This is a genomic window from Undibacterium sp. GW821-FHT11B02 (assembly GCF_058808955.1).
Map to the genome: position 1 here is coordinate 1 of NZ_JBXASD010000019.1, position 57,671 is coordinate 57,671.

Annotated in this window: 52 protein-coding genes, 1 tRNA gene and 1 pseudogene (1 of these 54 running past the window's edge); 30 read left to right on the forward strand and 24 right to left on the reverse strand. The window is 50.6% G+C overall.

Annotation, left to right across the window (positions count from 1 at the left end):
* The 3 genes from AC1RVX_RS27585 to aroG form a co-directional block, all read left to right on the forward strand.
* Nucleotides 1-621 (forward strand): cellulose synthase subunit BcsC-related outer membrane protein (locus AC1RVX_RS27585; RefSeq protein WP_493219797.1); only part of this gene is annotated, 621 nt, incomplete at its 5' end.
* Between the two features lie 3 nt (nucleotides 622-624).
* The gene (locus tag AC1RVX_RS27590) at nucleotides 625-1,074 is read left to right on the forward strand and encodes a tetratricopeptide repeat protein (protein ID WP_493219798.1); all 450 of its coding nucleotides are present in this window, start codon (nucleotides 625-627) and stop codon (nucleotides 1,072-1,074) included.
* A gap of 489 nt (nucleotides 1,075-1,563) precedes the next feature.
* Nucleotides 1,564-2,625: a 3-deoxy-7-phosphoheptulonate synthase AroG gene (aroG, locus tag AC1RVX_RS27595; RefSeq protein ID WP_493219799.1), complete on the forward strand. Its 1,062-nt coding sequence runs from the start codon at nucleotides 1,564-1,566 to the stop codon at nucleotides 2,623-2,625.
* 134 nt (nucleotides 2,626-2,759) lie between these two features.
* Here aroG and AC1RVX_RS27600 read toward each other — a convergent pair whose 3' ends face one another.
* On the reverse strand, nucleotides 2,760-3,407 hold the full coding sequence (locus AC1RVX_RS27600; protein WP_493219800.1) for an NADPH-dependent F420 reductase: 648 nt from the start codon (nucleotides 3,405-3,407) through the stop codon (nucleotides 2,760-2,762).
* Between the two features lie 122 nt (nucleotides 3,408-3,529).
* Here AC1RVX_RS27600 and AC1RVX_RS27605 point away from each other — a divergent pair, with 122 nt between their 5' ends.
* Together AC1RVX_RS27605 and AC1RVX_RS27610 are read left to right on the forward strand one after the other, a co-directional pair.
* Nucleotides 3,530-4,453 carry a LysR family transcriptional regulator gene (locus AC1RVX_RS27605; RefSeq protein WP_493219801.1) on the forward strand — a complete coding sequence of 308 codons (924 nt, stop codon included), beginning with the start codon at nucleotides 3,530-3,532 and terminating at the stop codon, nucleotides 4,451-4,453.
* Between the two features lie 254 nt (nucleotides 4,454-4,707).
* On the forward strand, nucleotides 4,708-5,241 hold the full coding sequence (locus tag AC1RVX_RS27610) for a hypothetical protein (RefSeq protein WP_493219802.1): 534 nt from the start codon (nucleotides 4,708-4,710) through the stop codon (nucleotides 5,239-5,241).
* Between the two features lie 440 nt (nucleotides 5,242-5,681).
* Here AC1RVX_RS27610 and AC1RVX_RS27615 read toward each other — a convergent pair whose 3' ends face one another.
* On the reverse strand, nucleotides 5,682-6,287 hold the full coding sequence (locus AC1RVX_RS27615; protein ID WP_493219803.1) for a response regulator transcription factor: 606 nt from the start codon (nucleotides 6,285-6,287) through the stop codon (nucleotides 5,682-5,684).
* A gap of 302 nt (nucleotides 6,288-6,589) precedes the next feature.
* Here AC1RVX_RS27615 and AC1RVX_RS27620 point away from each other — a divergent pair, with 302 nt between their 5' ends.
* Together AC1RVX_RS27620 and AC1RVX_RS27625 are read left to right on the forward strand one after the other, a co-directional pair.
* Nucleotides 6,590-7,888 (forward strand): porin, encoded by a 1,299-nt coding sequence (locus AC1RVX_RS27620; RefSeq protein WP_493219804.1) that lies wholly within the window; start codon nucleotides 6,590-6,592, stop codon nucleotides 7,886-7,888.
* A gap of 165 nt (nucleotides 7,889-8,053) precedes the next feature.
* Complete coding sequence (locus tag AC1RVX_RS27625) at nucleotides 8,054-8,509, forward strand: cache domain-containing protein (protein ID WP_493219805.1); 456 nt, start codon at nucleotides 8,054-8,056, stop codon at nucleotides 8,507-8,509.
* Nucleotides 8,510-8,597: 88 nt separating this feature from the next.
* On the opposite strand, the gene AC1RVX_RS27630 is transcribed toward AC1RVX_RS27625, so the two are convergent.
* A complete protein-coding gene (locus AC1RVX_RS27630) occupies nucleotides 8,598-9,482 on the reverse strand; it encodes an amino acid ABC transporter substrate-binding protein (RefSeq protein ID WP_493219806.1) in 885 nt (294 codons plus the stop codon).
* A gap of 335 nt (nucleotides 9,483-9,817) precedes the next feature.
* On the opposite strand from AC1RVX_RS27630, the gene AC1RVX_RS27635 reads away from it, so the two are divergent.
* Nucleotides 9,818-11,689, forward strand: a complete 1,872-nt coding sequence (locus tag AC1RVX_RS27635; RefSeq protein WP_493219807.1) for an eCIS core domain-containing protein — start codon at nucleotides 9,818-9,820, stop codon at nucleotides 11,687-11,689.
* A 150-nt stretch (nucleotides 11,690-11,839) separates the two neighbouring features.
* On the opposite strand, the gene AC1RVX_RS27640 is transcribed toward AC1RVX_RS27635, so the two are convergent.
* Nucleotides 11,840-12,514 (reverse strand): retropepsin-like aspartic protease family protein, encoded by a 675-nt coding sequence (locus AC1RVX_RS27640; protein WP_493219808.1) that lies wholly within the window; start codon nucleotides 12,512-12,514, stop codon nucleotides 11,840-11,842.
* Nucleotides 12,515-12,520: 6 nt separating this feature from the next.
* Nucleotides 12,521-13,006, reverse strand: coding sequence for a YajQ family cyclic di-GMP-binding protein (locus AC1RVX_RS27645; RefSeq protein WP_186949744.1), 486 nt, complete (start codon nucleotides 13,004-13,006; stop codon nucleotides 12,521-12,523).
* Nucleotides 13,007-13,172: 166 nt separating this feature from the next.
* Here AC1RVX_RS27645 and murB point away from each other — a divergent pair, with 166 nt between their 5' ends.
* From murB to AC1RVX_RS27665, 4 genes are all read left to right on the forward strand, one after another.
* Nucleotides 13,173-14,201 carry a UDP-N-acetylmuramate dehydrogenase gene (gene murB, locus AC1RVX_RS27650; RefSeq protein WP_493219809.1) on the forward strand — a complete coding sequence of 343 codons (1,029 nt, stop codon included), beginning with the start codon at nucleotides 13,173-13,175 and terminating at the stop codon, nucleotides 14,199-14,201.
* Between the two features lie 52 nt (nucleotides 14,202-14,253).
* Nucleotides 14,254-15,810 carry a C13 family peptidase gene (locus AC1RVX_RS27655; protein WP_493219810.1) on the forward strand — a complete coding sequence of 519 codons (1,557 nt, stop codon included), beginning with the start codon at nucleotides 14,254-14,256 and terminating at the stop codon, nucleotides 15,808-15,810.
* Between the two features lie 7 nt (nucleotides 15,811-15,817).
* Nucleotides 15,818-16,432, forward strand: coding sequence for an HAD-IA family hydrolase (locus AC1RVX_RS27660; protein WP_493219811.1), 615 nt, complete (start codon nucleotides 15,818-15,820; stop codon nucleotides 16,430-16,432).
* A 290-nt stretch (nucleotides 16,433-16,722) separates the two neighbouring features.
* Nucleotides 16,723-17,883: an ABC transporter substrate-binding protein gene (locus tag AC1RVX_RS27665; protein WP_493219812.1), complete on the forward strand. Its 1,161-nt coding sequence runs from the start codon at nucleotides 16,723-16,725 to the stop codon at nucleotides 17,881-17,883.
* A gap of 50 nt (nucleotides 17,884-17,933) precedes the next feature.
* Here AC1RVX_RS27665 and AC1RVX_RS27670 read toward each other — a convergent pair whose 3' ends face one another.
* The 5 genes from AC1RVX_RS27670 to AC1RVX_RS27690 form a co-directional block, all read right to left on the reverse strand.
* Nucleotides 17,934-18,845, reverse strand: a complete 912-nt coding sequence (locus AC1RVX_RS27670) for a LysR family transcriptional regulator (RefSeq protein ID WP_493219813.1) — start codon at nucleotides 18,843-18,845, stop codon at nucleotides 17,934-17,936.
* 44 nt (nucleotides 18,846-18,889) lie between these two features.
* The gene (locus tag AC1RVX_RS27675) at nucleotides 18,890-19,342 is read right to left on the reverse strand and encodes a cache domain-containing protein (RefSeq protein ID WP_493219814.1); all 453 of its coding nucleotides are present in this window, start codon (nucleotides 19,340-19,342) and stop codon (nucleotides 18,890-18,892) included.
* Nucleotides 19,343-19,483: 141 nt separating this feature from the next.
* Nucleotides 19,484-20,479 carry a porin gene (locus AC1RVX_RS27680; protein ID WP_493219815.1) on the reverse strand — a complete coding sequence of 332 codons (996 nt, stop codon included), beginning with the start codon at nucleotides 20,477-20,479 and terminating at the stop codon, nucleotides 19,484-19,486.
* Nucleotides 20,480-20,581: 102 nt separating this feature from the next.
* On the reverse strand, nucleotides 20,582-21,601 hold the full coding sequence (locus AC1RVX_RS27685) for a M14 family metallopeptidase (RefSeq protein ID WP_493219816.1): 1,020 nt from the start codon (nucleotides 21,599-21,601) through the stop codon (nucleotides 20,582-20,584).
* Nucleotides 21,602-21,713: 112 nt separating this feature from the next.
* Nucleotides 21,714-23,027, reverse strand: coding sequence for an MFS transporter (locus tag AC1RVX_RS27690; RefSeq protein WP_493219817.1), 1,314 nt, complete (start codon nucleotides 23,025-23,027; stop codon nucleotides 21,714-21,716).
* A 429-nt stretch (nucleotides 23,028-23,456) separates the two neighbouring features.
* On the opposite strand from AC1RVX_RS27690, the pseudogene AC1RVX_RS27695 reads away from it, so the two are divergent.
* Together AC1RVX_RS27695 and AC1RVX_RS27700 are read left to right on the forward strand one after the other, a co-directional pair.
* Nucleotides 23,457-23,609: pseudogene (locus AC1RVX_RS27695) on the forward strand (type II toxin-antitoxin system HigB family toxin); the annotation flags it as partial.
* A gap of 3 nt (nucleotides 23,610-23,612) precedes the next feature.
* Entirely contained in the window at nucleotides 23,613-23,981 is a 369-nt protein-coding gene (locus AC1RVX_RS27700) for a helix-turn-helix domain-containing protein (RefSeq protein ID WP_493219818.1), read from the forward strand.
* Nucleotides 23,982-24,102: 121 nt separating this feature from the next.
* Here the strand turns inward: AC1RVX_RS27700 and AC1RVX_RS27705 are convergent, their stop codons facing one another.
* The 4 genes from AC1RVX_RS27705 to AC1RVX_RS27720 all read right to left on the reverse strand — a co-directional run bounded on the left by AC1RVX_RS27705 (nucleotide 24,103) and on the right by AC1RVX_RS27720 (nucleotide 27,934).
* Entirely contained in the window at nucleotides 24,103-25,134 is a 1,032-nt protein-coding gene (locus AC1RVX_RS27705; RefSeq protein WP_493219819.1) for a M48 family metallopeptidase, read from the reverse strand.
* Nucleotides 25,131-26,225, reverse strand: a complete 1,095-nt coding sequence (locus AC1RVX_RS27710) for a YjgN family protein (protein ID WP_493219820.1) — start codon at nucleotides 26,223-26,225, stop codon at nucleotides 25,131-25,133. Before AC1RVX_RS27710 ends, AC1RVX_RS27705 begins: the two co-directional genes overlap by 4 nt.
* Nucleotides 26,226-26,399: 174 nt before the next feature.
* Complete coding sequence (locus tag AC1RVX_RS27715; protein WP_493219821.1) at nucleotides 26,400-26,954, reverse strand: lipocalin-like domain-containing protein; 555 nt, start codon at nucleotides 26,952-26,954, stop codon at nucleotides 26,400-26,402.
* A gap of 2 nt (nucleotides 26,955-26,956) precedes the next feature.
* Nucleotides 26,957-27,934 (reverse strand): quinone oxidoreductase family protein, encoded by a 978-nt coding sequence (locus AC1RVX_RS27720; protein ID WP_493219822.1) that lies wholly within the window; start codon nucleotides 27,932-27,934, stop codon nucleotides 26,957-26,959.
* Nucleotides 27,935-28,046: 112 nt separating this feature from the next.
* Here AC1RVX_RS27720 and AC1RVX_RS27725 point away from each other — a divergent pair, with 112 nt between their 5' ends.
* The 7 genes from AC1RVX_RS27725 (at nucleotide 28,047) to AC1RVX_RS27755 (ending at nucleotide 35,917) form a co-directional block, all read left to right on the forward strand.
* Complete coding sequence (locus AC1RVX_RS27725; RefSeq protein ID WP_493219823.1) at nucleotides 28,047-28,925, forward strand: LysR family transcriptional regulator; 879 nt, start codon at nucleotides 28,047-28,049, stop codon at nucleotides 28,923-28,925.
* A gap of 99 nt (nucleotides 28,926-29,024) precedes the next feature.
* Nucleotides 29,025-29,558, forward strand: a complete 534-nt coding sequence (locus tag AC1RVX_RS27730; protein ID WP_493219824.1) for an isochorismatase family protein — start codon at nucleotides 29,025-29,027, stop codon at nucleotides 29,556-29,558.
* A 491-nt stretch (nucleotides 29,559-30,049) separates the two neighbouring features.
* Complete coding sequence (locus AC1RVX_RS27735) at nucleotides 30,050-30,427, forward strand: flagellar protein FlaG (protein WP_493219825.1); 378 nt, start codon at nucleotides 30,050-30,052, stop codon at nucleotides 30,425-30,427.
* A gap of 12 nt (nucleotides 30,428-30,439) precedes the next feature.
* On the forward strand, nucleotides 30,440-31,408 hold the full coding sequence (locus AC1RVX_RS27740; protein ID WP_493219826.1) for a hypothetical protein: 969 nt from the start codon (nucleotides 30,440-30,442) through the stop codon (nucleotides 31,406-31,408).
* 184 nt (nucleotides 31,409-31,592) lie between these two features.
* On the forward strand, nucleotides 31,593-33,077 hold the full coding sequence (locus AC1RVX_RS27745; protein WP_493219827.1) for a pyridoxal phosphate-dependent decarboxylase family protein: 1,485 nt from the start codon (nucleotides 31,593-31,595) through the stop codon (nucleotides 33,075-33,077).
* On the forward strand, nucleotides 33,070-34,308 hold the full coding sequence (locus tag AC1RVX_RS27750) for an ATP-grasp domain-containing protein (RefSeq protein WP_493219828.1): 1,239 nt from the start codon (nucleotides 33,070-33,072) through the stop codon (nucleotides 34,306-34,308). The genes AC1RVX_RS27745 and AC1RVX_RS27750 overlap by 8 nt, the downstream gene beginning before the upstream one ends.
* Nucleotides 34,309-34,393: 85 nt before the next feature.
* The gene (locus AC1RVX_RS27755) at nucleotides 34,394-35,917 is read left to right on the forward strand and encodes a hypothetical protein (protein ID WP_493219829.1); all 1,524 of its coding nucleotides are present in this window, start codon (nucleotides 34,394-34,396) and stop codon (nucleotides 35,915-35,917) included.
* Between the two features lies 1 nt (nucleotide 35,918).
* Here AC1RVX_RS27755 and AC1RVX_RS27760 read toward each other — a convergent pair whose 3' ends face one another.
* The gene (locus AC1RVX_RS27760; RefSeq protein ID WP_493219830.1) at nucleotides 35,919-36,758 is read right to left on the reverse strand and encodes a hypothetical protein; all 840 of its coding nucleotides are present in this window, start codon (nucleotides 36,756-36,758) and stop codon (nucleotides 35,919-35,921) included.
* Nucleotides 36,759-37,185: 427 nt separating this feature from the next.
* Here AC1RVX_RS27760 and AC1RVX_RS27765 point away from each other — a divergent pair, with 427 nt between their 5' ends.
* A complete protein-coding gene (locus AC1RVX_RS27765; protein WP_493219831.1) occupies nucleotides 37,186-37,380 on the forward strand; it encodes a hypothetical protein in 195 nt (64 codons plus the stop codon).
* A 54-nt stretch (nucleotides 37,381-37,434) separates the two neighbouring features.
* Here AC1RVX_RS27765 and AC1RVX_RS27770 read toward each other — a convergent pair whose 3' ends face one another.
* Complete coding sequence (locus AC1RVX_RS27770; protein ID WP_493219832.1) at nucleotides 37,435-39,162, reverse strand: SH3 domain-containing protein; 1,728 nt, start codon at nucleotides 39,160-39,162, stop codon at nucleotides 37,435-37,437.
* A gap of 9 nt (nucleotides 39,163-39,171) precedes the next feature.
* Nucleotides 39,172-39,879, reverse strand: coding sequence for a hypothetical protein (locus AC1RVX_RS27775; RefSeq protein WP_493219833.1), 708 nt, complete (start codon nucleotides 39,877-39,879; stop codon nucleotides 39,172-39,174).
* Between the two features lie 260 nt (nucleotides 39,880-40,139).
* Here AC1RVX_RS27775 and AC1RVX_RS27780 point away from each other — a divergent pair, with 260 nt between their 5' ends.
* Nucleotides 40,140-41,159: an alpha/beta fold hydrolase gene (locus AC1RVX_RS27780; RefSeq protein WP_493219834.1), complete on the forward strand. Its 1,020-nt coding sequence runs from the start codon at nucleotides 40,140-40,142 to the stop codon at nucleotides 41,157-41,159.
* A gap of 152 nt (nucleotides 41,160-41,311) precedes the next feature.
* On the opposite strand, the gene AC1RVX_RS27785 is transcribed toward AC1RVX_RS27780, so the two are convergent.
* Both AC1RVX_RS27785 and AC1RVX_RS27790 read right to left on the reverse strand, forming a co-directional pair.
* Entirely contained in the window at nucleotides 41,312-43,597 is a 2,286-nt protein-coding gene (locus tag AC1RVX_RS27785) for a pre-peptidase C-terminal domain-containing protein (RefSeq protein ID WP_493219835.1), read from the reverse strand.
* A 934-nt stretch (nucleotides 43,598-44,531) separates the two neighbouring features.
* Nucleotides 44,532-45,278 (reverse strand): SDR family oxidoreductase, encoded by a 747-nt coding sequence (locus AC1RVX_RS27790; protein WP_493219836.1) that lies wholly within the window; start codon nucleotides 45,276-45,278, stop codon nucleotides 44,532-44,534.
* 548 nt (nucleotides 45,279-45,826) lie between these two features.
* Here AC1RVX_RS27790 and AC1RVX_RS27795 point away from each other — a divergent pair.
* The 5 genes from AC1RVX_RS27795 to AC1RVX_RS27815 all read left to right on the forward strand — a co-directional run bounded on the left by AC1RVX_RS27795 (nucleotide 45,827) and on the right by AC1RVX_RS27815 (nucleotide 51,025).
* The gene (locus AC1RVX_RS27795; RefSeq protein WP_493219892.1) at nucleotides 45,827-47,545 is read left to right on the forward strand and encodes an extracellular catalytic domain type 1 short-chain-length polyhydroxyalkanoate depolymerase; all 1,719 of its coding nucleotides are present in this window, start codon (nucleotides 45,827-45,829) and stop codon (nucleotides 47,543-47,545) included.
* Nucleotides 47,546-47,849: 304 nt separating this feature from the next.
* On the forward strand, nucleotides 47,850-48,179 hold the full coding sequence (locus AC1RVX_RS27800) for a hypothetical protein (protein ID WP_493219837.1): 330 nt from the start codon (nucleotides 47,850-47,852) through the stop codon (nucleotides 48,177-48,179).
* Between the two features lie 94 nt (nucleotides 48,180-48,273).
* Nucleotides 48,274-48,597, forward strand: a complete 324-nt coding sequence (locus AC1RVX_RS27805; RefSeq protein ID WP_493219838.1) for a histone-like protein 2 — start codon at nucleotides 48,274-48,276, stop codon at nucleotides 48,595-48,597.
* Nucleotides 48,598-48,948: 351 nt separating this feature from the next.
* Entirely contained in the window at nucleotides 48,949-49,422 is a 474-nt protein-coding gene (locus AC1RVX_RS27810) for a hypothetical protein (protein WP_493219839.1), read from the forward strand.
* 433 nt (nucleotides 49,423-49,855) lie between these two features.
* Complete coding sequence (locus tag AC1RVX_RS27815) at nucleotides 49,856-51,025, forward strand: hypothetical protein (RefSeq protein ID WP_493219840.1); 1,170 nt, start codon at nucleotides 49,856-49,858, stop codon at nucleotides 51,023-51,025.
* A gap of 93 nt (nucleotides 51,026-51,118) precedes the next feature.
* Here AC1RVX_RS27815 and AC1RVX_RS27820 read toward each other — a convergent pair whose 3' ends face one another.
* On the reverse strand, nucleotides 51,119-53,029 hold the full coding sequence (locus AC1RVX_RS27820; RefSeq protein WP_493219841.1) for an ATP-binding cassette domain-containing protein: 1,911 nt from the start codon (nucleotides 53,027-53,029) through the stop codon (nucleotides 51,119-51,121).
* Between the two features lie 165 nt (nucleotides 53,030-53,194).
* Between AC1RVX_RS27820 and AC1RVX_RS27825 the strand changes: the two genes are divergently transcribed.
* Nucleotides 53,195-53,269 (forward strand) — tRNA-Arg (locus AC1RVX_RS27825).
* Nucleotides 53,270-53,433: 164 nt separating this feature from the next.
* The gene (locus AC1RVX_RS27830) at nucleotides 53,434-54,450 is read left to right on the forward strand and encodes a tyrosine-type recombinase/integrase (RefSeq protein WP_493219842.1); all 1,017 of its coding nucleotides are present in this window, start codon (nucleotides 53,434-53,436) and stop codon (nucleotides 54,448-54,450) included.
* Here the strand turns inward: AC1RVX_RS27830 and AC1RVX_RS27835 are convergent.
* The 4 genes from AC1RVX_RS27835 to AC1RVX_RS27850 form a co-directional block, all read right to left on the reverse strand.
* A complete protein-coding gene (locus AC1RVX_RS27835) occupies nucleotides 54,447-54,719 on the reverse strand; it encodes a hypothetical protein (protein ID WP_423019087.1) in 273 nt (90 codons plus the stop codon). The genes AC1RVX_RS27830 and AC1RVX_RS27835 overlap by 4 nt on opposite strands.
* A gap of 274 nt (nucleotides 54,720-54,993) precedes the next feature.
* The gene (locus AC1RVX_RS27840) at nucleotides 54,994-55,149 is read right to left on the reverse strand and encodes a hypothetical protein (protein WP_422973902.1); all 156 of its coding nucleotides are present in this window, start codon (nucleotides 55,147-55,149) and stop codon (nucleotides 54,994-54,996) included.
* Nucleotides 55,146-55,292: a hypothetical protein gene (locus tag AC1RVX_RS27845; RefSeq protein ID WP_493219843.1), complete on the reverse strand. Its 147-nt coding sequence runs from the start codon at nucleotides 55,290-55,292 to the stop codon at nucleotides 55,146-55,148. Before AC1RVX_RS27845 ends, AC1RVX_RS27840 begins: the two co-directional genes overlap by 4 nt.
* 18 nt (nucleotides 55,293-55,310) lie before the next feature.
* On the reverse strand, nucleotides 55,311-57,671 hold the 3' portion of the coding sequence (locus tag AC1RVX_RS27850; protein WP_493219844.1) for a toprim domain-containing protein. 318 nt of this gene lie beyond the right edge of the window; the window shows 2,361 of its 2,679 coding nt (coding positions 319-2,679); the start codon falls outside the window, past its right edge; the stop codon is at nucleotides 55,311-55,313.

Genomic DNA, 57,671 nt, shown 5'->3' on the forward strand with positions numbered 1-57,671 from the left:
GGCGTCTACGCCAGCCTCGGTTACTACGGTTTAACCGGTAAAAACGTCGCCAAAAACACCATGGCCGAATTTGGCGCCGGAGCCTACTGGCGCGCCTACAAAACCAAAGACTTCAGCTTCACCACCGGGCTAGGACTGACCTCCTTCTTCTACCAAAAGAACCTGCGCTACTTCACCTACGGACATGGTGGCTACTTCAGCCCCAAATCCTATGTTGCCATGGGCATCCCGTTTGAAATAGCCGGACGCAAAGGCAAGTTTGCCTACCAGCTTGGCACCACACTAGGCATGCAACACTTCAGAGAACTCGAAGCGCCGTACTACCCCAATTCACCGGCAGAGCAGGCCGAGCTCGAACAATTTGCGGCAGCCAACCCCACCATCAACATCCCGACGACGTATCCGGGCCAAACCAGATCGGCATTTGCCTTCAAGCTCAACGGCGCGGCAGAATACCAACTGACCCCCCATTTGTTCCTGGGTGGACGGATCACGGCAGACAACTCGGGAGACTTCAACGATGCGGCAGCGGCAGTGTATCTGCGCTATAGCTTCGAAACCAGAAAGACACCAGTCGCCTTCCCGCCGCTGGTTCCTAAACCTTATTATTCCGGAAATTAAATCGTGAAAACCATCACCTCCTTATTTTCCTCGCCATCAAGCCTGGCATCCGTGCTGGGTGCAGGTTTGCTGGCCTTGTCAGCGACTGCATTGGCACAGGATCCGAATGCCGATGGCCGCAAGCTTTTGGCAGAAGGTAATACCAGTGACGCCAGCAAAAAATTTGCCGAAGCCGCCAAGGTCAATCCTTTTGATGCCTCTGCCCTTAACAACCAGGCCGTGGCACTGGCTGCCCAGGGCGATACAGAAAAAGCCCTGAACCTGCTGGAAAGAGCCAATCGCCTCAGCCCCAACCGTGCCGATATCGCCGCCAACCTGAATGAATTACGCAACTGGATGAACCGCAACGCGCCGCAAGTTGCCGCTATCGAAAGAAAAACCCCGGTACCCGGTGCCTACCCCATACAAGGGGGGGATATTCCGCCAGAACCACCCCCTTTGTGGAAAAAATAAGCATATAGAATAAGCAAATAACGGCAACATCCTTGCAAATTGCCTGATTTTGATGCACTATTGATTGGAACTGCTCATACCGATGGGCAAAATAAGGCAAAAACAATTATTTGATCAGCAATCGATATATAAATTGATATGAAACACATTGTTTTCTTTTTCTTCTTTTACTTTAGCTATTCCAAGCCAACGGCGGTGGGAAGACGGTAAGCACACGAAGAAAAAGCGCTAAACCAAAATTCTAAAAAACCGCCCGATCAGGCGGTTTTTTTTTGCCTTAATTTTACGGAATAAACGTAACGCATAAAAAGCAAGACCTCTCAACACAGAGACACAGAGAAAGGCAAGAGAAGAGCGAGTAAGTGAGATGGACAATGAACCCTTTTGGGTTTCTTGAATTGACTCTGTGCTCCCTCTGTGCCTCCGTGGTGAGATTTTAGGTTTTCAAATTTTCTTATTTTAATTTTTTAGTATCTGACAGGAGTTAACATGCAGCGCACCGACGATTTACGTATACGCGAGATGAAAGAACTGGTTCCACCTTCACACCTGATCCGTGAATTTGCCTGCTCCGACAAGGCTTCTGAAACTGCAGCCAATGCCCGCACAGCCTTGCATCGTATTTTGCACGGTCAGGATGACAGACTGATGGTCGTCATCGGCCCATGCTCCATCCATGACACCAAGGCAGCGATGGAATATGCACACAGACTGGCCGCCGAGCGTGGCCGTTTTGCCGGTGAACTGGAAATCATCATGCGCGTGTATTTCGAAAAACCACGCACCACCGTCGGCTGGAAAGGTCTGATCAATGACCCTTACCTCGACAACAGCTTCCGCATCAACGACGGCCTGCGCATCGCCCGTGAACTGCTGCTCAACATCAATGAACTGGGTCTGCCTGCCGGTACTGAATACCTTGACGTGATCAGCCCGCAATACATCGCGGACCTCATCAGCTGGGGCGCAATCGGTGCCCGCACCACCGAATCACAAGTACACAGGGAACTGGCATCCGGCCTGTCGTGCCCGGTTGGCTTCAAAAACGGTACCGATGGCAATGTCAAAATCGCCGTTGACGCCATCAAGGCATCGTCACAGCCGCATCATTTTTTATCTGTCACCAAGGGCGGCCATTCTGCCATCGTCTCCACCAATGGCAATGAAGACTGCCACATCATCCTGCGCGGTGGCAAAACACCTAACTATGATGCAGCCAGCGTCGATGCCGCCTGCAAAGACATCGCCAACAGCGGCCTGGCATCACGCCTGATGATTGATGCATCACACGCCAACAGCTCCAAGAACCCGGCCAACCAGGTCCCCGTCTGTGCTGACATCGCCAAACAAATCGCTGATGGCGATACCCGCATTGTCGGCGTCATGATCGAATCCCACCTCGTCGCCGGTCGCCAGGACCTGGTGCAAGGCAAAGAACTGGTCTATGGCCAATCCGTCACCGACGGCTGCATAGACTGGGATTCCAGCATCAAGGTGCTCGAAGGTCTGGCCGATGCAGTCAAGCAAAGGCGCTTGAAGGAAGCGTATTGAAATTATTTAATTTCGTTATGCGGTAGGTTGTTCCGGTCATTTAAGACGGCTGTGACCAAATGCTTATCTCATAAGCGCCGCTACGCTCACCAGCAGTTACTGACAGTGTCTGCTGGGTGAGCGTACGATTTCAATTAGATACGGATGAAATTGTGCGTCGACAGCGGGCCGAAAGGCAGCGAGGCCAGCGGCCCGCCGACATTGAGCACGCCAAGATCAACGGGGAAGAAGCCGGCGGTTTCCATAATCCCGCGCACCTCGGCTTTTGCGGCAGCGTCATCACCCGAGTAGAACAATACGCGCTTGCCACCTGCCACCTCCGGCTCCTTCAGTACATTGACGTCGTTGTGGTTGAATGCCTTGACGACCCGTGCACCAGGAACCAATTGCTGAATGATTTGACTCGAGTGCTTTTCACCAAGATTGACCGCCTTGATGCCATAAGCGGCGAGCGGATTGCTTGGGTCGTTCGCATCTGGCGATGTTGCGGGATCGAAGAATTCCACCGGGTTCGTGCCATCGATCACAATGCGACCGTCCCACGCCGGCAGGCTGCCCAGCACTTTCTCTGCATCGACCCAGCGGACCGCGACCAACACCATGTCGGCGCTTGCTGCCTCTTCCACTGTTCCAGCCTTGATGGATGGCCCTAACTCTTTAACCAGATCTGTCAGTGAAGCCGGTCCACGGCTGTTGGATATGGTGGCAGAGATCCCTTTTTTTGCAAGAATGCGGGCGAAGTTGGAGCCGAGTGCGCCTGAGCCAATGATGCCGATAGTCATGATATTTCCTTTAGAGTTAAGTCAATAAGTTGTTTGACGAGTTGAATTTTAGTCCCCGGTAGTTTATAGCGTTAGTGGTAATCGGCTATAATCAGTTTCAATCATTACTTGAAAGTAAAACCGTGGAAACGCTCGCCAATCTGGAGTCCTTTGTCCGTAGTGCAGAGAGCGGCAGCTTTTCTGCTGCGGCACGTCGGCTGGGCTTGACGCCAGCAGCAGTGAGCCGGAACGTCGCGCTTCTGGAACGCAACCTTGGCGTGCGACTCTTCCTGCGCAACACGCGTGGCCTGACCCTCACTGAGGCGGGTGAACGTTTTCAGCAATCGGTTCAGAGTGGTCTCGACAGAATCCAGGGAGCAATTGCCGACATCAAGGTCAATGCCGGGCAACCGGCTGGCGTATTGAAGCTGAGTGCTGCCCCGGGATTTGGCATGGATTATCTGTTACCTCTTATGCCCGCGTTTCTCAAGCGATATCCGGGCGTGACACCTGACTGGGTTTTCGATAGCCGCCCACTGGACCTGATCGCAGGCGGCTTTGATGCGGCGATTGGTGCAGGTTTTGAGCTGCCGCCGGGTATGGTGGCGCGCGAACTGGCGCAAATACATTTGATTGCGGTGGCATCGCCAGCGCTATTGCAGGGCAAACGCCATCCGAAAGATCCATCTGAACTGGCCGGGTTCCCCAATGTGGTAATGCGTTCTCCATTGACTGGTCGTATGCGGACGCAGATCATGCGCAATAGCGCTGGCGTCGAAGTCACGGCAAAACAGCAGCCAATCATGCTGGTCAACGATCCGGATGCCCTCAGTCGCGCCGTGCTGCTGGGCCTTGGTGTTGGCTTGATACCAGTTCCACACGCTGCTCCCCATCTGGAAACTGGCACACTGGTGCGATTGCTGCCAAACTGGTATGGCGATGTCGGAGCGATTTCCTTGTATTTCACCAGTCAGAAACTGTTGCCAGTGAAGACGCGCGCCTTTGTTGATTTTGTTGTCGATGCATTTAGGGAGCAGAAGCTGCCGCAACTTCTTTCCGCTAAATAGCGCAACTCTCTAGCGAATCACCGTCACTGGCCTCTAAGCCTGGTCGTGTCGAGAACGGAGGCGTATTGCCGCTTGGTCCGTCAATCGGCTTGATGATTCTTGAATCTCCAGAACTCGTTGTATTATCGCCGTTCGGTGTTTTGTTTGATTGGCAGGTCTTTAAGCAACGCATATAGAATTTATTTTCTTGTTCAACATAGTCCTAAAAATGTACAGTACAAATCTCTATATTTCATGCGGCAGGGGGCTAGGCAATGGGTGTTCAGATCAATTTTTGGATGACGGGGAAAGACGAGACGATGTTCATTGATCGTCTCCATCAAGATGACGTGGTTTGGACGGAACGTGCATTGGAATTAGGTGAACGCCCGGTCGCTAAGGAATTGAACGAGTGGATTCCCGACGCAGAGGCGCAGTGGGTCATTCTGATTCGGCGCACAGACTGGTGCAGTCTGGCCGTTAAAGATATCGAAAATGATCCCATGCCTCAAATGACACATCGCATTTTCAAGCCGTGGACTATGGTGGGTGGGGGCGACTCGCCAGCCTTCCAGTGGAACACTTGCGCTCGCGCCAGCGGAGGTATAAAACGGGGAAGAATTTATTACGAAACTGACTGGTTTGATGGCAAGCACACGCATCGAAAGCCGCCCGATGCTGGAAAATGGTTCAATCGCCTGGTTGGATGGATCCGGCGTAATAGTGAAAAAGATACAAATAGCGGCAACTACATTTTGCCGGACGCATTTTCCAAACTTAATAGCGGCGATGTGCATCTAGGGCCGTGAAGTTTAAATTCTTCTTCGCGCGGTCCTGGATCGCTTGAATGTTCACACGCCTTAATTGATTGCCGCATTGTTAGGATTATTCATTGCGGTTTTCAATGTTTCGCTCATTGGAAATGTTAATTTAGGTGTGACGAACCATTTCGTGTAAATTTTATTCAATTCACCGGTCTTATATAAATTAGCCAGTTCGATATTAACGATTTTTTTCAATTGTTCACTGTCATTTCGCATGGCTATTCCAATGGGATCCCGTGCCAGCCTGCGTGTGTGCGATCAGCTTAACGTAATCGCACACCTGTTGAGCGTCAAAATATCAATCAAAACCATGGCCTGGCACGCTGCACATCTATCAGCCCGCTATTGCTTGGAGCGACGCAGCCAATGATAGCAACATTAATGAAATCAATACAATATCCTTATTTTCAGAAAATAGAATAGCTTCATCTCATCTCTGTGCGGCCTTGGATTAACGCCAGTTCGACGAGTGATTTGACATTCATTTTAAAAAAAATATGGGCTCGGTGTACTTCTACTGTTCTGACACTGATTCCTAGTTCGCTCGCTATTTTACTATTCGACCATCCCTTAAAGAGCAACGCCAATACCTCATTTTCCCTGGGTGACAAAGTCTTAAATAAATCTTGATTTTTAACATTCAACTGAGCAATTTTGGATTTAAGAAGCCCCTCTTTAATGCGTGCAACCAGTTTTTCTTCTTCGCAGGAATTTTGAAAAATATCGAACGCACCTCTCCTTAAGAGATTCACAGCATCTTCAACACGAATGTGATTTGAAATGAAGATGGTAGGGAAAGTCGTGGCTAATTTTTTTTCTAAAAGAATGGTAAATAACGATAAGGCATTGCCAATATTTTTTTGAGCCTCTATCACGAGACAATCCCCGTTGCTATTAAATAAGAAATCATCGTTGAGACTTAATTGAAATATCGAAAGTGATTCGTAAGTGCAGTACGGTATTTCCTGGAAGACTTTTTTAAAAGTGGATAGGGGATAATTTTTTTTGTCAGCACTTACAATGTGCAGCATGGCATGTCTCGTTTTATTCAATTAGATTCATATCACACCAGTACTGATCCAAAGAATTCACCGGATGAGATCTTGCTGTGTTACTCCATATTTTTTCAATGATTCTCCTTCAAAATTTACTTTAATGCATTGGTGGTTTCCCCATTGTGGAACACCACAATGAGGAAATCTCTAATTACCCTATGTATTTTTCTTTGCGATATTGATCATGCTAATTTTTTAACCAATTAGTAAATCTGAGACGCGATTCGTTTTCATCTAAAAGAATCGATAAAAAATATCAAACAGAGCAAAGGGGACTTATGAAATTATTTTTTACTTGTACTGCTTTATCCATTTCCATTTGTGCGGCGTTTCCAGCATACGCAGATGATGTGTCCGATTTGAAAGCACAAATTCGCTTGTTAAGCGAACGGCTTTCCAATATCGAGAATGCACGTGAAAAATCTACCCAAGCCACACCGGATGTGGCAGCCCCTGCACCTGTAACGATTGCTTATCCGCCTTCCATGCAATTGCTCAATGGCGATACGACAGTATCCCTCTATGGCATTCTTGATGCGACGTTTGCGACACAAAATCATGCTGATAAAACGGGTAACCGTGGAACGGCTCCTGTGGTTTCCTGGATGAGCGGCAATCGGTTTGGTATTGATGCGTCCCACGTCATTGATAAGGTAAGCGGACTCAAAGTCATTGGAAGACTTGAAAATGAGTTTGAATTGCCAACCGGGAATCTTGACACGAATAATGTGTTGTTTAATCGTGATGCCTGGGTTGGTGTGCAAAGTGAAAGTTTGGGGAAAATCACATTTGGTCGACAAAATACATTGCCGCGTGATTTCGCCCAGACTTGGGGTGAGGCCTTCGGCTCTCGTGAAGTTGGTCTGGATGAGGGCGGATGGAACAATAATAATCAAATGCAATACATGATTAATTATGCGGGCGGAGCGAATGGTACGCGGTACGATAGTGCTGTCGTTTGGAAGAAAAAAATGGGCCCCTGGGTTGCCGGTATGGCGCATCAGTTTAATGGCGGCGGCGGATACAGCCCTGGGTCATATACAACGGGCACAACCACTGCCTTGGCACTCGCTTATAACGGCGGTACCTGGAACGTAAGTGGCACGTTGAGCAGAGCTGATGTGGGTGGATTCATACATCAAGTTATAGGGTTTGGTGGTAATTTGCAACTCTCGCCCGAGGTCCTGGTTCGCGCAGGCTATTTCAATAACAGTACCGACCAATCCGTTGTGGGGAAAAGAAAGGATGATGTTTTCACTACGTCCATTACATTTACGCCGGTCTCTCTGAGTAATATGCAATTTGACTTTGGTTACTACAATATCAAAGCAAAAAATGCGGGCTATGCCGCTAACGGAAATACTTTAGGTGTGAATGCCGATACCAGTGCTGTAACAAATGCGGCAGATGGCAAGATGAATACATTTTATACCGCAGCATTTTATCGATGGGATAAGCAGATAGATCTCTATGTAGCGATGGATCTTGTTCAGACGAGTGGTGGTTTTAAATACGGTTTCACGCACGGATTTAATAGTGCGTATGAGCTTGGTACAGGCTTTCGATTCAAATTTTAATCTGGCCGGTAAACAGTTTTCGCTCCGATATTGGTGAGCATATGAATGCTCACCAATACAGCAACAACATAGCGCCACAATTTTGTTCAGCGTGCCGTCGGTATTGTTTGCCCAGAGGGCCAAGATTTCAATTGGTAAAACTCAGTTTTGGAGGTCAATAGCAGCATGAGAAATATAATCATATCGGTACTGTTTGCCGCAACCGCGCTGCCCGCCATACCGGCGTTGGCCGCGGACACAGCCGCCGCTGCCGTGGCGATGGTGGACAAGGGTGTCGCGTACATGCAAAAGAATGGGAGAGAAGCGCTCATCAAGGAAGTCAATGAGAAAAACCCTGCGTTCATTAATGAATACACCTATCTGACAGTGCGGGCCTTGGACGGCACCCAGTTGGCACACCCAACCAATCCCAAATTAGTTGGAAAGAACATGGTCGTGCTTCCTGACGCCGATGGAAAACTATTTCGCAAAGAGATCATTGATCAGGCAAAGTCCAAAGGCAAGGGATGGGTGGACTACCGCTACAACAATCCGGCCAATGGCCAGATCGAAAAGAAATCGACCTACTTTTTTAAGCAGGATGATGTGATTCTGGAAGCTGGCATCTACAAAGGCAAATAGGTGACGGTCACCCTCGTGATGTGCGTCCAGGGCCGTGAAGTCTAACTCTCCATCGAGCGGATCTGGATCGCTTGAATGTTCACGCGCCCTAATTGATTGCGGCATTGTTAGGATTATTCATTGCGGCTTTTAATGCATCGCTCATTGGAAATTTTAATTTGGGAGTGACAAACCACTTCGCGTAAATTTTGTTCAATTCCCCGGTCTTGTATAAATTAGCCAGTTCAGTATTTACGATTTTTTCCAATTGCTCACTGTCATTTCGCATGGTTATTCCTATTGGATCCCGCGCCAGTGAAACGTCTAACATGGCGTATCCACTCGCATCTGCGGAATTCGCCGCAAGAATGGCCAGTTGGACATCGTCATGTACAAATGCGTCAACTTTTCCACTTGCCAAAGCTTTGAATGAATCATCATTGTCATGTGACTTTATATATTGGATGCCCAGATGTTTTTGTGCATCTAATTTTGTTAAATGCAAAGCACCTTGAGCACCTTGATTAAGGACGACTCTTTTGCCTTTCAGGTCATCAATACTTTTAATTCCAGAGTTTGATTTGACAAGAATTTTCGTATCAACAAAAAAGATAGAGTTAGAAAATTTTATGATCTTTTGTCTCTCTTTCAAATTCGACGTCGACCCGCATTCCATATCCACTGAGCCATCTGCCACCTTAGAAATACGGTCGCTAGAAGACAACGAAACATAATTCACCTTGATGTCTGGCATGGAAAGTGTTTTTTTGATTGCGTCAACTATATGCGCACACAAATCCAGCGAATACCCGATTGGCTTGTGTTCGGGATTGGTGTAAGAAAAGGGTAAAGAAGACTCTCTGTGCCCAATCACAACCGTCCCAGTACTTTTTATTTTTTTCAGTACGGGATCCATTTCTTGAGCCACTACATGACTAGTAATTAAAAGCGATGCCAGGAATAACGAAACAAATTTTATTTTATGGAGTGACATGATTTTTCCCATTTAAAAGTACGATTAAAAGTGCTTGCCGGCTCAAATTTCGAGAGACTGGATACGATGGCTTAATGCAGATTGAGTCAAGATCTGCCTGTCCGCTGATTGTGAAAAATTCCTTGTTTGCTTCAGACTGATGTTATGTCCGCTTGTCGGTCAATGTATTCTTTATCCGCATAGAAGCATGATTTTTTCGCATAGGCAATATTCCACAGTGACTTGAGTAATGGGCGGGTATAGAGTCGAAACGGGATAAAGTTACTTGTCTCTGCCAGAAAGGTTATAAAATAGGCAGTAAATCCAAGGCGTATTATGATTCTGTGAGGCAAGCGATGCGTAACACCACACCATTACAGCAAGCGAGCCAACAGCACAATCAACATGAGCCAACACTGCAGCACCTGTCGCTACCAACCAGTCAGCGCGTAGCTACGGTTGTTGATACTCGCCAGCAAGCGTTGACGCATAGACAGTTACAAGAGCGTGCGAACAATAGTCCTCAAGCTTTAGCGCAAGGACGGTTGCAAAAAAAGGCTGATAATAGTCCGCAATCCATGCAACTCAAGGCACATAGCGACTTGCTACAAGCCAAATTCACCGCTACACAACAACAAGCACCAGCATCCGTAGCAAATAAAACCGGCATGCCAAGCCAGCTCAAGGCTGGTATCGAATCATTGTCTGGTATGAGTATGGATCATGTGCGGGTGCACTATAACTCTGCACAACCAGCGCAATTGAATGCCCATGCGTATGCGCAAGGCAGCGATATCCACGTTGCGCCAGGCCAGGAAAAACACTTGCCGCATGAGGCCTGGCACGTCGTGCAGCAGGCACAAGGGCGAGTGCGCCCGACCATGCAAATGAAGGGCGCAATACCTGTCAATGATGATGCCGGGCTGGAAGCGGAGGCCGATGTCATGGGGGCGCAGGCACTGCAAATGGTGGCAATGCCTGCTACAGAAAATGCCTCGCCCAAGTTCAAGCAAGGAAATAATTTTGTGCCTGTTGGTCAAGGCAGTGTGCAAAAAAAGTTGATGATTGAGAATCAGCCTTATTCCTATCAGGAAGGGACGGAAAGAATTCACAACATGGGAACGAATAGACCACACACGTTCACTCCTGTAGACAAGCCCAAGGCGAAAGAATTGTCATCAGATTTATGGAAAAGGCAGTACGCTAACGTCGCTGAATTCCAGGATCATATTTCTGGGCAGCCAGTCAATTGTGGGCTGTTTCCATCCCTGGGCTTGTGGTACCGACTTCCATTTAATCCTGGAACGCCTTTTGTGCTGGCGGAAAACCATGCGACTAAAGTGACGCCCATCATGATAGAGAGTAATCGTAAGGGCAGCATTCTGCATGAGAGTAATGGTGTCATTCCTATCAAGTCAAAGAATGCAGCGCAGAAACCTGATGGCGTTACTGGTTTTCATAAGACAGCAATGGAATCCGTGATCGCCAAGACGATGTTTGGTGTGGTATTTCATCCAGCTGAAAGTATGCAACCTACTAAAAAATCGAGCCACGAAACGGAAACGGCTTCAGTATGGCTAGGGAAATACGCCAATGCCAGAGTCAAAGGTAAAGACGTGCACAAAAGGCCCTATTATGAAAATGAGCGACGCGTAAAAGTCATATTAGGTGAAAATTCAGACGTGGCTTACAGTTCAATAAACACGATGTTAAGAGTTAAAGCACAGTTTGATGAAGAAGCAGATAAGTACATTAAGGAGTCAGACAAACCAGCAGCAGTTAAATTGGTTAAAAAAGCAAAAAAATCCCTGCATCAGTGGTGGGAGGCGATGCTGAAAGTGCGGGACTTGTATGCAGCACTGAACAAAGATGCCGGTGCAATAAAAAATAAAGAAAAAGAGATCGCTGGAAGAAGTAAAAATCTTGTTCCTCAATTGAGGAATTTATTCGAGATGGAGTATAAACCTCAGATTGGTGGCCTGGAAGAGCGGAAAGATGCTGCTAATGAAATAGGGCAAGAGGGCGAGAAGGGGGAAACTTTAGCAATGCGGGATTTGGCCATGTTGACCGTTATCCTCAATAAGAAGAAAGACGGTTGGGGGGATCACGAAATGATCGCCATGGGGGCGGACCATGTGAAAACACTAAAAGATCCACTGACCGATAAGGCGAAATTGAAAGTGATAACTAGGGAAGAATTTATTAACGATAGCAAGAATGCACTTTAATCTCCAATTGGAGAATCACAGCAGAAATCTAATTGGTAACGATCAGATTCCACTATAAAACGGTGTTCGCAAAAAAATGACGAATGCACTAAATCTTGATGCTATTCACCCTTGTTGATGAAGTCCGGTTGACCCAAGATTCGCGTTTACTCAAAACCGCTTCGTCAACGTCATCTGATCCCCCTCGCGGCGCATATCCATGCGGTTGAGGAAGGACATGCCCAGTAGGGGGGTGGTCAGGCCATTTTCGATGACGGAAGCCTCGACCTGATGTAATTCGACATCACCGACCTTGATGGTGTCAATCTTGACCAGATAGGTGTCCACGATGCCACCGGCAGTGTTGGCGCGGCCGGGGCGGCCTTCTTTGTATTTCAAGCCTATTTTAACGGCTTCGCTGGCAGGCAGGGCGATCAGGCTGGCACCAGTGTCGACCAGCATGTTGACGCTGACGCCGTTGATGACGGCACGGGCGATGAAATGGCCATGGTCGCCAACTCTCAGCACGACCGAACTGCTGGAACTGGCGGCAGAATGGTGCACCGCCTGACCGATGATCAGTACCTGGCGTTTACCGTTGATGATGACGGTGGCCGATTCACGGTCGGCATCGACCAGTTTGGTGTCACCATTGATGGTGGCGCCGACGGAATAGGTCTTGGGTGCTGCGCCGTCCACGACCAGGATGGCTTTGCCTGGAAACAGGCCAACCACGTCGATATCAGTCGCCAGACTGCTTCCTGCTGTGGTCAGCAAGGGCAACGCGGTGGCCATTGCCAGCAGGGTCTTGCGACCTGATAAACCCGGTACATGTGTCAGGCGCATAATGGCTTAATCCCTGAAGTTGTTAAATTCCAGCGGTAAATCCTTGATCTCTTTGCGCAGCATGGCCATGGCACCCTGCAAATCATCACGTTTGGCACCGGTGACACGTACCGAATCGCCTTGGATGCTGGCTTGCACTTTGAGCTTGCTGTCCTTGATAGCTTTGACAATTTTCTTGGCATCTTCGGTTTCTATGCCGTTTTTGACCTTGATGCCTTGCTTGACCTTGTCGCCACCAATTTTTTCGATTTTGCCCAGATCCAGGAAACGTACATCGACATTGCGTTTGGCCAGGGTCATGGTCAATTCGGTACGGACCTGGTCGAGATGGAATTCGGAATCGCCATAAATGGTCAGTTCACGGTCTTTTTGCTCTACCTTGGCGCTGCTGCCTTTGAGGTCAAAGCGGTTGGTGACCACTTTATTGGTCTGGTCAATGGCATTCTTGACATCCACCATGTTGGCTTCGGATACGGTATCAAATGAGGGCATTTTGCTTCCTTGCTAAAAATATTAATTGAGGACCTGGCCAAAACAGGCCCTCCAAGGTGCTACAAGGCTTTGGGGGCAATTTTGAGTCAGTCCTATAAGTAACTGGTAACGGCATTTTAGCAAATGCAAGCAAGCTAAAGAGCGCTAAGGCTATAATTTCGGGTATATGACGAATTTATCTACACTTCAGACAGATTATCCTCTGCAAAACCTGAATACTTTTGGTATTGCCGCCCGTGCCCGCCAGTTTTTGCAGGTGGAAAGCCCGGCGCAACTGCATGCCGTGTTGGATGACCCCATGTTAAGTACCATGCCGCGCCTGATTTTGGGCGGTGGCAGCAACCTGGTGCTGTCGGACCAGGTGGATGCACTGGTCCTGCAAATGTGCCTGAAAGGCAGGCACATCATTGATAACAATGATGAACATGTGCTGGTGGAGGCCGCTGCTGGTGAAAACTGGCATGAATTTGTCTTGTGGACCTTGCAACAAGGTCTGGCCGGGCTGGAAAACCTGTCACTCATCCCTGGCACGGTCGGCGCAGCGCCGATACAGAACATTGGTGCCTACGGGCTGGAAATGCAGGATGTCTTCGACAGTCTGACAGCCTTTGATTTTGTGACCGGCGAGACGGTGCAACTGGACAAGGCAGCTTGTCGTTTTGCTTACCGCGACAGCATCTTCAAACACGAATACAAAGACCGCATGGTCATCCTGGCGGTGCGTTTTGCCTTGCCCAAGCCGTGGCAAGCCAGGTTGGCGTATGCTGATGTAGCGCAATATTTAAGTCAGCACGACATCAGCGATCCTGCCCCCGTCGATGTCAGCAACGCTATCATCGCGATACGCCAGGCTAAGTTGCCTGACCCGGCGCAGATAGGTAATGCAGGCAGCTTCTTTAAAAACCCGGTGGTATCTGGTGCAAAACGCGACAGTTTGCTAGAGGTCCACCCCAAACTGGTCAGCCATTTGCAAAGCACGGGTGATTATAAGTTGGCCGCCGGTTGGCTGATAGACCAGTGTGGCTGGAAAGGCAAGCAACTGGGGCGCGCAGGTGTATATGAAAAACAGGCGCTGGTATTGGTCAACCGTGGCGGTGCCACCGGTGCCGACGTGCGGGTGCTGGCCAGTGCGGTGCAGGCCGATGTGCTGGCGAAGTTTGGCGTGATGCTGGAAGTGGAGCCGGTATTTGTCTAACGCTATAGCAATACCCCATCCTTCAATCAATTTTGTCACAACAGGATAGTGAATGTCAGAATTTTTACCCGTTAGTGCCAGTAATGATGACCAGTTGGGCAGTCAAGATGATAAGCCTGATCATGATGCAGAAGAAGGGGGCGTGAATGCGTCATCCATGCAGCGCTTGTTGACAGAAGCCTTGCGTGTCAGCGTCTGTCGTGTGCCGCGCTGGGATGGCATGCCTGCTTCGCCGGGCTTGATTGCTGGATTGATGATCTTGTATCTGTTGACGCACATTGCTGTGCAGCGCGTGATGATCATTGGGCCTGCACAGTTTTACTGGCAGGTATTTGCGTCTGGCTGGTTTTATTTTGCTGCACTTGCCTGGGTGTGTTATCGCTTGCGGCCAGTCCGTTTAAGCTTGCATCAGCGCCAGACATCCTCTTCTATGGCACCGGATGCCAGCCGTTTATTCACTCTGGCATTGGCGCAGACGCTGGTGTTGAATGTGGCAGTGTGTTCTGTCGCTGCGTTGCTGATCCGGGTGGGCTGGTATGACTTGACTGGTTTGAGCTGGCGCATGCAGTGGCTGGTTTATATACTACCCCCTTTTCTGATCTTGCTGATACAACTGCTGTTCTGGTGGCGAGCAAGTGATCGCCGCAAGATGATAATGCTGTCCGTTATAACGGTAATGTTGGTGGCGTGCGGGCTGGATTTAAGCACGCGCTCCATGACCTTCTGGTATCCGCGTCAATCCGCCAAATCCAATGAAGACGCAAGCGACAAATCCCCGGAAATCACGCAGGAAATATTTGAGCAACAGGCCGCATTGCTGACTCAAAAACTGGCCGAAATACAGCCACAAAGACCAGGTACAATAGATTTGTACAGCCTGACCTTTGCCCCTTACGGTGAAGAAAATGTCTTCCTGAATGAAACCAGCATGGTCTCGCAGGTGATGGCCCAGCGTTTTGATGCGCAGGGGCGCAGCCTGCAACTGGCGAATAACCCTGGCACCATGGCATCGCTGCCCTGGGCCACACCGCTGAACCTGCAAAGAGCCATTGCGCATATTGCTACGCGCATGGACGTGAATGAAGACATCCTGTTCATGCACCTGTCTTCGCATGGTGCCAGTGACGGCGAATTGTCAGCTGGTATGTGGCCACTGACCGTCAATCCCGTGACCCCGACAGATTTGAAGCAATGGCTGGATGATGCCGGTGTCAAATACCGCGTCATTTCTATTTCTGCCTGTTATGCAGGCAACTGGGTGGCACCGTTGTCAGATGAAAATACCCTGGTGATGACCGCATCAGATGCGGACCATACCTCATACGGTTGTGGCAGCAAATCCGACCTGACATTTTTTGGGCGTGCCATGTATGACGAACAGTTGCGCAAGCAAACCCTGTCATTTGAAGCAGCCCATGCAGCAGCTCGCCCCATCATCAAACAGCGTGAAGAAGTCGCGGGCAAGTCAGATGGTTATTCCAACCCGCAAATAGCGGTTGGTGCACAGATACGTGCACGGCTGAAATTGCTGGAACAGCGTTTGCAGGCGCAAAAGCCGCCAAAGACAGGTGATATCGCCATGCTCAAAAAGCCTGCCGCCAATGATTGAAATCGTCATGAAGCAGGTAGCGCTGCGGCCAAAGCTGTTGATGTTTGATCTGGGTGGTGTCCTGATTGAAAACGACACCTTCAGCCGTTTGCAAACTCTGCTGCCACAAGCCATGGCATTACCTTTATTGAAGGATAAATGGTTACAGTCATCGGCAGTGCGTGGTTTAGAATCAGGCAAAATCGGACCGCAGGAATTTGCCAGCCGCTTTATCCAGGAATGGTCGTTACCCATGGATGAACAGGCTTTCATCGCCGAATTCATCACCTGGCCACGTGCTTATTACGCTGGGGCACAAGCTGCAATGGCCACTTTACGGCAACACTACAAGCTTGCCTGCCTCAGCAATTGCAATGTCTTACATTGGGAGAAATTCGCCACGATAAGGCAAGACTTTGATGTGCCCATGTCATCTCATCTGTTGGGCGTCACCAAACCCGATTCCGCCATTTTTGAAAAGGCTCTGGCGCTGTGTGGCATGCGTCCAGATGAAGTCTGGTTTTTTGATGATGCGATGGCCAATGTGCAGGCGGCCACCAGACTGGGCATCAAAGCCTTTCATTGCGATGGTTTTGATGCAGTTCAGCGCTGTCTGGGTGAGAACGGTATCAATACCAATTAAGGCTCGGTCCTGCCGCTGCTTCTGTCATACCCGCGCCGACGGATGACGCAAGCAAACAACTACCGTCAGGTCGTTCATGAATAGCGACATGCGTCGCAATGGCTGCTGAATTTACACCAGACCTTATCCGGGTTCGCTCATCCTCAATTTTCCCTGTTATTAAGCACAAGTGTGTGCCTAATCGGCAATGGGGTGCATCTCCCGCCTTTTATACTTTCTCTTGGTCTGAGACAGAAATGATTTAGCAAAAAATTTTACCTGGTCTCCCGATAATGTTGATGGAGCTCATTGTGCGTTCAAGAAATCTTCTTCTGAAAATCATGCTGGCATCGGCACTCTTGTTGACCGGGGGCGCACAGGCATTTGCCGATAATCCGGCACCAGAGGACATTGTGCTCGGGCAGTCTGCCCCTTTGACTGGTAGCTTTAGCGAGTTGGGCAAGGCTTATCGTGATGGTGCGTTGCTTTATTTTGAAAAAATCAATCGGCAGGGCGGTATCAACGGTCATCAAATCAAGCTGCTGACTTTTGACGATGGCTATGTACCGAAGCAGGCAGAAGAAAATACCCGAAAGCTGATTACGCAATATGGCGTACTTGCCTTGTTCGGGCATATGTTTACCAATACGGTCAAAGTGTCTTTACCTATAGCCACAGCGGCACAGGTGCCGTATGTAGCACCGTATGCGGGTAATGATGAGCTTTTTACTGTTTTTAATCCCTATCTGTTTATGACGCGCGCCAGTTTTTCTGCTGAGCTTGATACCTTGATCAAGCAATTTTCCATCATGGGATTAAAGCGTGTGGCTTTGATACGTTATGAAAGCGCATCTGGTGCCGCCCTTGAAAAAGAGCTGGCTGGCAAGATACAAATGCTCAAGCTGGTGCCACTGGTGAGCACATCAATTAGTTTGCAGTCAGGCGATTTTCACAAGAATATCGATGTACTGGTGCAGGCTCGTCCGGATGCGGTGATATTGGGCGTGTCAGGAAAAGATGCAGTTCATTTCATTCAACAATTCAATAAGGCAGCGATTGCCAAGCCCGTGCAATATTTTGCCCGCAGTCTGATCGCAGGACATCAACTGGTGGCAGAGCTGGGCGAAGAAAGCAGGGGTCTGGTCTTATCACAGGTGGTGCCATCGCCATTCAATGGCAAGACACAAATTGCCCGTGAATATCAGACGACGCTGAATGCAACGACCAACTCATCGCTGAAGATGACCCCAAGCCACGTTTCACTTGAAGGCTTTATTGCCGCAAAGGTGATGGTGGAGGCGCTTAGACGCACAGGCAACAAGCTTACACGGGCAGCTTTGACTAAATCACTGGAATCCATGCATGACTGGAACTGCGGTGACTTTCCCATCAATTTTGCTGCGGGTAACCATAATGGTTCACACTTTGTAACGGTGACCGTGATTGGTGCTGGAGGACATTTTATTGAATGAACTGTTCAGTATATTATGCTGCTAGGCCTTAGTGATGAACAGGCCATGGCTTATTTATATACGCCCGAGTCAGACAGCAGACCATTCCAAATCTTTTCAGCAATTGGATGTGCACTGTTACGCAAGCGACATAAAGAGATATCAAAGCTGACACGCATGCTGGCGTCACCGACGATCATCAAGTTGCCTTGCTTTCTGTCGTCCAGAATCAGACGCTGCGGCAACCACGCGACACCAGCACCACGCTTTGCCATTTCCAATATGGATTCGTAAGAGTCTGCCTGAAATACCGTTTGCAAAGCAAGTTTCCGGGGTAGTTCAGAAAGATGCTTTGCCAGCACGCCGCGCAATGTCAGCGACGTAGAATAAGCTAACCATGGAATTGGCGAGCTACCAGAAACGGAGATGCGAAATTTGGGCTGCCCTTGTGCATTTGGTGCGCTGACGGGTACCAGCAATTCACGTTCCAGCGTCATTGTTTCAAATTGTCTTGGGTCAAGCAATAGACGTGTGGCTGGGCTTGAATAGCTTACCAGCAAGTCGACATCACCAGCTGACAGGTGTTTGATCGCCTCTTGTGCGCCACTGGTGGTGAGCGAGACAGAAAATGGGCCAAACCGCCGGTTGACAGATTCATACCAGTCAGGGAAAAAGGTATTTGCCAGGGTGCGTCCGGTCGCTATGCGCAAGGTTTCGTCCTGGCGGCTGGCGGTATCTTGTACTTGCGCCTTGGTGGCGTTGAGTACGTCCAGGGTATGTATTGCTGCGTCAAGAAAGAGCAGGCCCGCCGGTGTAAGTGACACAGGCTGCTTGCGTTCTACCAGACTTGCACCTACCCATTCTTCTAGCGCACGAATACGCCGTCCGAATGCGGGATGGGTAACAAAGCGATTTTCAGCCGCACGCGAAAAGCTGCGCGTGCGTGCCAGTTCAACAAAATCTTCCAGCCATGTCAATTGCATGTTGAGACCCCAGGGTAGTAATCAGTTACGGCATGATTACATGCTTACTTGCCTTTGTAGATACCTGCTTCCAGTATCATATCGCCGCTACGTACAAAATAGGTTGCCTTCTTTTCCAATTCTTTGGTTTCCGGATTATTGTAGCGATAATCCACCCACCCCTTGCCTTTGGTTTTTGCTACGTCGAGGATTTCTTTCCGGTAGAATTTTCCGTCTGCATCCGGGAATACCACCATATTTTTTCCGACTACCCGGGGATTGACAGGGTGGGCAATGGTGGTGCCATCCATGGCGCGCAAGGCAAGATAGACATTCCCTTTGATGAACAGCGGATTTTTATTGTTGACTTCTTTGATCAACGCGTCTTTGCCATGTGCATCAAGGTAAGCCAGCCCTTTGTTGACAATAGTAATGGCATCTTCAGCAGTTTCTGCAGCAAAAGCAGGGGCAAAGAAAACCATCATGAAGGAAAGGAGGAGCCATTTTAATGTTTTCATGAATATATACCTTGAGAATTTTGGTGACATATAGCTTGCCCGCGTATGCATGTGAGCAGACCTGAGCTTGAGTACCGATGCATGGCACTCAAGCTGACAGGATGAAATTCCGGGCTGAAATTTCAGGCTAGCCTGCATTGCTTAAAAATAGTGACGCACACCCATGTTCAATACTTTGTCAGTTGCACCGCCAGTCAGTACTTTGTATTTTGCAGCACCATCATTGCGCAACTGCCCGTAACTGCTGTACAAGGCTGTGCGTTTTGACAGATCGTAAATATAGCCAATGGCAAGCTGTTCTGCGTCTGCATTGAGCACGGCCTTATCCGTTTTTTTGATATATGAGAAAACAACGGTCCCGGCCTCGCCCGCTTTTACTCTTGCACCCAGCAGAAGATCGCGCTGATCAAGCGGGCTGGTGGTGCCGAGTACGACGCCTTTTTCCCATGCATAGGCAAGATACAAAGTAGCCCAGGCAATTTGCACATTACCACCTACCAGGGTCATCCTGGTTGCGTTGGTATCGGCCGCATTCCGGATATTCTGGTGTGTCACCACAATATCCACAGGCCCACTCTGATAGCCTGCAAAGCCCGCTATCGTGCTGTTCGCACTGGTATTGCCAGCGACTTCACCAGCACCATATTGCAATTCACCACGATAACCGTTCGCGGTGTAGCTGTAGGTGAGAAGATTGTCAGTGCGGCTGCCGTTATAGCTGAACAGACGTGACGAATCGCCTGCCATGCCAATTCTGAAGGGATCGAAAGTGGCGTTGTTGGCATAAACCGGATTGACCTGGCGACCCATACGCACTGCGCCAAAGCTACCTGCGATGCCTACAAATGCCTGACGATTAAATAACCTGGCAGCATCTGCTTGTGCGCCAGTGTCGCTGCTAAGCCCACTTTCCAATTGAAATAGGGCGCTTAGTCCGCCGCCCAGATCTTCGCTGCCTTTAAAACCAAGGCGGCTGCTGTTGAGAATGCCGCTGTCCATTCTGGTGACAGACGTGCTGCCATTGTTTTCATGCACGATACCATTATCAACTACGCCGTAAATACTGACGTTTGATTGGGCTTGTGCTAAGCCAGCGACTGAAATTAATGTGGCAATGGTAAAAAGACTGGCTTTCATAGGATGACCTTGTATAAGTAATTGTTGGAAGAAACGCTTGGAACATGGGGTGAAAATTGGCCGGTATTTCAGGACGCTGCTCTGGTCCGCAACATGAGCGGATCAGCTAGTTTGTGTAGGCGAGTCGGCTGACACTTCGTTGTCGGGGATTTTTTTTGCCAGACGCATCACCGTTACATTGGGGCCAAGGTGTCGCAATGACGGCTGAACAATGACGCAATCGTCGTACGGCGTGCGAATGGCAAGATCACCATCTGTTGCAATGGTTGTTCCTGCGGTTTCAATTACTTCGAGTCCGCGAAAATCTTTGCTGAATGAAAAGTCCATCGTTCTGGCGATGACCGGCTCTGTCACATGCAAAAACCGCTGCTTAACTGGATAAGCCAGTTTCAGTAAATGGGCCAAATGCATTATTTCCATCACCTCTGTCACCGCCAGAAAGCGACAGGCGATATCCAGCGCAACGTCTTTGCTGGCAGAAGAAAAGTGCTGACCTGTTTCTATCAACAGCGCATTTTTGGGGCTGTTGACTTCGCCGAACCCGCCATAGTCGCGCATGCGCTTCCCGTTGAGGTGACCCGTATCGGCAATCACATGGGCAGGCACACCAATTTGTGCTGCGAAGCGCAGACCTTTTTTCAGCGGACCACTCATCATCAGCGGTGGAGACTCTTCATGCATGGAATGAATGTCGAGCAGATAGTCAACACTGTCGATGATGGGTCTGAGCTCGCGCGCACGGCGCAATTCCACACTGTCGTCCATACCGTCTAACTTTGACGCTGACCAGACACGGTTCATGTCCTCATCAATAAAGCGGGAGGCATCCGGGTCATTGATATCAAATTTGAGATAAGCAGCAACGTTGGCAAAACCGAGCGTGATACGGCCCTTCAAGGGTTTTGGTCTCAGACGCAACAAGGCATCGACGGCAATTGCACCACTGACTTCGTTGCCATGTGTGAGCGCCATGACCATGACGTGTGGGCCAGCAATACCACTGTCAAAAGTATGGATGTAATCCACACCGGTATTGCTTTTCTGCCATCTTGAAATGTCAGGAAATTCGACCTCGATGGGATAAACAGGTAATCCGGCGCGAATCTGATCCAGGGTTTTCATGTAAATAATTCCAAAAAAAGACAAAGGGGTACCCAGCCTGCAATGCAGGAAAATGGGCAATCAATAGGAGCGGTAAATTAAGGGGGGTTTTAAGGGTGGTAAATTGAGTGGCTTAAACCAGGGTTTTGCGTTTCATGCGCCGGGCAAGCGCCAACACTGCCACGACACTGACGGCAGAAGTCGCCATGACGTAAAAACTCGGGGCCATCTTGTTGTCGGTAGCTGAAATCATCCAGGTGACAAGTAGTGGTGCAAATCCGCCAAAAATGGTGACCGAAAAGTTATAGCTCAGTGCCAGCCCTGTACCACGTGTATGGGTGGGGAAGATATCTGACAGCATCGCCGGTATCGGGCCAAGACAGGCAGCAATGAGCAAGCCCACCAAAAACTGCACGACAATCAAGGTGGTGACCGTAGGCCACACATTAAGCATCAAAAACATCGGGTAAGAAGTGAGGCCAACGAGCAGCAGTGCAATAGACAAGACTTTGAAGCGGCCAAAACGATCAGACATTGCCCCGAACATTGGTGCAGTAATCATCAGTACCACGCCTGTGATCATGGCACCCAAAAATGAAGACGTGGCTGGAATATGCAATTGTTTCAACGCATAGGTAGGCATATACAGCTTATGCACATAATTGAATGCTGTTGCACCTGAAACCACACCGATACCCAGCAAGAGATTGACAGTGTCATGCATCAGCACTTGGCGTAATGGTGATCTTTCCGCTTTGACTGCTTTCACTTTCTTGAATTCAGGTGTCTCATCGATCTGGTTGCGTATATACAAACCAACAGGTCCGACCAGCAAGCCAAAAGCAAAGGCAAGTCGCCAGCCCCAGTCATTCAATTGTGCATCGGTCAGGGTGTAGCTAAGCAGCGCGCTAATGCCCGCAGCAAGTACTGTCGCCAGGCCCTGTGTCGATAATTGCCAACTGGCGAAAAAACCACGTCGTTTTCCATCTGCATGCTCAACCATATACGCGGTCGCAGCACCAAATTCTCCACCAGTGGAAAAGCCTTGCAACATTCTGGCAATAATAATGATGATGGGGGATGCGATGCCTATTTGTGCGTAGGTCGGCGCAAATGCAATCATCCCTGTTCCTGCCATCATGATGGTAATGGACAGTGTCAACGATGGTTTGCGTCCGGCGCGGTCAGCGTAGGACCCCAACATGATCGCGCCTAGTGGGCGCATGATAAAAGAAATGCCGAACGTGCCAACGCTGAGCAGTAAAGAAGTGGTCTCGTTTTCTGCCGGAAAAAACAGCTTGCCCAGAATAATGGCGAAATAGCCATAGATAAGCAGATCATAAAATTCAAGTGCATTGCCGATACTGGCTGCGCAAATTTCCTTCCATGGGTGTCGCTGTGCGATGTCGTGGGGTTCAACAGCAATTGATTGCATCTGTGCTGACATGTAAATACTCCGGCATTTTAATCAGCTTCCTTTCGCACACATATGGTGTACCAGGAAACACATTTAATAATTTCAAAAAAATTTGTCCGGGTGAATAACGGTTTTTGACTGATGCTGATGTCAATATTTTATGTCACCGTATATCGATATAAACAAATTTCTCTGGGCTTGACCGAGTATAGTTTTGAGGTAATTTGGCTACTGTGCCGTTTCGGCACTACATCGTGCTTTCTTGCGTGATGGTGGTATTTGAACATCTGTGGCGAAATGCAAATAATTATTTGCAAGGAGTCTGCCGCAGAGTGAAGATACGCGCAAATGAGGAGTAGAACTGAAGAAAATGCCGGGTCAGCCTTCGCATCATTTCATGGTGAATTAACCGGCAGAAAATAGCGGAGTTGTGGTTTTTAAACCAAAGCGGCAATTGTTGTTGCCAAGAACCGTGTGGTTTTCAATATTGGTGGCAACAAGTATCGTTTGATTGTTGCCGTCGCTTACCGCATCGGGGTGGTGTATATCAAATTCATTGGCACCCATGCAGAATATGATGCCGTGGATGCAACCACAGTAGAACTGGAGTAAAAAATGGACATTCGCCCGATTCACACAAAAGAGGATTACAAGCGTGCGCTTGCAGAAGTTTCACGGCTGGTGGATCTTGACCCGGAAGTTGGCACGCCAGACGGTGACAAGCTGGAGGTGCTCGCTACTCTGGTAGAGGTTTATGAGGCCGTGGAATATCCGGCCACGCTTCCAAGTCCGATCGATGCAATTAAATTCAGAATGGAAATGCAGGGCTTACGGCCTGCTGATATGACGGATTATTTTGGTAGCCCGTCAAAGACGAGTGAGGTATTAAACGGGCACCGCAGCTTGTCGATACAAATGATTCGTAAGTTGCACAAGGGGCTTGGCATGCCTCTGGAAATTTTGGTTCAAGAGGTTGCGGCATAGCTTTTTTATTGAAAAACTCATTAAATAGGACATTTTTGGCCGTTTATTCGACATGGTTTTTTCGCAAATGTCTCTCATCGGCTTTGATGTCGCTCAGGAATGTTTGTTGGGTAAACAATCGCTAAGGCTCAGTCTTGCTGCTGTCCCTGTTATATCTACGTATACGCATGACGCGTTCGCTGCCGGCAGGGTGGCTCGACAGGTAAGGGGAAATGCCGGGGGCCAGGGCATTGAGTTTTTCAAAGGCGACGGCCAGGTGTTCGCGGGCGATGCCGTTGGCGTCCAGCATTTTCATGGCGTAGTCATCGGCTTCGGTTTCGGCGTCGCGTGAATATTTCAGGTCCAGCATCAGCGTCGGTATATTCGCAATCACCGCCGATACATCACCAAACAACAAGGTCGCGGTGGCACCCACTGCCGAGCTTTGTATGATGCGACGGGTCAGGTGACGTTCATGCAGATGTCCCAGTTCATGCGCCAGCACACCCATGATGGCATCGTCGTCATTCATCAGTTTGATGATTTCATCGGTGATGATGATGTCGCCGGATGGCAGGGCAAAGGCGTTCGGGCCTATGGTGCTTTTGCGGAACACCAGGTGATAGGTGGGGCTGTCGCCGCGTGGTGGACGCAGCCGCTGGAAGCGTGCACTCAGTTCAGCCTGCCTGGCGACAGGCAGTTCAGACGGTTTGAAAATCTGCTTGTCCAGAAAATCCAGCATGCCATTACCGAGCTTGCGTTCTACTGATACGGGTACAGCAAATGCCGCGACGCGTGATATGGCTGGCAAGCCATACACGTAGCCCAGTGTCAGTACGATGACCGTGCCTAGCAATGCCGCCAGGGTGCCGGTCCAGCTTTGCTGGATTCGGACCACGGTTGAATCCTGATAGCCGGTGCTGTCGAGGATGGTATTGAAGGTGGCGTGATCGGTAATTTCCAGATAGGCACCATCGCTGAAGGTGACTTTACGTGCAGCATGGCGGGTACGTTCTGATACCCGCAGTTCCGTCAATGGGCAACTGCGGGTGACGCCTTCGCTCTGGTCATTCGTGATCTCGCGCACATAAGCGGTGTCGCCCAGCACCGAAAAACTGACCCGGTGCAGGCGCGAGGATTTGCCATCAAAATAGATGGCGGTAACTGTGTTCATAGAGATAAATCAAAATCCAGTAAATCGGCCATGCCTTCGCCGGTTGCGTTGACTTGTTCTTGCGTTTCGGCGATGAAATCATCAAGACTGCCATTGACTTCCAGTTGCAGGCTTTCAATACGGTAACGCAAGGCACGAATTTGCGCAAATGGTATGAACAGGCCCAGCGTCAATACGATGCCGATGACATTGGTGATGGCGATGAAGCTCATGCGGCTCCAGGCCAGGTTATTTTTGAATTGATGATCACCCAGTTTGGTATGGTTCCAGATCAGGTTTTGCAACAGGGTCAAAAAGATTGGGTAGATGGAAAACATCCAAAAATACAGGACGAACATAAACAGAGCCATGGATGATATCGCACCCAATACCGCACCGGGCCCGCCATGGGTGTGCCCTGCAACTGCAAACAGGGCCGTGAGCGTGCTGCCAAAGACGATACAAATCACGATCACGCCAGCAATCATGATACCTATGCCCAGCAGATAGGCTTTATAAAACTTGCCGACCCCGGCATCAAAAGAAAAATGCGTGCTGCCGAAACGGCTCTCATTATGCTGGAACTGCTTCAGGCGCTGGTGAAAGAACGGTGCCAGCAAATACAGGCTTAAACCCATCAGGAAAGGCCACAGCAAGAAAGTGGTATAAGCCTGCCCCGCCGTACCCCGGAAACCAAAGCGTATGCCGCGATAGCTGGAGTTATACAGTTTGAACTGCAGACTCTTCCAGACCAGCCAGGGCATGATGGCAAGCATCAGGAACAACATGGTAAACCCCAGGCCAATCGAGAATTTGAAAGCCAGTTGGTACCCAAAGACAAAGACGAAGGCGACGATACGGCCCTTGAGAATGGCGATGGCATTGCCGTGGTATTCAAAACTGCTGCCACCCAGATGGGTGCTTGAATACAGGTAACGGTTGCGGCGCACCTTGGCCCAGGCGGAATAAATACCCAGGGTAAGGATGGTCAGCAATAAATTGACGATCCAGATACGGAAATACTCGCTGCCGCTGCCCTTGAACTCAAGTTGCAGTGTCCCGCCTGACTGTGGCTGACTTACTGAAAAGCCATTATTTTGTAAGGTATCCATGCTTGTGTTTTCCCCATGCACTTATTTTTTTGGAGCATGGACAATCGCATGGGGTTGGTATTAAGTCAAGTACATTAATGCACTACCCACTCTCCGTAGCCAGCTTTACCACAAACGGCGACGGGTGGATGGGTAATGTGTCTCTACGGCAATGAATGACAATATGGTTCAAGCTTAACGAATCTTTTTCCAGATGGATATAGCGGTCGTCCCATTGCCACTGGCACCAGCCGGGACACGATAGCTCAGGGTGTCACCCTTGAGTTCAAATTGCCTGGCCTGTTCGCTGCCGTCCCAGTTAGGGAAAGAGGCATGTTCGATGCGAAAGATCATGACGTTGCGTTCCACATCAATAAAGCAGCGGCCATAGTGTGAGCTGGTGTCGAGTGCAGCGGCACGGAATTCATTCTCTGTCCCTTTGCGCTTGTCACCTAGTGCAAATTTGGTCCGTTCTGCCTTGTAGATTTGCAGGGAATAACGGCCAGTGTCATCAATGATCAGCAAACCCTGTGGATTGGCTCCAAAGGTTTCGCCACGGGTACCATCGGCATGGATTTCTGGTGCACCTGTCAGTGCCCAGGTGCCGGTCAGGCGTTTTTGTGCCTGTTCATTCTGGTCTATATCCTGCTGCATCACGGCGCTGGCGGGCAGGCTGATGCAGATGACGCTGGTGACGCAGATCAGCATCAGACTTTTGAAATTGGCAAATGAGCGTAATAATGTGTTCATGGTTATCCCTGGTGATTGGTGTCGATATTCAGCAGCAATTTGCCGCTGGTCTTGCGTGATTCGAGGTCAGCATGCGCCTGTGCAGCCAGCGCTAGCGGATAGGTGCCGCCTATACGCGGACGCAAAATGCCTTCGCGCAGCCAGCCAAGTACGCGTTGGCTGCGGGTCGCCAGGCTGGTGGCATCGGCCACATGGTGGGCGAGGGTGGGGCGGGTAAAGAACAGCGACCCGCTGCGGCACAGCGTCATCGGGTCTATCGGTGGCACATTGCCGCTGGATTGGCCAAACAGCACCAGCGAACCCAGCGGGCGCAATACCGCCATGCTGCCCTGGTAGGTTGTCAGCCCGACCGAGTCATACACAACATGTACACCTTGCTGCTGAGTCAGCTCTTTTACTGCATCGACAAAATCCGTCTCGGTATAGCTGATGACATGATCGGCCCCGGCCTGACGCGCCAGTTCTTCCTTGGCGGCGGTCGATACGGTCGTCAGTACAGTGGCACCCTTGTGTTTCAATAGCTGTATCAGTAGCAGGCCAAGACCGCCAGCACCGGCATGTACCAGCGCCCGGTCACCAGCCTTGATCGGGTAGCTGGTTTCTGCCAGGTATTGCACGGTGACGCCCTGCATAATGACGGCTGCTGCCTGCTGGTTACTGATGTCATCCGGCAGGCGTACCAGCTTCCAGGCTGGAATGCTCAGGTATTCTGCATACGAGCCGGGCTGCGACAGCCAGGCCACCCGGGTGCCTGCAGACAGCTCGGCATTACCTTCGACCACGATACCAGCCCCTTCAGTGCCAGGGATGGCAGGCAGAACGGCTGGGTTTTGCCCATTGCGTTGATAAACATCGGCATAGTTGATGCCAGCAATATCTACCCGCACCAGCACTTCTCCTGCTTTTGGTATTGGTGTGGGCAGGTCGGTCAGTTGTAAAACTTCCGGGCCGCCTTGCGTCAGTATCTGTATGGCTTTCATTTTTACTCTCTGTGTAAATAGAATAGGACTTGCGTTGTTGCACATAGCTTAGACAAAGAGAACATCAAATAAAATTACTGAAAAGTTCGCCTGGACTGTGCATAATTGCACCATGATGAATTGGGACGATTTACGGTTTTTTCTGGCACTGGTCGATAGTGGTACGCTGACCGGGGCGGCGCGTCGCCTGCAGGTGGAACACACTACCGTGGCACGCCGCATCGATGCGCTGGAAGCTGCTCTGGGCCTGCGCCTGTTTGATCGCCTGGTGCGTGGCTGGCAATTGACGGTGGAAGGGCAAAACCTGGTACCCCATGCGCGGGAAGTGGAAGAGCGCTGGTTTTCATTCGAGCGAAAAGCCCTGAGTGAAGGGCAAATGGAAGGGACGGTGCGTATTTCTGCCGCCCCCACGTTGACATCATTTGTGCTGGCCCCGAACCTGAAAAACCTGCATGCCGCCTTGCCTGGTCTGGAACTGGAATTATTTGCCGAAAAACATGAAGTCAGCCTGGGCCGGCGTGAAGCCGATATTGCCCTGCGCATGTCACGTCCGCAAACAGCGGGCCTGGTCATCAAGGCGGTGGCCACCATCCAGTATGGTTTGTACGCCAGCAAAAGCTATTTGAAAGGGCGTGACCGTAGCGACTGGCAATTTGCCGCCTACGAGAAAAATTCTGGTACACCCCATCACCAGTGGTTGGAAAAGATGCTGGATGCCGACCAGTCCCAGATACTGTTACGTAGTAATGATCAACTGGTATTGCGTCAGGTGGTGGCGGCTGGCCTGGGGGTTTCAGTGTTGCCGCATTACCTGGCCAAATGCATGGTCGGCCATGACTTGCAAAGAATAGACGACCCGCCTTGCCCTTTGCAGCGCAAGTTGTGGTTGGTTATGCATGATGATGTGCGCCGTTCTGTGCGGGTGAGGGCGGTGGCTGATCAGCTGATTGCGCTGTTTGGCAGCTCTGCTGTGCAGGATATGCTAATCTGAACTTGTGGACTGGACAGGTATTGCAGGCATACCTTGCACTGCAACATCTATGTGTGAACCGGGTATCATGTAGCTTTGGTTTGGTGAGTCACTACGCAAATGAATACTTTACTCATTATCGATATGCAAAATGCCTGGCTGAGAGGGACCACGCCCCGGTATGGTAAAGAGGGGATCATCGCCCGTATCCAGCATGCAATAGCTGTCACGCGCCAGCATGGTGGGCAAATCATTTACATACGTCATTCCAACGATGATGCCATGGTGGGGACTGATGGCTGGGAAGTCATTCCCGAGCTGCCCTTTGTGCCGGGTGATGTGTTTGTAGACAAGACCGCCTGCGATTCTTTTGCTGATACTGGCTTGTACAACCATCTGAAAATTACCGGCGCGCATACCCTGATGGTCTGCGGGTTGGCGACCGAGTTTTGTGTCGATACCACCATACGTTCTGCCGTATCCCACGGCTTTGACGTGATCGCCCTGTCTGATGCCCATACCACCGGCGACAGACCACATTTAAAGGCCGAAAAGGTCATCGAGCACCATAACTGGGTGTGGGAAAATCTGTCCACCCCTGTCAACAGCCGCCTGATGGTTCGTACTGTAGCTGAAGTGTTTGGTTATTATTAGGACTTACGCAAAACCGCCCCAGCTGCGTTGCAGCTCCTGGCCGTACTAAAGTACTGTCTTCGTCGCTACGGTGTAGTCGGGGTTTCAGACAATATATTGTCTGCCGACTAACGAACCTCCCTTGCAAGGGAGGCTTCCTAGAGGCGATAGGTGTAGTCGGGGTTTCAGACAATATATTGTCTGCCGACGTAACGAACCTCCCTTGCAAGGGAGGTTTCCTAAAAGCGATAGCCCTTGCTGGGACAATTTTGCGTAAGTCCTAATTATTGGATGTTAATGGCAAATTAATAATGATGTGCCGCGCTACCTTACGCTGTGGATCGTGGTCCTTTTGATAGCTCACACCTTTTTTTATACCCGTCTGCCAGGTAAATACTTACCTCTGATTCATTTTTTTCTAATAAAAAATTAAACTTTTAAGCATTACTACCGTTAATGATGTTAACGCAGTAGTCCGTTTTGATTTTTTACCATGATAGTCGGGGAATGATATGAATATCAGTCAAATAACAGGCGGGGGCACCAGCATCTCTGCTGTTGAGCCTCGGCAAGATGTTAAAAATACACCCAAGCCAGATCCTTTGGCACAAGATGCTTCTTCTGACAATGTGGCACCGGCGAAAGATGCTGCACAGGCAGTTGCAATCAGCACTAGTGAACTGAAGCAGTCTGTAGATAAGATTAATCGCTTTATCGATTCCAGCAATAGTGTGAATTTAAACCTGGACAGTGGTTCTGGCAAAGTGGTTGTACAGATCGTTGACCGAGAAACCAATACCGTGATCCAACAGATTCCTTCTGCGCAGGCGCTGTCCATTGCTAAAGATCTTGGAGGTAAAACAGGTTTGTTGCTCGATGCCCAGGCCTGAGAGGGTTAATGCGTGATTTTGACGTCTGACCCCGGTTTTTGGCGCGCCCAACTGGGCCGCCCTGTTCTTGAAAGACTGGGTGTGGCACCTGCCGAGGTGCTGGCCTATGTTGCCGCTGTGAATGCAAGTCAGCAATCTGGCAGCGACCCCGCTGCATTTCCCATTGCCGCAACATCACCTGAAGCGGTCGTGCTTGCCCCCGATTTCCTGGCTGATGTACAAGCCGCCATGGCAGAAATGCCGCCATCCCTGTTAACGCTGCTGACCCGCCCCTTGCTGGGTGTGTATTTTGCCCGTGGCCTGGGTTCATCTGCCCTGACCGATGTGGTCATGACCGCAGACGGCCAGCAACTGGGTATGGTCTGTCTGATGGATGCCGATGCATTTTTACACCGGGCCGCCAATGACTGGGCTAGCTGGAAAGAAAACACCCCCTTTCTGCCGCAAGACCAGTACCGCATCGATGTCGTCATCGAAACGCCGGACAACGACAGCCGCAAAAATGCCATTCAGTTTTTATTGCTGCATGAGTTTGGCCATGTCCTGACCGCCAATAGCGAATACCTGCCTGACTGGTGGATAGGTTCCAAACGCTTCAAATCGACGGAAGAATACAGCTACCTGTCGCTGTCATGGCAAATCGCCATGAGCGGCGATGTCATCCCCCTGTTGCGCAATGATTTTCCGCAGCGCAAACACCTGCACTTTTACACTGGCGAACAATTGCCGGGCGAATTGATACCCGAGATTTATCAAGCTCTGCAAAAGACCAGCTTCCCCACCTTGTATGCAGCCACCAATGTCTACGACGACTTTGCCGATGGCTTTGCCAGCTATGTACACCAGGTCATGCTGCAACGTCCGTTTGAAATCAGCATCAGGCAAGGCGGACAGGAAATCATGCAATTGCGTGACTACTGGTCTGGCCCCAAGGCAAAGGCCAAGGCCGGTGTTTTTGCCGGGATGTTTGCCAGCGACTAATCCGTCTGCACGACAAGCTGAAGCTATCAGGTTTTAAAAACTTGTCGTTCGATCACCACAAATAAGTCAAACTGTATTCAAATTGCCTTACTGCATCAATAAAGCTGTAAAAACGCCTGTATTCCCTGCTTTATTCGTCCTACTCTCATAGATAATTACTGCATGTATATGATTGGGAACAGGAATGGCAGCATCGGATAATGAAACGCTGGACCCCAGCGACTGGAAGGCACTGCGGGCGCAAGGACATCGCATGCTTGACGACATCCTCGATTATGCCGAACACATACGCGAGCGGCCAGTCTGGCAACCGATACCGGACGAGGTAAGTGCGCAGTTCAGGCAAACCCTGCCTGCTGGCCCCAGCGAGCTGTCGGCAGTGCATCAACAATTTATGGACCACATCCTGCCGTATTCGGTAGGTAACAGCCATCCCGGCTTCATGGGCTGGGTGCATGGCGGTGGCAACCCTGTCGGCACGCTGGCGGAAATGCTGGCGGCGGGCCTGAATGCCAATCTGGGTGGGCGCGACCACATCCCTATCGAAGTCGAAAGACAAATCACCCGCTGGGTCAGTGCCCTGTTTGATTTCCCGGACACGGCCAGTGGCCTGTTTGTCACCGGCACATCCATGGCCAATTTTATTGCCGTGCTGGTGGCAAGGGCAAAGGCGCTGGGCACGCAAGTGCGCAAACAGGGTCTGGCAGCTTGTACACCCAGGCTGGTGGCCTACACCTCTGCCGGTGCCCATGCCTGCATTGCACAAGCCATGGACATGGCAGGGCTGGGGACAGATGCCTTGCGCGTCATTCCCATGAATGCGCAGTTTGAAATGGACACAACCTTGCTGCAGGCCACCATACAGGCTGACCGTGCGAATGGGCTGACCCCTTTCTTTATCGCCGGTACCGCAGGTTCAGTTGATGTTGGCGCGATAGATGATCTGGCTACGCTGGCAAACATAGCCCAGCAAGAGCAGTTATGGTTTCACATCGACGGTGCCTTTGGGGCGTTGGCCATGCTGTCACCAGCTTTGGCACCGCGCCTGCAAGGCATACAGCGTGCTGATTCCATTGCCTTTGATTTTCATAAGTGGTTGCAGGTGCCGTATGACGCCGGGTTTATTCTGGTGCGTGACAGCACGGCCCATTACGACACCTTTGCCACGCCCGCCAGTTACCTGCGGCGCGAAGCAAAGGGTTTGGCAGCCGGTTCACCCTGGCCCTGTGATTTTGGCCCCGATCTGTCACGCGGTTTTCGTGCATTGAAAACCTGGTTCACGATACAGGTGTATGGTACAAATCAACTGGGTCGCATGATCGCCCATACCTGCGACGTGGCGCAATACATGAAGCAGGCTATCCTCGCCAACCCCAAACTTGAACTGCTGGCCCCGGTCGCATTGAATATTGTCTGCTTCCGCTACCGCTGTGCCAACCCGGATGTGGTTAACGCCAATATCGTCGTGGCCCTGCATGAATCCGGTATTTCTGCACCATCCACCAATACCATCAACCAGCAACTGGCCATCCGTGCGGCCATTGTCAACCACCGTACCCGCACTGAAGATATCGATACACTGATCGCCGCTACCTTGCGTTTTGGCGACCAGTTCAGCAGCACAGACCAATATGCAGCAAGCAAACAGGATGATATCCACCATGAGTAACCAACAGCAAAACCAGGACAATACGCCCATGCAAAGCAAACTGATCGGCCTGGCACCACTGATGCGCAAGGCATTTGCAGGTGTAGACATGAAGCCGCTAGGCATGGAACTGATTGCCCATGCAGAAAAATATCCCAACGATGCCAATGCCATGATGGACCTGGCAACTACCCTGTTATTGCTGGGCCACCGCGACAACGCCCTGGCCACGCAGATGGAAGCATTAAGGCTGCAACCCCTGTATTCTGTGCCGTCTACGCATGAAACAAAAATCAGATTGCTGGCCCTGATGACCGACGGTGATTTAATGGCCAATACCCCGCTGGAATTTCTGGTCGAAGATTCAGACATCGCGCTGGACCTGTTATACGTCGGTGCTGGCATACCCGCCATAGAACAACTACCCGAACACGATGTCCTGTTTGTGGCAGTAGGTGAAGCCGACGACAAGCGTGAACTCTTGCTGGATTTGCAGGCGCTGGTGGACAGCTGGCCACGACCCGTCATCAATTCACCAGAACGCATCACCCATCTGGGACGTGACGGTGCCTGCGCATTGTTACAGTCTGGTGAAGGCATAGAAATGCCGACTTCCATCCGCATAGACCGGCCCACGCTGGAAAAACTGGGCACAGGTGAGATAGAACTCAGCAGCTTACTGCCGGGTGATGATTTCCCTATCATCGTGCGGCCCCTGGGTTCCCATGCAGGTCATGGCTTGAAAAAAGTCATGTCGCCCGACGACATTCCCGATTATCTGCAAGCCGTACCCAGCGATGAATTTTATATCGCCCGTTTTGTCGATTACCGCAGCGCAGACGGACAATTCCGTAAATACCGCATCATCCTGATCGATGGCAAGCCCTATATTTCTCACATGGGTATTTCCAAACACTGGATGATTCATTACCTCAACGCAGGCATGACCGAAAGTCAGGAAAAACGCGATGAAGAACAGCGCTTCATGGAAAATTTCGACACCGACTTTGTGCCGCGCCACCTGACTGCTTTTGCCGAAATCACCCAGCGCCTGGGGCTCGATTACGTAGGCATAGACTGCGGCGAAACCCGCGATGGAAAATTGCTGATATTTGAAGTGGATAGCGACATGATCGTGCACGCCATGGACCCGGTAGACATGTTTCCCTACAAGCAGGCACCGATGAAAAAACTGTTTGCCGCATTCAGGGACATGCTGCTCAAGGCCATGGCCGCAGCACCTGCTGAGTGAGTCCTGATATTGAATGTGAACCCATGCATCATGCAAGGATGCGCCACGCCATAACACGTTTTACGGAGCAAGATCGCTCATGTCCATGAGTACCAAACAAGATTTACCCACGCTTGACCAGTTGCTGGTTGATGGTGGCGATGCCAGGCTGGTTCTGCAGGCCGACGGCACCAATAAATACGGCTGTGCTGCCGTGCCTTTGAATGCACACGACCAGATGTTTGCTTTTAGCTCGGCCACTGCATCCAGCATATCTGCCCATGCCTATGCCGCCGCTGCACGCATGTACACCAGGCTGCAGCAAAGCGAGCAGGGCGCGTATGCAAGTTACGCCAGCGAATTGAACCAGGTCCGGCAAGAATTGAAACAGTTGTGCGGGCTTGAACAGCGCAGCGATGTGGATATAGTCTTTGCCGCATCCGGCACCGACCTGCACCTGATCGCGGCCCAGTTGTGCGCCAGCTTATTTAGTTTATCCAGTGCACGCGCTCTGGTCATCATGGCAGATGCCAATGAAACCGGCAGTGGCGTCCCGTCTGCGCTGACGGCCCGTCATTTTAGCGAACGTACTGCCTTCGGTGAACAGGTCAGCACCGGTAGCCACATGGCGCGAGCCAAAGCGCTTGATGTCGTCAGCATCAGCTTGCGTCAGCCAGATGGCACAACGCGTGACAGCCACGATGTCGATAGTGAAGTCGAAGCGCTCACCAAACAAGCCATGCAACGCGGGCAAGCCGTCATGCTGATTTTGATGGATGTCAGCAAAACCGGCATGATGGCACCGTCCTTAAACACCGTCATTCAGTTGCGACAAAATTATCCACAATTGCAAGTGATGGTCGATGCCTGCCAGTTCCGCCTGTCTAACGCCAGCCTGCATGCCTATCTGGACCAAGGCTTCATGGTGGCAATGACAGGCTCCAAATTTTTATGTGGCCCCAGTTTCTCTGGTGCACTGTTTTTGCCGAATGCCATGCAGCCAGGCTTGAAAGCGATTAGCTTGCCGGCATCCCTGCATGCCTATAGCAGCCGTGCAGACTGGCCATCTGACTGGGCCGGAGCACAGGGTTTGCCTGCACGCCCCAATTATGGCTTGCTATTGCGCTGGGTCGCCGCGCTGGAAGAACTGCGCGCTTTCCGGGCCTTGCCCGATGCCGCCATCCTGGCTTTTATCCAGCAGTTTCAACATGCTGTCTACGACTATTTTGCCAGCCATCCGTCGCTGGCCCTGTTACCCGTGGCAGCACCCGACCGCAGCGCCATCATGGCAGGGCAGGGCTGGGATTGTTACACCACCATTTTTTCGTTTATGCTGATGTCGCCAGCCACATGCGCATCCGGCAAAGCACCGCCATACAGCCATGACGACACGGTTGCCATCTATCGCCATCTGCAAAAAGAAAAAGGCATGCAACTTGGCCAGCCTGTCACCTGTGGTATGCACAATGGCAAACCCGTCAGCGCCTTGCGTTTGTGTTTAGGGGCAAGACATATTGTCGCTGCCATCCAGAAAAATCAGGCTGGCACCATCATTGCAGCGGCATTGACGGTGCTGGAAGAGGTGCAGCGGGAGATGGCGCTGAGGCAGTCGGTTGCAGTAGAAAATTAACTCATTTTGCATGCTCGTTCGCTTGCTTCGCCCATTGTGCGTAGGTGCGGTCTGCCATATTGCGTGATTCACCAAGAGCTTTGATGATTTGCTGTTGTTCCGGTGTTCCTTCCCAATGTCCGGGGATTCTGGCAAGAGTGAAAAGGACGTAGAGATTGACGCGATAGGCAGAAGGGTCTTTTTCTGGGCGAATTGCCGCAATCAGTCTGTCAATGACCGCCTTTTTGTCTTTCGCATAATCCCGAACGAGGGCATTACTGACATCTCTCCTGGTCGGGCCATTGAGTAATTCAACCAGAGAATCGCTTGTAGCAACCACCTCAGCGACAGACGAGATTTGAGGGCTGACAGCATTACTGTTTTCAGTCATGACGGCATCAAGCGCCTTGCGGCCATCTGCCCAGGTTGCCTTTTCTGATTCCTTGGCTTGTTGCTCAAGCCCTTTGAATAGTGCATCTACGATGTCAGGTGGGTAGGCGAGAATCATGACTTCACGAATTTGTATCTGGTCTTTTGTATTCCCGGAAAAGATGAGTTCTCTATTTGTCGACACGTAATTTGCTGCATCGGATCGCCATTTCCTATTTGCTTCAAATTCAGCTTGTGATTGCGCGCGCTGATTTTGACCAGTTTGTTGAGCAAGTTCTTTTTCTTTTTGAGAGGAAGAAATAGCGACCCCGCTCAAGGAGACAATAATGGCAGCCAAAGAAATTGCCGCCGTAATCAATGTCGTTGAATTTCTATATAGAAAATCTTCGTCTCGTTTTGCCCGTTTTTCTTCAAGCTCAAGCTTACGTACTTCCAATAGATACATAGCGCTGTTTAATTCGTCCTCAGTCATACAGATAACTCCAGGGCAGATGTAAGATTTCTTAAAGTGTTGTCTATTGGTAAATTAAACCAGTATTAAAAATATGGCAATATTAAATTTAGTTTTTCAGGCGATAAAGTTTTTGGGTGTTGTTTGTGTGGGTGTTTTGAGCCAGGGCTAGGGACGCACGTATTTCTAGATTCAACTGCTTAACTGAATTAATCCAGTTCAGTTAATTTCACTTAGCTTGTGATTTTCCAGAAACTTCAAGAAAGTTTTCGTGTGCATCGGATGCATTTGTATTGCAGCAAGAAAGAACGTCTGGCCAGCGCAAAGCATGCGCTGGCAGGATAGGTAGCGATTTAATGAGCGCTTATTGCATCGTATTTTTAGGTGCTGCATCACAACCCATTGATCTCAGGTTGCTTTCTATCGCCATCTGCAAAAAGAAAAAGGCATGCAACTCGGCCAGCCTGTCACCTGTGGCATGCACCACGGCAAACCCGTCAGCGCCTTGCGCCTGTGTTTAGGGGCAAGGCATATTGTTGCCGCTATCCAGAAAAATCAGGCTGGCAACATCATTGCAGCGGCATTGACGTTGCTGGATGAGGTGCAGCGGGAGATGGTGGAGCGGAGTAAAGTGACGGTGTGAGTATTGATAGCACGATGCAAGCTGTCGCTTGCATCGTGTGATTGAATTTCATCATCAGCAGCCACATCCATACATAAATGTATCGCTGCCCAATACCTTCCATGCGCCGTTGATATTGACCAGTACCAGGCGATACCAGCGGTCGTCTGTTGTGGTGGTACCACCCAGGTCACCTGGACCTTTTCCCTGTCCTTCCCAGACTGCTATATCGGGAATGCCGTCGCCGTTCAGATCGTAGTGTAAATAGGTGCCACCGATAAAGCCAGTTTTTTCACGACTAAGCTTCATAGGTATTTCCGTGCGCTTGACCATGTCTGTAGGTAATGGAGTCGTGGTATAGAAAGCATATAAACTGCCTGAAAGATTGTTTTTCAATATAGCTTGCCGACCGACGCGACTATAGTGTTTGTAACGGCTGGTGTCATCATTAAAGTAGTTCCATATACTATTGCTGGCATCACCGAATGCAAAGCCAGGTGCAAAGCCTGCACATTCTTCTTCATCGACGTCGCGCCACAAGACTTCAGTCCCGCGCATCACGCTGGCCTTAGCTTGCAATCTTCCGTCGCGGAACAACTGGACGCGTTGTACTGACTTCACAAGCACTTGTGTGCGAGATAACATATCGTACAGCCCGGCATAACCCATTTCCTCACCATTTTTCGGTGGGCGACGAGGGCTTACCAATTGGCGAAAGATAATGTCAAAGCGACCACTAGCTTGTTCAGCTGATGAATCGGGTGGTGCCAGTTCTGCCTCACTGCGAAATAATGAGGGCTGCACTTTAGGGAATTCCAACTCACGCAGTAACCGGAAAATATGACCCATATTATCGCCATCACTGGAAGAAGATGTGTCGAATTCCGAAAGTCTTATTGCAGTTTTCAGTTCTTCAGCGACACGATCGGTTTGATCTTCACGTCGCGAGACTTCATCGGGAACTTTTTTTCCCTGTGCTCGCAACTTGATTGATTCCCTGATTAGCACAAGATCTTGCGTAGCCTTGCGCTTGATCTCTTGCCAATCCGCAAACGGTTCCGGTTTCTTCCCTTTTATTCCAAGCGCCAGATGCGCTTTCATTTTTTCCAGTGCTTCATCACGTGGCCATGGGCCCTGTGGAAGTATCTCGGGATGTTTGGATTTTAGGTAAGTAGCGTAATCTTCCAATGCTTGCCAGCTTGGTTCCAGCCAGAAAGCACGTACAGGATCATAGGCGCTGGATGGTGCGGCATCTGCAGAACGGTATCCGCGCACATTCGCAACCACGGTCGGCGTGGTCGCCAGATAGCGGCAGGCCGTATAGCCAGGTGCACCGCTAGCGGGTTGAACCTCGCAATAGCCGCTGCCTGGTTCTTCACGCACTAATTTTACTACTGTGTTCAGCGCCAATCTGCTGATAACAGGCGCATCCGCGCGCGGTGCTTCACGCAAGGTCAGGCCGGTGCCACTGACCCAGCGCTGTGCTGCATCAATCCCACCTTCGCCCGCCTTGGGCCGGGCGATACGTGTGGCACTCAGGTATTTGCAGGCGACATATCCATATTGTCCTTCGCCTTCAATCATACAGAAACCGTCATATTCGTTCTTGTCTTTCAGAATCAGCTCGGCACCCCGTTGCAACGTGCCAATGACTTTTTTTTCCAGATTCGGCCCCTGCCGCACTCGCAAATCATCGACCATAACCCAACGCGGTGGTTGCTGTGGAACCTGGGCGTAGGCACTTGCCTGCATCAATATGGACAGGGTAAAGGCAGCGACTGCCATGAAGGGTTGTAATTTCATCACTGTCATTTATTGCATCGTATTTTTAGGCGCCGCATCACAGCCCATTGATTTCAGGTTGCTTTCTATCTCACGCTTGTTGCGTGTCAGTTCATCCATGGCACTGCCCTGGCCGCCGGTGCGTTGGGCGCTTTGGACGGATGCCAGTTGTTTGCGTACCTCATCACACATTGTCTTGGTGCGTGCGGCATCGGCGCTGGCGCGTTTGGCGGCATCTGCCGGGCTTTCGCCCTGGGTGGCTTTGCGTTCTGCCGCTTGTGTGCGTTTAGCCGGGTCTTCTGGGACAGGGGCTGTACCAAACTTGCGTTCGTTTTCTTTTTCTGCCATGCAGTCGTTTTCTATGCGGGCGCGAATGTCGAGGGCATTGCCGCGCTGGGCATAGACATCTGCAATCACTCTGCGGCGTTCTGCTGTCGTTGCTTCGTTCATTAATTTGTCTTGCTGGGCACCACCTTCACGCATCCAGATTATTTTTTTGGCTTCTTCACCGCGTTGCACACAACTGGCGTCCAGCGGTGGTTTGTCCGTCGGTGCGCTTGTCACAGCCTTGCCGATGATCTTTTCTTTTTGCCCATTCTCGCAAGGCTTGTCCTGGTAGCTGCTGCCACAACGGTACATTTTTTGTGCTATTGCCTGGCCGGGCAAGGCGCTGCCAGCCATTATTAACCAGACTTGCAGCAGCAAGGGGGCGAGCAGGCTAAGGGGGCGAATACGCATGTTGGCATACCTGTGGAGGTGGATATGAAGACGTAACTTTAGCATTCTGTACTGGCAAATGGGGCGTTGACAGGGGCGAAAAGTGCAGCGCATACGTCAAATGCGGGGCTTTGATAAAATAACAACCCTCGTGGAGGAGGTCAGATGATGCTCATCCTTGCTTGACATGTGTTTGATTTTTGGATGATAATCAACATCTATAAGATGATGGCTGACATCTAAATAATTCGACATCAATCCTTTAACAGGAGTAAATGATCGTGAACAGAGCAAGCAACGCAGTGGAAGACATGGGCGATGTGGCAGAGGCAGATAACAAGACGGAAGCCTTGTTGACCGCATTTGAAGCCATGGCAGAACACCATTATGTGGATAGTGACGGCGTGCGTATCCATTACGCAGCCATGGGACAGGGGTCATTGCTGGTGTTGTTACATGGCTTTCCTGATCATTGGCTGGGTTGGTGGCAGGTCATGGCGGATTTGTGTAGTGATCACCGCGTGGTCGCTTTGGATTTGCGTGGTTATCACCTCAGTGACGCGCCGACAGATTTGCAAGCCTATGCGCCCGTCAAACTGGTGGCTGATGTGGCTGCTGTCGTAAAACGTGAAGGCGTGGACAAGGCGACATTGATAGGGCATGACTGGGGTGGCTTCATTGCCTGGCATGCCGCGATGCAGGCACAGCCGTGGCTGGAAAGATTGATCGTGCTGAACATGCCGCACCCCTGGGCTGTCGCACGCGAGCTGAGTAATAACCCGCGGCAGCGTGTTGCCAGTGATTATGTGCGCATGTTCCGGCAACCACAATCGCATACACAGTTGCCGCTGTCACGCCTTGGTGCATGGATCAAAGACCCGGCTTTCAAACGCCGCCATAACCAAGCCATGGCGAAATCCAAGCTGGAAACCATGCTGCATTATTACCGCGTCAACTGGCCAGCAGAGCCGTATTTCATGCCGGGCGGCATGCCACCCAAAGTGATCGTGCCCACCTTGTTGATACATGGCATGGACGATCCTTATGCCTTGCCCGCCGGTCTGAATGATGTCTGGCAATGGGTGGACCATGAATTGAGCATACAAACCATTCCCGGTGCCGGTCATTTTATTCAGCATGACAATGCACCACAGGTAGTGCGTATCGTCCGCACATGGCTGCACCAGCATATTAGCCGCAGCGATCAGCAAACCACCGCATTTCCAAACAAGAAAATGCATTCAATTTACGCGCCAGGTGAAACAGGGGCTGTCGCTGGAAGCGACACCTTATCTGCGTGAGGGGGGCCGATAAAATTCAGTCGGGTGCTGCCGCAAATAGATAGCAGAAAAAGAAATAAGGTTCCAGGCAAAACCTGGAACCTTATTTGCTACAGCTTACAACAAACAACTTATAAATTACAGCAAGTTCAAGACATCACATAGTCCATCACTTAATCCGTGGCAACCAAAGAAACGCCGCTGATAGTGGCATAGGCTCTCACCATGACGTAATACGTACCGGCAGTGGGGGAAGTGATAGTGATGCTTTCGCTGTTGGTGGTGCCATTGGATCTTTGCAGATACGACGTGGTCGTTGGTGCGGATCCCAGTTTCACATACAGATCAGCGTCCCCAGTACCACCGCTGGTTTTAAACGTCACCGAAGACTTGCCAGCAGGTACGTCGAAGGTATACACCGCGGATGCACCTGTTGCCAGGCTGATGCCGGTGACCGGTACACCATTACCCAACACATTACCCGAGGTGCCAGTCTGGTAGCTGGCCACCAGGTTGATACCGCTGGAAGCGGTATAGCCATTCAGCAAGACATAATACGTGCCTGCCGTTGGGGATGGGATGCTGATGGTTTCAGTGCTGGTGTTGCCGTCTGATTTTTGCAGATAAGTTGTGGTTGTTGGTGTGGAACCCAGTTGCACATACAGATCAGCGTCCCCTGTACCGCCCGTTGTTTTGAACGTCAGATTAGTGGCACCAGTCGGTACAGAGAATGTATAGACCAGGTTACCGCCGGTAGCGACAGACAGGCCAGTGACTGCAACATCCTTGGTCAGGGTATTGGGTGGTGGTGGCGTTGTTGAACCCATGGCAGACGCAAAATTTGCCATGTTCAGACTGCCATAACCACTGGCATAATCCCAGCCTGCCTTGGCACTGTAACCGCCATTGCTGCCAGATGTGACGTCATGGAACATGCCTGGTGTGCTGGCAGCTTTTTGGTAAATCGCTGCAGCAGGGAAGGGCAGGCTGTTATTGTTCATCGACTGCACACGTGCCCAAAAGCCGGTGAAGATCGGTGCTGCCAGACTGGTACCACCGATCTGCTGGTTGGAACCGTTGACAATCACCAGTGCACCACTGGCCGGGTCAGCATTGAATGAAATATCTGGCGCGCCGCGTTTGGTAGAAGACCCCAAAACGCCTGCAGCAGTTTGCCAGCTAGGTGCTGATTCCGTCAGGGATGGACCGCCACCAGCGCCACCGTTGGCGCTTTGCTGACAGCTGGATGCTGACGTGCAAGACCAGACCGATTCAGATACCCAGGTCGTACCCGACGTATTGAGCAAAGTACCGCCCACCGAGATCACATACGGTGATACCGAAGGATAGCCTTGCGATGTACCGGGGCCGCCACATTCATAAGCGCCCGAATCACCGGACGAAACCGAGAAGGTCTGGCCCTGTGCAACAGCGGTCTGGAAGATCTGGTCATTACTGGCCATGACACCAGAATTTTGTGCATCGGTTTCGCATTCACCCAAAGACACATTGATGGCCTTGGCCACGTTGTCGGTGACAGCGCGGTTATAGGCAGCAGTGATGTCGGCATCGTTGAGTGTGGTTGCTGTGTACAGGATCATTTTCTTGATCGTGCCACCGGCAGTTGCCAGCGCATCCTGGGTATCCATATTCCATTCACCCACACCGGCAGTGTCAGTGCTGGCAGAGCCGATGGTGACGGTCTGCACGTTCACGGCTGGATAACCGGCACGGCTGGTGAAGGTGTTCAGGTCAGCAATCGTTTGCGTCATACTGCCTTGAGTAATGATGCCTATCGTTGCGTTCACTGCGCTAGGCAAACCGCTGGCGTTGTAGATGGCAGAAAACTCGGTAGGATTATGCCCTGTGCTGGCCAGCGTATTCGCGTTGGGGCGGACCAGATGTGTGTGGTAGGTGTGCAAATCTTGCAGACCATGCACGGCCAACACCGTATCCGACAACGATTGCGGTATCTGTGCGTCACTCAGGTTGACGTGCACTGAACGCCCCCCTACCGAATAGGTATGCAGATCGGTATTGAAGGCTGTTTTTACCGTTGCGGCTGAACCGTCAGCGCTGACCAGCGTGCGGTTGTCTGACACAGTGATATTGACGAAACCGCTGCTTTTCAAATGGTCAACCACTGCCTGCACCTGGGCTGCTGTTGGTGCATAGCGCGCCATGAAATCTGCACTGGAAATGGGTTTGACATTTTTACCGTTCATGATGCCCGTGGTCAGGGTATCAAGATCAGTCTTGTTGCGCAGTTTAAGTGCCACCACCACATGCGTGGGCGAACCCGATTGCATGAGCGTGGCGACTGATGATGTCGCCACGGTGGTTGGTATCCGGGTGGCCTTGGTTGCCGTCGGCGCCCATTGTGCCTGGGCAGCGCCGCACAGCATGGACAATGCTAGCGAGACACCTGATAGTAGTTTTAAATTACCGCTGATACGCATTACTTTCTCCTTGTTTTTTTGATGCGAAGAATATGACCGGCACCGTTTTAGCGATGCCGGCCAAGCTCAGTACACCCACCCCCGATGTTGTTGGAATCCGGGACGGGTATGTAGATCAAAACTGTGTGTAAGCACCGCTTTGACCCTCCCCCATATGAACATCCAGACAAGCCAGCATTTGATCAATGACTGACTTGCCTTTCCGCTCCGACTTGCCATACCAGTCATTGATCAAATTCCTGGCATTGCAATTTTTTAGGCAATAGTTATCCCACTCGCAGGTGAAGACGCCTGCAAGACTATTGGCACTGCTTAAGTTAAATACAATTCGTTAAGTACAATTCAGAGACAATTCAGCGACAAATAAATGACAATCAGGCGGCAATTAAGCGGCAAAATAAAGCGACCGGAAAGCTGCCTGTAAGAAATATGTCGTTTTGTAACAAAGGCCGATTATTAACATTGTTTAACAATATGTCAAAAATTATAAGCAGTTGCGATTTGGTAAACATTCTCTATTTTTTTCCTTGATTTTTAAGAAAATGTGTTTCTTTATAGACAAAAAATGGCATTTTCATGGTAGGAATGAAATGTTTTTATGAGGCAAAGTGGTTGTGAAATTGCAACAATGCTTATGGGAATCTTGCTTTTTTTAAAAAACAAGAAAATGGGTCTTGATGTAGATAGGGCAGAAATAAGGGCGAAAGTCAGCTTGCTGAATGCACTGGGGCAGTGCACAAAGCGGCAATTAGACACGGCTTGATGCTGAGAAGGCGATGCTGACGAGGCGATGTTTGTCCGAAATAATATGCTGGACATAAATCGACGGCTAAATTTTCCTCCTTTTCCCCTCCCTTTCAAGGGGGAGTCAGGATAGGGACGGGTTTCGGTTAACTGCTTAAGAACCTGTTTGACGGCAGGCTATTTCCCTCGCTTATCGCCCACCCGATACATCCACAAAGCTGCCGGTGATATACGACGCTGCATCGCTCAACAAAAAGCATATGGCTGCTGCCACTTCCTCGGGCGCGCCACCACGTTGCATGGGGACGCCGCTTTTCAGTCTTTCCACCCGGTTGGCTTCGCCACCATCAGCATGCATGGTGGTGTAGATCAGGCCGGGTCGCACGCAGTTGACACGTATGCCTTCATTCGCCACTTCCAGTGACAGACCCTTGGTCAGGGTATCAATGGCACCCTTGGTCGCTGCATAATCAATGTATTCATTCGGCGAACCCAGCCGTGCCGCAGCCGACGACACATTGACGATGGCACCACCTTTGCCGCCATGCCTGCCTGACATACGTTTGACCGCTTCACGACAGCACAGAAAATAGCTGGTGACATTGGTGCTGAATAGACGGTTGATGCGTTCAGCCGTCAAATCTTCCAGCCGGCATTGCTGCATCAACATACCGGCGTTATTGACCAGTGCATCCAGCTTGCCCAGTTGCTGATCCAGCCCGGCAAACAGGCGCACGACTTCGGTCTCAATGGCGACATCGGCCTGTATCGCAATGGCAGTGCCACCTTGTGCAAGTATGTCTTGCACGACTTGCTGTGCAGCGTCGTGATTGTGCAGATAGTTGATGCACACTGCATAACCGGCGGCCGCCAGTTGTTGCGCTGTGGCAGCACCAATACCACGGCTGCCACCGGTAACCAATGCGACTTTTTTCATGGCTTTTTTTTTCCTTGTTTTGTACATCAGATTTTGCACGTCAATCATGCAGGAAATATCTCATGCTGAAACGGTAACAGGGGTGAAGATTTTTCACCGGTAAGCCGGGAACAGTAGGGTCTTTGGTATGCTCTTTTTTGCTAACCAAATGTGCAGATTTGCACAGACGATTCAACAAATATCGTAAAAATACAGTGTATCTTGTATTTGGAAATTAGTGATTTTCTCTGATTTCAACCTGCACAGGTCCGCATCTGTTTTTCCCAAAAATTCAGATGCTAAACCAAAAAAACAGGAGACAAAAACTTCAAAGGCTTTATTTTTCGGCTCAATTTTTTTGAGCCGGTGTACTTGCGCGCGTCACCAAAAAACAATACCAGAAAATAGCAAAGGGCAAGACTGCAGAACTGAAACACATCAGCCTCATCCGGGCAGGTGATGTCAGTAATCGAGTTGCGCTTCCTTACCGGGAAAAATTGCTCCTGCCGTAGTCGCTTCAGCTTACATATAAAATATAACGGAGACATTCAATGAACCATATCAAGACCATGCTGCAGGCCGTCATGCTGATCGCCTGCTCGTTGCTAACCAGCCTGACTGCTCACGCAGTGACTGCCGGGCCAGGTAGCTGGAGTACCCAACAAACCTGGGCTGCCGACAGCGTCAACGGCGGTAACCTGACAGGTTATTTTTATTGGCCAGCCGCACAACCAACGCTGGCAGGCAAGCGTGCCCTGGTGCTGGTGCTGCACGGTTGCACCCAAACCGCATCTGGCGATGTGATCGATAAAACCAGCGACAAGGGCTTTAACTGGAAAGCAATGGCCGAGCAATACGGTGCCGTCATCCTGGCCCCCAATGCCACCGGCAATGTCTACAGCAATCATTGCTGGGATTATGCCAATACCACCCATACCCGCAGTGCGCCAGGGCATGATGCAATTTTGCTGGATCTGGTCAACCGCTTTGTCAGTGATCCGCAATATGCTATCGACCCTAACCAGGTGTACGTCACCGGCCTGTCGTCTGGCGGTGGTGAAGCCATGGTAATGGCTTGCCTGGCACCGGATGTGTTTGCCGGTGTTGGCATCAATGCGGGGCCGCCACCAGGCACCACAACCGCGCAGATCGGCTACGTGCCATCCGGCTATACGGCCACAACGGCAGGCAATAATTGCCACGCCATGGCAGGCAGCAATGCCACAAAATTCGCTACCCAGATTGCCGGTGCCGTCTGGGGCACCAGCGACTACACGGTGGCGCAAGCCTATGGCCCCATGGATGCCGCAGCCATGCGCCTGGCCTATGGCGGCAGTTTTACCCAGGGCAGCAGCGTGACGATACCTACCGGCGGCACCAATATCCCCTATACCGATGCCAATGGCAAACTCCGCACGCATGAAATTACTGTCAGCAGCATGAGCCATGCCTGGCCTGCCGGCAGCGGTGGTCAGAACAGTCACTATGTCGATAGCACCAAGATCAACTATCCGGTGTTTTTGATGGATTTCTGGTTCAAAAATAATATGCGTGCATCTACCGTACCTGCACCTGTTGTCAGCGCCTGTTCCAGCTCGGGCATCACCGCCACCAGTGCCACCATCAACGGTGCTGCTACGGCTAGCGGAAGCATTGCCAGCTACACCGTTACCCTCAGCGGCCCCACCAGCATCAACGATACGGCAGCAGGCAGCGGTAGCAGCTTCACCAAAAGCTATAACCTGACCAGTGGTTATTACGTGGGTACAGTCAATGCTACCGACAACCTGGGTCAGGTATCGGCCAATTGCACTATCCCGCAATTTTTGGTCGGCACTGCACCTGTGATACAGCCACCAACGGGCTTGAGCGCAGGCACAGTCACTGCCACCAGCGTAAGCCTGAGCTGGAATACAGTCAGCGGCGCAACGGGGTATAACCTGTATCGCAATGGTACAAAAATCACTACATCCCCGGTCAGCACCACCAGTTACACTGCTACCGGCCTGACGGCCAGCACCAGCTATAACTTTGCCGTTTCTGCACTGGGTAGCAGCGGCGAAAGCGCACTCTCTGCCGCCATCAGCGTCACCACAGCATCCAGCTGGACATGCAGCACCACCAGCGCCAGCAATTATGCCCACGTACAAGCCGGGCGCGCACATGACAGCGGTGGCTATGCACTGGCCAATGGCTCTAACCAGAATATGGGGCTGGACAACCTGTTTTATACCCAAACCCTGGCACAGACAGCAGCAGGCTATTACGTTATAGGCAATTGCCCGTAATGTGATTGCTTAGGGGGCAGGAACAGGCAGGTTTGTTCCTGTCCAAAAAACAAAACGACGCCATGCATGAGCATGGCGTCGTTTTTTTGTGTTCCTACGCGCGTAACGCATGAGGAACCCATTCGGTTGACAAGCCTGATGTCGTTTAGAACAACAACACTAAGCCACATGCACTGTGGTTTTTTGCGTCAACGCAGATGTGCCGGCTGGCGTTTTTGGCTTACGTAGGCTGACTACGGAAAGCAAACAAAGCAACACTAAGCAAGACAAAGCAAATTAACCCAAATACGAATAGGAAATTATCATGAACAAACTGATCACCGCCATTATCGCTTCCACCGTTCTGATGGGTAGCGCATTTGCACAAACACCAGCCAGCGCATCTGCCAGTGCTACTGCCAAACCTGCATCCGCAGCCGCAGCAGCCAGCGTTGCCAAATCTGCCCCGGCAGCTAAAGTAACGGCTGCTCCGGCATCTGCGACGGCATCAACACCAGCAGCTGAGACCAAACCAGCAGCGTCGACAACAGACAAACCAGTAAAACATACAAAACATGTAAAACACGCAAAAAAAGAAGTAAAGAAAGATGAAGCAAAACCAGCATCTGCTTCAGCACCAGCCGCTTCGAAATAAGTCGTTATCTGTAACTAGCATGTACACCGGCAGCACAAATGCTGCCGGGTAAAAAAAGTAAATTAAATCGCTCATACAATTGAAGGAAAATATCATGAACAAACTTATCACCGCCCTGATCGCTTCTACCGTTTTGATGGGTAGCGCATTTGCACAAACACCAGCCAGCGCATCTGCCAGCGCTACTGCCAAACCTGCATCTGCAGCCGCAGCAGCCAGCGTTGCCAAATCTGCCCCGGCAGCCAAAGTGACTGCAACATCGGCTTCTGCGACAGCATCAACACCAGCAACTGAAACCAAACCAGTGGCAACAGAAAAAGCAACAAAGCACGAAAAAGCTACCAAGCACACTAAAAAAGAAGCGAAGAAAGATGAAGCAAAACCAGCTTCTGCTTCTGCACCAGCTGCTTCGAAATAAGTCGTCATCGTAACTAGAACTCATTTCATAAATAGGGGTGAGATGCGTTTGTCTCATAACGTGGGCTGGCAAGGCGGACGAGGCAGTCAATAGCGGGTCTATTGACAACGAGTCCAACGCAGTCCAGCACGCGTTATGAGGCAAACCCTTCGGGAGCTGACGATTCGGGCGCATTGCTACGTTGCGCCGCTTGCTAAGGCACCAGCCTTAGCTGCGCGACGACGCCTTGCACTGCATCCCGAATCGCCTTGCTCGCACTCATCCCTATTTATGAAATGAGTTCTAGCATGTACACCGGCAGCACAGATGCTGCCGGGTAAAAAAACACTCACACAATTGAAGGAAAATAACATGAACAAACTTATCACCGCCCTGATCGCTTCTACCGTTTTGATGGGTAGCGCATTTGCACAAACACCGGCAGCAACACCAGCTAAAGCAGCGCCAGCAGCAACACCAGCAGTGGTAGCAACAACTGCCGCACCTGCGACACCTGCCACCACCACTGCACCAGCAAAAGTGGTAACAACTACCGCCATGGCAGCAACCGTCACACCAACGGCAACTACGTCCGTCGCCCCTGTTACCCCTGCGACGCCTGCTACTGCAGAAGCCAAGACAGTGACAACAGAAAAAACAGCAGCGAAACATGAAAAGCATGCCAAACATGTTGCCCACGCAAAATTGGCCAAGGACAAGGCTGATGTCAAAGCCGAAGCCAAGACCGATGTCAAACCAGAAGCGAAAGCCGAAGTGAAAGCTGGCACCAAAGTCGCAGCAGCAGGAACAAGTGCCGCCAAGACAACAGCACCAGCAGCAAGATAAGTTTTGCAACGCGTTACCGCAATTGATTACAGTAATTGATTACCGCAAGCTGAGTTAAAGAAACGACACCCAGTCACTAGAGACTGGGCGTCGTTTTTCCTTTATAGGCTGCAACTGGTCAGTGTCCCTCTGATGATATTCAAGGCAGATCACCATTCAGGTGAAAGCACAGGAATACATCCTCTCGGTTTTTCCGAAGCAGTATTTCCTTGGGCGAAACTTTTTTTGATAGAATGCCAGCGCACCTTGGCGTGGTGTTCTGTCTTTGCCATGCGACGGGTGTTGATATAAATGGTATAGGACTTACGCAAAATCGTCCCAGCAAGGCGCAGCGACGAAGACAGTACGAATAGTACGGCAAGGAGCTGTAACACAGCTGGGGCGGTTTTGCGTAAGTCCTATGGTATCTTTCCCATCATTCGGAGTTAGTCCAATGGCTTTGCGTTCCGTAAAAGCAGCGATTCTGGTTTTTGCCACAACTCTGGCGATGCATGCTTCAGCCATCACCCAGCCAAGTGCAGAACAATTGCAAGCCTATTTGCATAAACAGGTGGATACTGAAAACAGTTACTTCGTCGTGCCGATACTGCCTACCGAAAACTCCAACAGGCTGGCGCATATCATGCTCGACAGTTTGTGGAAAGATGCCGCATACCGCGACAATATGCGTGCCTGGCTCACCCAAAATCAAGCCAGTGTGATCGAAGATTTACTGGCACTATGGCATGAACATTACCATAAAGCCTTCATCGACAGCCTGGACTTGCTTAACGATGACACCATCAAGCTGCTGTGGCGACTGCACCGGACCAACGCCATGTACGCCATGGACCGCCAACAGTGCCGCACCCGCACTGAAGCGCAGGTTGCCGATATAGTCAGGGCTGAAACCGACAAGCTCATCATCGCACAATTCGACAAATTGGCGACGGCCTTGCCCAAGGCATTGACAGGCGAGTTTGCCCGCCAGAACACCCCGCGTTCAGGTGACAGATCTGATTCCACCGTGATCGCCAAGGTCGCCATGAAAACCTTTGCCACCGTCGCCAAAGAATGGCCAGAAGAAGATAAAAAGCGTATCGAAGGTCGTTTCTCTTATGGTTACCAATCATCCACGCCACAAGAACTGTGCGAGACTATCTGGGTGACCAGCCGCGCCATTTACGACAGCTATATCGAAAAACCCAATGCCATGCTGTCAGCCTCCACACTCAGGTTAAGTGTAGTCAAATCTGTCTATCAAAAAGCGCTGGTCCAGGACGATGCCCCAGGTGGGGCGACGCAACCTGCCGTACAGGGTTTTACGCCAGGCAGGGCAGTTATTTATTATCCAAAAATATTTAATAACAAGAACGTCAACGGCTCCACCACCTACAAAATAGCGGTTGATGACAAAGGCAAAGTCACCCAGGTGACGCAGACTGCCGGTGGCGTCAAACCGCCATCGCTCACCAGTGTCGATGGCACGGTTTTTTCAACCGACACCATGCTGTTGCGCATAGCTGAAAACTATTTCCGCAATGGCTCTTTTGTACCCAAAACGGTTGATGGCAAACCCGCCTCTTACACATTCAGCCTGGGATTTACCTGGAGCTGGGATTAATTTCCTTGGTTTTGAAGACATAAAAAAACGACGCCCGCTTAATGCGCGGCGTCGTTTTTTTATTCCTGCCAAAGTGATGTGGCCAGTGCTACATCAGCCCTTGCTTCTCGCTTCTATCACTTCCCATTTTTCCAGCGCTTCCAGCAATTGCTCATCAATTTCAGCATGGCGTGCATTCAATTGATTCGCCTGGTCAGGGCCGTTTTTATACAGATTGGCATCGGCCAGTTTTTCAGTGATCGATGCTTGCTCGGCTTCCAGTGCAGCAATCAGCTTGGGCAATTCTTCCAGTTCACGCTGTTCTTTATAGCTGAGTTTTTTCGGCTTGGCGGCTGCCGGTGCACTCATGCTTGATACAGCGGCCACGGCTGGCTTTTGTTCAGCCTTGCTGGCCTTGACCGCTGGCACGGTGCTGCGATAGCGTTCCCAATCGGTATAGCCACCGATAAATTCACGCCACTGGCCTTCGCCTTCAGCAACAATAACCTGTGTCACCACATTGTCCAGGAAGGTACGGTCATGGCTGACCAAAAAGACGGTGCCAGTATATTCTTCCAGCAATTCTTCCAGCAGTTCCAGCGTATCAATATCCAGATCATTGGTCGGTTCATCCAGCACCAGCACGTTCGCCGGTTTAGCAAACAGGCGCGCCAGCAACAGGCGATTACGCTCACCACCAGACAATGATTTAACCGGCGACCGTGCACGCTCTGGCGCAAACAAAAAGTCACCCAGATAAGACATCACATGCTTGCGCTGGCCATTCACTTCTACCCAGTCACTACCGGGGGCAATGGTATCTGCCAGGCTGGCTTCTTCATTCAGTTGCGCACGCATCTGGTCAAAGTAAGCGATCTGCAATTTGCTGCCTTGCTTGATGGTGCCGCTGTCAGGTTCATCCTGCCCCAAAATCAGTTTCAGCAATGTCGTTTTACCGGCACCGTTCTGACCAATCAGACCCACCTTGTCGCCACGCAAAATAATGCTGGAGAAATCGTCGATGATGACCTTCTCGCCAAAGCGCTTGCTGACGTTTTCCAACTCCGCCACGATCTTGCCAGAACGTTCACCTGAGCTCACATCCAGCTTGACCTGGCCTTGCTGATCACGACGGGCAGTGCGTTGCAGGCGCAATTGTTCCAGACGCTTGACGCGGCCTTCATCACGCACGCGGCGGGCTTTAACACCCTTGCGTATCCAGATTTCTTCCTGCGCCAAAAACTTGTCAAACTTGGCGTTTTCAACTTCTTCGTTTTCCAGCAAATCTGCCTTGCGCGTCTGGTAAGTCGTAAAATTGCCAGGGAAAGAAGTCAGCTTGCCACGGTCCAGCTCAATGATGCGGGTGGCCACGTTATCCAAAAAGCTGCGGTCATGGGTGATGAACAGCACGCTGCCTTTAAAGTCTTTCAGCAAACCCTCCAGCCATTGTATGGATGAGAAATCCAGATGGTTGGTTGGTTCATCCAGCAGCAAGACATCCGGCGCACTGACCAGCGCACAAGCCAGGGCCACACGCTTTTTCATACCGCCCGACAGCGTACCCATGATGGCGTCTTTGGACAGGTTCAGCTTGTCCAGCGTGGTTTCCACCTTGTTGCCCAGGCTCCAGGCGTCAGCCGCATCCAGTTGCACCTGGATGTCATGCATGCGTTCCATCAAGGCATCATCATTGTCACCGCCAAACTGACCGGTCAGCGCTTCATATTCCTGCAACAGGGCAGGCAATTCACCCAAGCCAGAAGCCACCGCATCAAACACGCTAAGGGTCTGGTCAAACTGCGGCTCTTGCTCAACATACGCAATCTTGATGCCTTGCTGCATCACCAGCAGCCCATCATCAATCTTGGACGTGCGGGCAATAATTTTCAGTAGCGAAGACTTGCCGGTGCCATTACGCCCGATCAAACCAACCCGCTCGCCTGCTTCTATGGAAAACTCTGCATGATCAAGCAGAGCAACGTGACCGAATGCCAATTGGGCATCGCTTAATGAGATAACTGCCATAAAACCCTGTGAAACCGGCATCAACAAGATGCGCGGACATAATTAGAGAAAAGCAGTATTGTACGCTAGGGCGGCACTTAAACTCACGTGCTTAATTGATTGTTAGCCGCAGCTCAGGTAAGATGGCGGGCTGATTGAGAAATGCACAAGCATTTCTCACCGTGTCTCGCCGTAGTTCAATGGATAGAACGTATGCCTCCTAAGCGTAAGATACAGGTTCGATTCCTGTCGGCGGGACCAGGCACCTAAATGCGAATTCTCGCAAATCATCGTAAAGCCAAGCGTAGCAAGGCTCTCCAGCCGATTGGCACACTTTCAAAAACATCAAAACCCCGTAAAAAACAGTAAATTTCTGCTAGTATCTCCCCACGATTTACCCACTAATTACCCACGGGAGATAGAGTTTGGCTAGTTTTGAAAAAAGGGCTTCGGGCTGGCGTGCGCAAGTTTATGTCAAAGGCACAAGAGATTCACAAGTTTTTGCTACAAAAAGCCAGGCGATAGCGTGGGCAGCTATTCGTGAAACCGAATTACGTAATAATATTGCAACTGGTATAGTTGATGGAAAAACACTAGATCATGCATGCCGTCGATATGAAAAAGAAGTTTCTGTTCATAAACGCGGCCATGAATGGGAAGTAAAACGCCTTAACTGGATGTGTGAATATAAGATTGATGGCGTCAAACTGGGAGATAGAGAGCTGGCCCAGGTGACTGCTGATCTCTTAGGGCGCTTCCGCGATCAGCGTTTAAAAGGCACTGAAGAATGGCGGGCAGTAACCGGCGCGTCATTTAACCGGGACCTGAACTTGCTAAGTCATGTCTTACGGACTGCGGCCAGAGAATGGAAATGGATACCGGAAAGCCCGACAAAAGACGTCCGCCGGCCAAAAAATGCTTTACCACGTGACAGATTGATCAGCCAGGATGAAATTGATAGGCTTTGTGTCAACCTCGATTTTCACTTTCAGCCAGTCACTAAAAAAACACAAGCGGTCGGTGCTGCATTCATATTTGCTATTGAGACAGCGATGCGTGAATCAGAAATCTGTAGTTTGACTGCAGAAGACATTAATGGCGCTGTCGCTCATCTGCGGTTGACAAAAAATGGATCAAAGCGGGATGTACCACTGTCAAAAAAAGCGCTTGAAGTATTGTCTTGCCTACCTAAGCCAGAGTCAAAAGAGGCACCTTTATTCATGCTAACGGCCGCCAGTTTGAGTACATTATTCCGACGAGCGCGGGACCAGTGTCTGGTCGAAGGTTTAAATTTTCACGATACCCGGCATGAAGCTATAACGCGCCTGGCTAAGAAACTAAACGTTCTTGATCTGGCGCGTATGGTTGGGCACAAAGATTTGAGAATGCTGCAGATTTACTACAATGAAACAGCCGCCAATATGGCGGCTCGCTTGGATTAGGCACGGCGTTCTTGGTACTTCAATGTCCAAGCTATAACATCTGTTGCCTTATATAGTGGTTGGGCTCTGTTACCTTTGGCGGACGGCAATCTAATTGCTGGTGGGAAGTCTGGCAGACAAGCAAACCGTTCTCTAACAGATGTCACATCGCGCTTCATGTATGAAGCAATGGTGGCAATATCCCAAAGATCAATATTTAAGGGAACTGTTGGCTTGATGCGCTCTGCTACTGCTGCTGCCAGTCGTTCGATGATGTCTGCATCGCTCATGGATTATTCCTAATTTGGTTATTCATATTTACTTCGATGCTGAGAAATGCTTGTAATTTTCGTGACACTTTTGAATTCATGTCAAATTTTCACTTTGGCAAAAAACCATTGTCAGCCAATGCGCGGGCAAGCTGATTGCCTGCACTCAAGGTAAGTTCTACATCAGTAGCACCTGGCAACGTCAAGCAAAAATTTGCCAAAGAGTCAGAGCGCAAAAAGACAGCCAATGCCCGCGCCTCTGCCTCATTCATATACGATATCAGCTTAATTATCCTCATATTTCCCCCATCGATTCAGCCACAATTGCGGCTACTGTTTCAGCATCGATACCCAACAGCCGGGCAACTTCATCAAAGCGGGCCGCGTTGGCCCTGTCTGGTGCGTAGGTAATGGCGAACTCCTGCAAAATGCGATGTTTAGGCACAATCATTTTTCACCTCGCCATGGTTTCACTGTGACGCCACAGGCACCGAAAAAGTCATAGACCGCGCCAAAGACAGCGCAGGCGTCCTGGGCAATGGCGATGTATTCATACTTGCTTGTAACCGTTCTTACATAGACTTGAAAGCTCATATTTCGTCCTTTCTTTGGTTATTTTTCATTCTGGAAAATCCAGCATTTCACTGATGTGGAAGGGGTGGCCATGGGCGATTGCGTACTGCGGATCACGCTGTTGACAACCCGGTTTGTTTCTACAAATTTGCGGCGACTGCTGGTCATCAGCACCTTTTTCAGGTCGCGCAATGGCGGCACTTGCTGACGTTTCTCTGTTGCCACCTGCAGGAAGTGGTTAAGGTTGACTGCGATCAGGTTGGGGTCACGCGAATGATTCAAGATCGACATATCGCCGTTATCCAGATAATCAAATGCCTCCCAGAATTCCTGCACCAGCACATGGTCGCTGTTGATTACCTGCTGACGTTCCTCGGCCATGGTCACGATTTGGGCTTTTAATGCCGCCTGCTGCGATTCAGGTAGCTTTACCACCAGCGCCAGGGCATCAGCCAGGGCCAGCATTTGCGCATGGGTTTCTACCAGGCGAGGCATCTTGATATTCTTGTTCTGGCGCAGCTCTTTTAGGTAGATAGGCGTATTGGTACCCACCAGCTCCATGATGGCTTTCTCGCGCTTGGTCGCGGCCAGAATGAAGCCTGAAACCTGTTCCACAGACATATACTTCAGCTTGTCCGCCGCCTCTCCGGACGCGGCCGTCTGCGTTGAACGGTCAAAATACAAATGCACAATGCGTGACAAAATCGCCTCAGATGCATTTACAGGGTTGTTTTGAGAAATCACGATAGAACCCCGGAAAGGCGGCTCGTACGTCTCATTGCCACCCGTCGCCATACCACGCGCCCGCATGCTTCGGCCGTTATAGGCCGTCTTCAGCTCGTCCCAATCAAATGACTTCACATGGCTTTTGTCTTCCCCCATGCGTTCCCGGTCCGATTCAATCAACACCACCGGCAAACAAGACACTTGCCCAAAATTACGCGCCCGCGCAGCCAGGCTAGACTTGGCCGGGTCGAAGCCCTCATACCCGTTACGGCCAAACAATTTCCAAAGAAATTCAATCAAGGTTGATTTACCGGCCCCAGCTTCGCCCACTACCTCAAGGAAAGGGTAAGACGATTGTTTAGACCTGATCTGCTCCGCAAACAGTGATCCAAACCAGAAAGTAAGCGCCACCAGCCCCTTGGCACCAAAGGCCGTCCAGATCAGGTCAAGCCAGTCTGTACGGTATTCATGACGGTCGCGGTTAATAGTCAGATTTACAGACTTATTCAAAGACTTGATCGACAGCTTGCCAATATCAAAGAAATCCTCGCTGTTCACCTCATTCAACACGCCGTCTTTCATCGCCACATCACCCAGCACAAAACAGCCATGCTCAAGGCTGTAGCCTATGTAGTCGATGGTATCCACGCGCTTGATGTTGTAAAGCTGGTCCGCAAGAATCCGCTTTAACTGGTTGCTGCTGCCGTTATACATAGCGCCCCCAGCCATACCCAGCAAGCGCTTATTAAACTCCGCAGAGCATGCTATTTGAGATGCAGTAAACGTGTTCTTCACCGGTTTGCCGTCATGCGGGAATGACACACGGAAGTAGTACCAGCTCTCGTTAGTGATCAGGTTTTCCTGAAAATACAAAGCCTTTGGCAAGCAATTGGCTATTTCATAGACCGTGCTCGATGTCACCAGCGCCTGGTCGCGCAAGGCATATTCAGACAAGGTTTTTGAATCTTCGCTGTTGTCCTGCTGCTCCCTGGCCTTGTTATAGCGTTCCAGATCGAGGCGAAACCAGAACAAGCGGTTACCAAAATCAAAATAGAACTCCGTCTGGCCACCGTCATGCTTGTAGCGCAGCAAAGCTTTTTCCTCCGGGGATTTCGCCAGCAGCAAGTCACCGTGATAACGGTATTCTTCGATATCTTTTTCAGACAGTGCATCACGCTGGTGGGCATCATTCCAGTCCAGCTTGTTCTTGCCGTCCTGCGGTATCTGTGCCGCGACACATTCCCAGCCTGCAGCCCTGGCTTTGTCTACATGCTTCTTGGTATAGCTGCGCCCAGCATTGTCGCCGTCCAGCGCCCATACCAGTCTGCAATCCATGTTGCCACGCGAGGCGGCCAGGTTACGCAAGGCCTCCTCTGGGTAGTTATTGCAACTACCCAGGGCAACTGCCGGGATATCATGGTGCATCAGCGCCAGCGCATCAAAAACGCCTTCTACCAGCCATATTTCCGCTTTATCCTGAATCACAACCGGGTCAGGCTTCCACCACTGGCCGTAATACTTGGAGCCATATTTGAAGTGCGCCTTCTTTTTACCAAAGCGGTAAGGCTGATCGATGATCCTTTCCCAATAGCCATTCCCAAAAGGAAAGCGCACCGTGGCGCTGCCAATCTTTAACTCCTGGTCAAAGTAATACTCTTGCGTATACATGCCCTG

Excerpts from the sequence above, each read along its gene's own strand:
- aroG (WP_493219799.1), top strand. The coding sequence starts at position 1,564 with ATGCAGCGCACCGACGATTTACGTATACGCGAGATGAAAGAACTGGTT.
- AC1RVX_RS27600 (WP_493219800.1), bottom strand. The coding sequence starts at position 3,407 with ATGACTATCGGCATCATTGGCTCAGGCGCACTCGGCTCCAACTTCGCC.
- AC1RVX_RS27610 (WP_493219802.1), top strand. The coding sequence starts at position 4,708 with ATGGGTGTTCAGATCAATTTTTGGATGACGGGGAAAGACGAGACGATG.
- AC1RVX_RS27615 (WP_493219803.1), bottom strand. The coding sequence starts at position 6,287 with ATGCTGCACATTGTAAGTGCTGACAAAAAAAATTATCCCCTATCCACT.
- AC1RVX_RS27620 (WP_493219804.1), top strand. The coding sequence starts at position 6,590 with ATGAAATTATTTTTTACTTGTACTGCTTTATCCATTTCCATTTGTGCG.
- AC1RVX_RS27625 (WP_493219805.1), top strand. The coding sequence starts at position 8,054 with ATGAGAAATATAATCATATCGGTACTGTTTGCCGCAACCGCGCTGCCC.
- AC1RVX_RS27630 (WP_493219806.1), bottom strand. The coding sequence starts at position 9,482 with ATGTCACTCCATAAAATAAAATTTGTTTCGTTATTCCTGGCATCGCTT.
- AC1RVX_RS27635 (WP_493219807.1), top strand. The coding sequence starts at position 9,818 with ATGCGTAACACCACACCATTACAGCAAGCGAGCCAACAGCACAATCAA.
- AC1RVX_RS27640 (WP_493219808.1), bottom strand. The coding sequence starts at position 12,514 with ATGCGCCTGACACATGTACCGGGTTTATCAGGTCGCAAGACCCTGCTG.
- AC1RVX_RS27645 (WP_186949744.1), bottom strand. The coding sequence starts at position 13,006 with ATGCCCTCATTTGATACCGTATCCGAAGCCAACATGGTGGATGTCAAG.
- murB (WP_493219809.1), top strand. The coding sequence starts at position 13,173 with ATGACGAATTTATCTACACTTCAGACAGATTATCCTCTGCAAAACCTG.
- AC1RVX_RS27655 (WP_493219810.1), top strand. The coding sequence starts at position 14,254 with ATGTCAGAATTTTTACCCGTTAGTGCCAGTAATGATGACCAGTTGGGC.
- AC1RVX_RS27660 (WP_493219811.1), top strand. The coding sequence starts at position 15,818 with ATGAAGCAGGTAGCGCTGCGGCCAAAGCTGTTGATGTTTGATCTGGGT.
- AC1RVX_RS27670 (WP_493219813.1), bottom strand. The coding sequence starts at position 18,845 with ATGCAATTGACATGGCTGGAAGATTTTGTTGAACTGGCACGCACGCGC.
- AC1RVX_RS27675 (WP_493219814.1), bottom strand. The coding sequence starts at position 19,342 with ATGAAAACATTAAAATGGCTCCTCCTTTCCTTCATGATGGTTTTCTTT.
- AC1RVX_RS27680 (WP_493219815.1), bottom strand. The coding sequence starts at position 20,479 with ATGAAAGCCAGTCTTTTTACCATTGCCACATTAATTTCAGTCGCTGGC.
- AC1RVX_RS27685 (WP_493219816.1), bottom strand. The coding sequence starts at position 21,601 with ATGAAAACCCTGGATCAGATTCGCGCCGGATTACCTGTTTATCCCATC.
- AC1RVX_RS27690 (WP_493219817.1), bottom strand. The coding sequence starts at position 23,027 with ATGTCAGCACAGATGCAATCAATTGCTGTTGAACCCCACGACATCGCA.
- AC1RVX_RS27700 (WP_493219818.1), top strand. The coding sequence starts at position 23,613 with ATGGACATTCGCCCGATTCACACAAAAGAGGATTACAAGCGTGCGCTT.
- AC1RVX_RS27705 (WP_493219819.1), bottom strand. The coding sequence starts at position 25,134 with ATGAACACAGTTACCGCCATCTATTTTGATGGCAAATCCTCGCGCCTG.
- AC1RVX_RS27710 (WP_493219820.1), bottom strand. The coding sequence starts at position 26,225 with ATGGATACCTTACAAAATAATGGCTTTTCAGTAAGTCAGCCACAGTCA.
- AC1RVX_RS27715 (WP_493219821.1), bottom strand. The coding sequence starts at position 26,954 with ATGAACACATTATTACGCTCATTTGCCAATTTCAAAAGTCTGATGCTG.
- AC1RVX_RS27720 (WP_493219822.1), bottom strand. The coding sequence starts at position 27,934 with ATGAAAGCCATACAGATACTGACGCAAGGCGGCCCGGAAGTTTTACAA.
- AC1RVX_RS27725 (WP_493219823.1), top strand. The coding sequence starts at position 28,047 with ATGATGAATTGGGACGATTTACGGTTTTTTCTGGCACTGGTCGATAGT.
- AC1RVX_RS27730 (WP_493219824.1), top strand. The coding sequence starts at position 29,025 with ATGAATACTTTACTCATTATCGATATGCAAAATGCCTGGCTGAGAGGG.
- AC1RVX_RS27735 (WP_493219825.1), top strand. The coding sequence starts at position 30,050 with ATGAATATCAGTCAAATAACAGGCGGGGGCACCAGCATCTCTGCTGTT.
- AC1RVX_RS27745 (WP_493219827.1), top strand. The coding sequence starts at position 31,593 with ATGGCAGCATCGGATAATGAAACGCTGGACCCCAGCGACTGGAAGGCA.
- AC1RVX_RS27750 (WP_493219828.1), top strand. The coding sequence starts at position 33,070 with ATGAGTAACCAACAGCAAAACCAGGACAATACGCCCATGCAAAGCAAA.
- AC1RVX_RS27755 (WP_493219829.1), top strand. The coding sequence starts at position 34,394 with ATGAGTACCAAACAAGATTTACCCACGCTTGACCAGTTGCTGGTTGAT.
- AC1RVX_RS27760 (WP_493219830.1), bottom strand. The coding sequence starts at position 36,758 with ATGACTGAGGACGAATTAAACAGCGCTATGTATCTATTGGAAGTACGT.
- AC1RVX_RS27765 (WP_493219831.1), top strand. The coding sequence starts at position 37,186 with ATGCAACTCGGCCAGCCTGTCACCTGTGGCATGCACCACGGCAAACCC.
- AC1RVX_RS27770 (WP_493219832.1), bottom strand. The coding sequence starts at position 39,162 with ATGAAATTACAACCCTTCATGGCAGTCGCTGCCTTTACCCTGTCCATA.
- AC1RVX_RS27775 (WP_493219833.1), bottom strand. The coding sequence starts at position 39,879 with ATGCGTATTCGCCCCCTTAGCCTGCTCGCCCCCTTGCTGCTGCAAGTC.
- AC1RVX_RS27785 (WP_493219835.1), bottom strand. The coding sequence starts at position 43,597 with ATGCGTATCAGCGGTAATTTAAAACTACTATCAGGTGTCTCGCTAGCA.
- AC1RVX_RS27790 (WP_493219836.1), bottom strand. The coding sequence starts at position 45,278 with ATGAAAAAAGTCGCATTGGTTACCGGTGGCAGCCGTGGTATTGGTGCT.
- AC1RVX_RS27795 (WP_493219892.1), top strand. The coding sequence starts at position 45,827 with ATGCTGCAGGCCGTCATGCTGATCGCCTGCTCGTTGCTAACCAGCCTG.
- AC1RVX_RS27800 (WP_493219837.1), top strand. The coding sequence starts at position 47,850 with ATGAACAAACTGATCACCGCCATTATCGCTTCCACCGTTCTGATGGGT.
- AC1RVX_RS27805 (WP_493219838.1), top strand. The coding sequence starts at position 48,274 with ATGAACAAACTTATCACCGCCCTGATCGCTTCTACCGTTTTGATGGGT.
- AC1RVX_RS27810 (WP_493219839.1), top strand. The coding sequence starts at position 48,949 with ATGAACAAACTTATCACCGCCCTGATCGCTTCTACCGTTTTGATGGGT.
- AC1RVX_RS27815 (WP_493219840.1), top strand. The coding sequence starts at position 49,856 with ATGGCTTTGCGTTCCGTAAAAGCAGCGATTCTGGTTTTTGCCACAACT.
- AC1RVX_RS27820 (WP_493219841.1), bottom strand. The coding sequence starts at position 53,029 with ATGGCAGTTATCTCATTAAGCGATGCCCAATTGGCATTCGGTCACGTT.
- AC1RVX_RS27835 (WP_423019087.1), bottom strand. The coding sequence starts at position 54,719 with ATGAGCGATGCAGACATCATCGAACGACTGGCAGCAGCAGTAGCAGAG.
- AC1RVX_RS27840 (WP_422973902.1), bottom strand. The coding sequence starts at position 55,149 with ATGATTGTGCCTAAACATCGCATTTTGCAGGAGTTCGCCATTACCTAC.
- AC1RVX_RS27845 (WP_493219843.1), bottom strand. The coding sequence starts at position 55,292 with ATGAGCTTTCAAGTCTATGTAAGAACGGTTACAAGCAAGTATGAATAC.